The organism is Micromonospora sp. NPDC002575 (genome assembly GCF_042889525.1).
GTDB lineage: Bacteria > Actinomycetota > Actinomycetes > Mycobacteriales > Micromonosporaceae > Micromonospora > Micromonospora carbonacea.
The window spans coordinates 57672-112860 of sequence record NZ_JBIARA010000020.1; the positions used below are offsets into that span (position 1 = coordinate 57672).

The following is a 55189-nucleotide window of genomic DNA, read 5'->3' on the forward strand; positions in this document are numbered from 1 at the left end:
CCGCCGCCTCACGCCGGCACCACCGCCACCAGCGCGGGACCCTCGCTGGTGTCCGGGGTCAGGTCGAGCGCGGGCCGGCCGGCCACCTCCAGCCGGTACCCGGCCCGCTGCGGCACCTGCACCGGCACCGCGAACTCGCAGTAGGTCGGCACCCGCTCCACCCCGAGGTCCTCGGCAAAGGCGGCCACCGCCGTGCCCGCCGGCAGCTTCCCGGTGACCAGGGCCGCGCCGTCCGGGTCGAGCAGCCGGAACGGCGCCCGGTGGTGAAAGTAGAGGTACGGGCCGGTGCCGGCGCAGTCCACGCCCTCGGCCCGGATGTTGATGTCGCGGACCAGCACCCGGACGGTGGTCGGGGTGACCGCCTCCGGTCCGGCGTCGGGGCCGCCGCAGCCGGCGGCCCCGGCCAGCAGCAGGATCGCCAGCGCGCCGACGCCGCGGCGGGCGCTCGTGGTCAGCCGCACGTGGTCTCCTCCCACCCGTGCCGTGGGTCCGTGGCGGCCTGCGCCACCACGGACCCACGGCGTCGGTCGAATCCGGTCAGGACTTCTCCACCCGGCACTGCTTGGTCACCGTCTTCGACGGGTCGCTCTCCGAGGTCGCGGTGAGCTTGACGAAGCCGGTGTCCGCCGCGGCGGCGGTGGCGCCCACCGACACCCGGACGGTGGTGGACTTGCCGAACTGGGCGGTCGCCAGCGGGTTGGGCAGCCAGGTCCGCCAGCCCTTGCCGGCCACCTCCGCCGAGAGCCGGTAGACGTCCGACTTCAGGTACGCGGTCGCGTCCTCCGGGTGCTGCTGCCCACCGGCGGAGTACGTGCCGCTGTTGGTCAGCTCGAACGAGCAGGTCACGCCCCGGTTGGTGGGCTTGCCGGTGCTGGTCACCTCACCCTTGCCCAGGGTCACGCCGTGCGTGCTCGGCCCCCCGGTGCCGTCCAGCGACCGCACCGCCACCGTGTACGACAGCGAGCCGGCCGCGTCCCGCTTGAGGTCGATGATATAGAAGTGCAGCCGGTTGGCCTCGTCGACGTACTCGTACTGGCTGCCGGTGTCCGCCCCGGCGTGGAACAGCGCGTCGGAGAGCTGCCGGTAGTCGCCCATGGTGATCTTCTGCGGGGTGCCGTCCGGCCGGTAGAAGTCGATCATGTCGATGTCCTGCGGGTTGGCGTCCACCACCCACTGGAACGGGGCGCTGTCGGCGTTCTTGGTCTTGCTCAGCAGCACGCCCCGGTCCGGGGTGAACGAGTCCGCCCCCATCCGGTCGACGACCTCGACGGTGTAGTTGTTGAAGTTCCCGCCGTCGCACAGCGGGTTCGTGGCGACCGTGCAGGCCGGCGAGAGGTCCTTGTTCAGGGCGATGTTCACGCCGGTCAGCCCCTTCGGGCCGGCGTCGACCGCACGGGCGGTCACCTGGGCGACGACCAGGCCCGAGGAGGCCAGCGCCTCCCGGGACAGCCGCAGCACGTGCTCCTCACCGAGCAGGCCGATCTTGAGCTTGTCCCGCACCGTGTGCAGCGACCCCATCGAACCGCCGTTGGTCGGCGGGATCTGCCAGCGGGTGTGCGGGCCGCCGGGTCCGTTGAACGAACCGCGCGACATCATGCTCCAGATGCCGGTGTACGCCCTCCGTAACGGCTCGCCGTACGGGTTGTTGTAGTTGTCGCCGATGCCGAGCAGGTGGGTCAGCTCGTGGGCGTACACCCCCATGCCGGAGCTTTCCCCCTGCGTGGAGGAGCCGCTACCGGCGTTGGGCCACAACGTCGCCGCCGCCTTCCAGGAGGTCCACTCCACGTAGCGGGTCTTGGCCCAGTTCGGCAGGTTCGGGTCCGGCGGGCCCCAGGCGTCCGGCACGTCCTCCTTGTTCTGGAAGATCATCTGCCCGAACTCCTGCCAGGTGGACGACTCGTCCTGCCCGGCGCTGAGGATGAAGACCAGCTCGTACTGGTTGGCGACCTCGTCACCGACCGCCGCCCGCCAGGCGCCCAGCCCGTCGGTGCGGATGTTCTTGTTGCAGGTCTCCCCGCTCGGGCAGGCGCCGGGGTTGAAGCTGTTGTCCAGCCCGTACTGGTAGGACTTCGCCGGGAGCTGGTAGGGCCCGAACCCGGCCAGGTCCACGCCGTAGCGCCCGTTGGAGTCCTGCATCCAGTACTCGTGCAGGGTGTGCCCCTTGTTCAGGGTGTTCGGGGTGTTGAGGAAGTCCTGGTAGAACTTCGGCACGTCGGCGCGGGGGATGTTGGCCGCGACCGACTGGGGGTTGCCGAAGACCGTGGAGCGGGCCCGCTGGGACACCGCGAACGTCTGGTCGGGATAGTCGAGCGCGACCAGGGCGATCTTGAAGTTGCGGATCGAGCCCCGCACACTCGGATCGGCCCAGTTCTTGCCGGGAACCGCCTGGTAGTCGTCCCAGGTCATGGTGTCGGGGTTCTGCCAGACCTGCGGGTCGAGGACCTGGAACGGCGCGGTGCCGCCGGCCGGATTGGCCGGGGCAGCGGCGGCCTGCGTCGCGGCGGTCGCCGCGAGCGTGCCGGCCAGGACCGCGGCCAGCACGCGACGCCGCAGTCGGGGGGTGTAGCGGGGAGCACGGTGCACGGGTTCGCCTCTCGTCGGGAGGGACGCGGCCGCCGGTGACCGGTGTCCCGGGGGGTGGCTGCCGGGACAGCCGTGCACCGGGCCGCGCAGCGAATCTAGGAGGACGGGCCGGGGCAGGTCACCGTGCAGATGTCGGCAGGTGAACCCGCGGCTTCCGACACCTGAAGGACCGGCATCCGGCCGGGGCCCCCGGCCCGGACCGATCGGCCCGGCCCGGCGGTGCGCCCCGGGCACCGCCCGGAGCGGCCCGGACGGATCAGCGGGGACGGCCGTCGGCGAGCGGATCGACGGTGACCGACAGGGCCCGGACCAGGTCCCGGCGCAGCCGGGCGGCGACCGGCGGCGGCAGCGGGCCGCGCGGCGGGCGGCACCGTCCACCGAAGCGCCCGGCACAGTCCATCGCCAGCTTGATCGCCTGCACCGCCTCCGGCCGGGAGCCCCAGCCGAACGCCGGGTGCAGCTCGGCGTAGAGCGGCAACGCGCGGGCCAGGTCACCGGCGGCGCAGAGGTCATAGAGGCGCAGGGCCTGCCGGGGCAGCGCGTTGCACAGGCCGGCGACCCAGCCCCGGGCCCCGCACAACACGAGTTCCAGCAGCACGTCGTCCGCGCCGGCCAGCACATCCACGTGCGGGCAGAGGTCCCGGATCCGGTGCACCCGCCGGACGTCACCGGAGAACTCCTCGACCGCGACGATCCCGTCGGTCTCGGCGACCCGGGCGAGCAGCTCCGGCGTGAGGTCCACCCGGGTGTCGTACGGGTCGTTGTGGGCCACCACCGGCAGGCCGACGGCGGTCACCTCCCGGTAGTGGGCGACCACGTCGGCGTCGCCGGCGGGGTAGCCGTCCGGGGGTGGGGCGAGCACCCCGTGGGCCCCGGCGGCGGCGGCCTGCTCCGCCCAGCGGCGGGACTGCCGGCTGCCGTACCCGCCGACGCCGGGCAGCACCGCGCAGCCGGGCGGCGCGGCCTGCACCGTCGCCCGCACCACGTCGGCCCGCTCGTCGTCGGACAGGGCCCGGTACTCCCCCACCGACGCACACGGGGTCACCCCGTTACACCCCGCCTCGGCCAGCCAGCGCACGTGCTCCTGGAGCCGGTCGAAGTCGACGCCGAGGTCGTCGCGGAACGGCGTGGTGATGGCGACCAGCACCCCCCGCCAGGGCCTACCAGCTGTCACTCGGGCGTTCCCTCCTGCGCGCCGGCGGCCCGCTGCCCACCGCACCCGGAACCTTACGATCGGCGATCACGGCGGCGCTTCGGACAATTGCCGGAACAGTCGCCATGGGGGCCGTCCTTTTGTCGGTAGATCCCCGGTGGGCCTTGCGCGCAGGGCCACCGGCCGCAGAGGGTAGGGCACGGCTGTCGCACCCCTGCCGCGCAGCCAACCAGGGGAGATCCATGCACGGTGAGCTTCAGCGCATAGTCGATGCCGTCGCCGCCCGGGTGGGGCGTCCCGCCCTCATCGAGGACCGGCGGCAGCGGGTGGTCGTCTACAGCGAACACGACGGGCCGATGGACGAGGTGCGCCGGATGTCGATCCTGCGCCGGCAGACCACCCCCGAGGTGATCGCCTGGTTCCGCCGGATGGGCGTGCTCACCGCCCGTGAGCCGGTGCGCACCCCGGCCGACGTCGACCTCGACCTGCTCCCCCGGGTCTGCGTGCCGATCTGGCACGACGACCTGCTGCTCGGGTTCGTCTGGTTCATCGACGACGACGGGTCGATGACCGACGCCGACATCGCCACCGCGACCAGCGCCTTCACCGACCTGTCGCTGGCCCTCTACCGGGAGAACCTGCTCGGCGAGCTGGCCTCGCAGCGGGAGTCGGAGGCCACCCGGACGCTGCTGGTGGAGAGCCCGCAGGCCCGCGCGCACGCCGTCCGGGCACTGCTGGAGGAGGGCACGGTCGCCGGTGACGGCCCCACCACCGCCGTGGTGGCCCAGCTCGTCCCCGCCGCCGGGCGGCACCTCGACGAGGTGGCCCGGATCGCGCTGGAGCAGTCGCTGGTGGCGACCCGGCGGTGGCTCGGCGTGCGGGAGTCGCTGCACATGGTCTGGCCCGACCACGGGGTGCTGCTGATCTGCGGCGGCCGGATCGCCGGCCAGCCCACCCCGCAGGCCGCCGCCGAGCATCTCGACGAGGCGCTGGGCCAGGCGACCCGGGGGCTGTCCTCGGTGGAACGGACGGTGACCGGGATCGGCCAGTCCCGCCCGGGGCTGGCCGACGCGGTGCAGTCCTACCGGGAGGCGGTGCAGGCGGCCCGGGTCGGGGTGCAGCTGCCGGCGCTCGGCCGGGTGGTCTCCTGGGCCGGCCTGGGCATCTACCGGGTGCTGTCCCAGCTCGACGGCCGGCACCTCGACGTCGCCGGGGTGCACCCCGGGTTGGAGCGGCTCCTGCGCGACGACGCCCACCAGGTGCTGCTGGAGACCCTGGAGGCGTACCTCGACCTGGCCGGCAACGCCCACGCGACCGCCGAGAAGCTGCGGCTGCACCGGACCACCCTCTACTACCGGCTGCAACGGGTCGAGCAGCTCGCCGGCACCGACCTCAAGGACGGCAACGAACGGTTGTGCCTGCACCTGGCGATGAAGCTGGGTCGGCTCACCGGCCACTACCGGTCGGCGTCCTGACCGTCGCCGCCGGATCGACCGTCGGGACAGGACACCCGCGCCGCCGCGCTGTGACAGCCCGTGTCCGGCCGCACAGATCATTGACAGATCCGAGCGGGCCCGGCCAGGATGGGCGCACCGATCGGCAATGCCCCCACGACCTACCGTAACCAGGTACGCCCCCGCCCGTCACGCAGACCGGATCGGCGCCGGTCCGTCGCCTCCGCGCGTCCGGGAGACACCCCCGTGTCCCCCGTCGTCGGCGGGTGGACGTCGTGTTCGGTCGCCCACCGTCGCCCACCGTCGCCCGGCTGTCGGCGTCCGACCTCCCCGTTTCGCACACCCGCCCGACGGCGGGCGCTGCCGCGCGCCGTCGGCCCGTCTCGCACCCCCAGGAAAGGTGGCCCGAGATGTCCCGTTCCGCATTCCCCCGCCGCTGGCGGCGGCTACCCGCCGCCACGGCCGCCGGCGTGGCGTTGCTGCTGCTCGCCGGCCCGGCGACCGCCGGCACCGCCGCCCCGCCCGACCGGGAGGCCGACACCCCGGTCGTGCTCGAACGTTCCGCCGACGAGCAGACCGACGTGGTGGAGGTGACGGTCGACGGCACCGCCCAGCTGGACGCGCTGGTCGCCACCGGCGTCGACCTCGACCACCACGTCACCCCCACCGAGGCGGGCATCGTGGTGCACGCCGTGGTCACCCCGACCGAGGTCGCCGCGCTGAAGCGGATGGGCTACCGGGTCGGCGCCGTGCTGCACGACGCCACCGACTCCGCGCAGCGGATCAGCGAGCGCGAGGCGACGATCGCCGCCCACCAGGCCGAGAACCGGGCGTACACGGCGACCCTGGAGCGCAGTGCCGCGACCTCCGACGTGAAGATCATCCGGGCCGACTACTACACCTCCGGCACCAACCAGGTGCTCTCGGTCGAGGCGAAGTGGGCCCAGGGGCAGACCTCCACCAGCGCGCTGACCGTGGCCCGGGACAGCGGCCCCGGCACCGAGATCGGCTCCGGCGGCACCCAGAACATCTCCCGGTTCGTCGACGCCGGGGTCTACCTCTACCACCGGGGCGCCGCCGCCGTCACCGCCCGGCCGGACCGTATCCAGATCACCAGCCCCTCCGGGGACGTGGCGATCGCCGAGGTCAAGGAGTGGCTGCCGATCCCGGCCGACAGCCCGGAGGGCCCCGGCTACCAGAAGGACTTCGTCACCAGCTACCTCACCCCGACCGAGTTGTACGACCGGATCAAGCGGCTGGCCGACGCCTACCCGCAGCTCGCCGAGGTGGTGAAGCTGCCGTACCAGACCAACGGCTACCGGCGTAAGGCGCAGGTCGTGCTCGGTGGGACCAACGCCACCCGGGTCGCGGTGGACTCGCTCGCCTGGGGGCACGAGGGCGGCAACGACATCACCGTCGAGCTGGCCGACCCGGGCGCGGCCGACCGGCCGCTCTCGGTCACGGTGACCGGCAAGGCCATCCGGGTCAGCCTGGCCACCGACGCCGCCGGGGCGGTGACCAGCACCGCCGCCCAGGTCGCCGCGGCGCTGACCGCCGAGGCGGGTGCGCTGGTCAAGGCGTACACCTATCGGGGGGACGCCGGCGCCGGGGTGGTCGCGCCGGTCGCGCCGACACCGCTGTCGGACAACCTGAAGGCGCCGGCCGGGGTCTCCCGCGACCCGCACCCGGTGTACGCCATCCGGATCGGCAAGTACCGCGACGGCTCCCGCACCGGGGTGCTCGCCTACGCTCAAGAGCACGCTCGAGAGTGGGTCCCCCCGCTGGTGACCATCGAGACCGCCGAGCGGCTGCTGCGCAACCACGCCACCGACGAGAACACCAAGCAGCTGCTGCGCACCCTGGACATCTGGATCGTCCCGTCGATCAACCCGGACGGCGGGCACTACTCGTTCTACGACTACGCCTCGCAGCGCCGCAACATGACCAACCACTGCGCGCCGGGCGGCGCCACCGACGCGCTGGCCCGTAACTCGTGGGGCGTGGACAACAACCGCAACTACACCGAGTACAGCCTCTTCGACGGCTACTCGGGGGCGTCGGCGAGCTGCACCAGCGACACCTACGCCGGGCCGAGCGAGCTGTCCGAGCCGGAGAACCGCAACGTCGACTGGCTGGCCCAGCGGCCGAACATGAAGTTCTCGATGAACCTGCACTCCTCCGGCAACTACTTCATGTGGTCGCCGGGCGCGTACGCCACCCCGGGCCGGATCTCCGCACCCCGGCCGACGCTGGCCGAGGAGTCGTTCTTCTGGGGCGCGTCGTCGCGCATCCTCACCGCGATCAAGCGGCACCGCAACATGGCGGTCACCCCGGCCCGGACCGGCCCGATCTCCGACGTGCTGTACTCGGCGGCCGGCAACTCCGGCGACATGCTCTGGTACAAGTACGGCATCTACGCCTGGAACTTCGAGGTCGGCACCAGCTTCCAGCCCACCTGGGAGGAGGCGCACCAGGAGACCATGGAGTTCAGCAACGGCCTGGTCGAGCTGCTGCGGGTGGCCCGGGACTACGACAAGGACAAGAAGCGCCCGACCAGCACCCTGTCGGTCACGCCGAGCGCCACCGAGGGCGCGGTCAGCGTCCGGTTCGACGTCAGCGAGCCGGCGGCGGTGTTCTACACCCTCGACGGCAGCCGACCGACGTTCGAGTCCACCCTGTACGCCTCGGCGGGCATCCGGGAGGGGGCCGAGACGCTGACCGTCCCGACCGGCACCAAGATCCACTGGTTCTCGGTGGACGCGGCCGGCAACATCGAACGCAACTACCGACCGGACGAGGACAGCAAGACCTTCAACCGGGGCTGGGCGACGCTGCCGACCGGCTGAGGTCCCGAGCACGCCAGCGGGGGTCCGCGCCGCCGGACCCCCGCTGGTCGAGCCCGCTCGTCCGTGGCCCGCCGGCGGCAGAACCCCGTCGCCACCCGGCGTCGTCGGCTCAGTAGCCTTCGGATTCGCGCACGGCGTCGGGGTGGGGGAAGAAGGCGCCGGGATAGCGCGGCGGGTATCGCAGGGCGACGTCGCGGTCATCGGGCGGAAAGGCCCGATTGATGCCGAGTGCCACCTCGTGGCCGCCGTGGAGGAGCAACGGTTTCGCTCCCGGAATGTACTCGTTCTCGACCTGGTACCGCAGCTCGGTGAACTTGGCCTGCACCGCGTTGCCGAGCGCCGCCAGATCCAGGGCCTCGGGACCGCCGTCGACCCCCGCGCGCAGCGCTCCGGTGAGGGTGCTCGTGAACGGGTCGATCTCGCTGCCGAACAGCATCACCCGGTCGGCGCCCAGCAGCGACAACTGTGCACCGTGCCGGTGCCCGGCCGGCGTGTCCGGCCCGGTGAAGTGCCGCGCGGCGGCCGGCGCGGAACCGCAGTCCAGCAGGACGACGAGTCGGGTGGCCGCACTGTCCCGCATCAGGTCGGCGACACTGCCGAGCACGGACCGCCGGCTGCCCGGCTCCTCGGTCCACCGCTCCGCGTCCTCGGAGGTCTCCCAGTGTTCCGGGCCGGTCGCGGCGTAGGAGAACAGCAACGTGTCCGTTGCCGTCGCGGCGGCCCGGCGCACGGCGTCGATCACCGCGTCAGGAGACTCCCCGTGCACGAGCTGTTCGGTGTGCGCTTCGAGGAAGGGCGTGCCGATGTTCGGGGAGACGAGGGTACGGGCCAACGCCCTGGTCGCCTCCACCGCCGACTCGTGGCCGTGACCGAAGCCGTGGTCGGCGTCGGGGTCGGGGGTGTCCCGCCCGACGAGGACCGCTCGGGAACCGGCGAGGACGGGCAGGAGCGGATGCCGCCAGGGGGCCACGTCGGCTGTCATCCCACCATCATGGAGCCCGAGGGCCAGTCGGTCGATCTCCCCGGCCGTGTCGGTGTCCGGGGGGAGCACGGGTCGGCCGGGCCAGCCGCTAGCCTTCCGGTGTGATCTCCGCATTTCTCGACACGGCCGAGGTCGTGTCCGGGCTGCTGCGTTCGCCGGTGCTGACCGAACGGTGGGAGCAACCCAGCGCGCTGGCCCAGTTCCGGGTCAGCGGTCTGGCCGGGCATCTTGCCCGAGCGGTCTTCAACGTCGAGCGTTGGCTGGCCGAGCAGCCACCGGCGGGCGGGACGCCTATCGATGCTGTCGCCTACTTCCTGTCTGTCACCGGTCCGGCGCCGCATCTGGAGGATGCGGTGCCACGCCGGATCCGCGAGGTGGGCGAGCAGGAGGCGGCCGGCGGGCCTGTCGCCCTGGCCGAGGAGTTTGACGCCGCTCGCGCCCGGCTCGCAGCGCAGCTGCCGACCATGCCGCTCGACCTGCCTGTCGGCGTGTTCGGCCGCGTACTGCCGCTCGACCAGTGTCTGCTTACCCGGCTCGTGGAACTCGTCGTCCACCTCGACGACCTGGCCGTCAGCCTGGAGGTGCCCACGCCGTCGGTGCCAGCCAAGGCCACCGACGCGGTCATTGCCTGCCTCACCCGCATTGCTGTGGCCCGTCACGACTTCCTTCCGGTGATGCGCACCCTGGCCCGCCGCGAACGTGCCACTGATCCGATCGCGGCTTTCTAGGCGGCTGCGTCCTCCGCTCGCTCGACGAGCAGGGGTCGGTGGGGAAAAGGTTTCGCGAGGCGAGCGGGGCGGATGGCAGGGTGCGTCGCATGGCACCCCAGTACCAGATCCGCGCTGACTACGATGCGCAGACCATCGTGGTCTACCAGGCGTACTCGCCTGCCATCGCCGACGCGGCGCTGCAGGCGGGCCGCTTCGTTGCGCCGTTCTCATTCCACCGGATGACCTGGATCAAGCCCTCCTTCCTGTGGCTGATGCACCGCAGCAACTGGGCGCGCAAGCACGGTCAGGAGCGCATTCTCGCCGTGCGGATGACCCGGCAGGGCTGGGAAGAAGCGCTGTCCCAGGCGGAGCTCACGACGGCCGACCCGGCGACCGTGGCCGAGGCAGCCGTACATGTCCAGTGGGATCCGGAACGCTCGCTGCGCGGCGCGGCCCTGAACCACTACAGCATCCAGGTCGGCATCGGCCGCCGGCTGATCCGCACGTTCACCGACGACTGGATCGTCGGCCTCACCGACCTGACCCCCCAGGTTCGCAAAGCCGCGGCACTGGTGCAGACCGGGCACGCCGCCAAGGCCCAGCGGCTGTTTCCCGCAGAGCGCGTCTACCCACTGCCACGGACACTGGATGGCCTCCTCTCCGCGGGGAGATGACAGCCGATTGCCCGACGATCGGGGCGTTCACGGGTTGCGGAAGGAGTGCTCGTGCTCGTCGCCGGTCCGGGGCGAGAAGGCGGGCGCGTGCCCCGGGGCCTTCTCGTGGTTGCCACCGCTCACCGCGGGCTGGTCGGCGACGGGCAGGTGCTCCCGGCGTAGGCGAAGAGTGAGTCCGCCACGTCCACCCTTACCGATCTGCGCCGATACATCGAATCGGCGCTGACGATCGGGGCCGAGGCCAGGGGGTCCGGGTGCACCGGGCAGGCGTTGATGTGGTCGAGCAGCCACACCCGTTGGCCGCTCGGGCCGGTGCCGGGGCTGAAGGACAGGCTCAGGGCGGTGGTGCCGGTGTACCGCGGCACCATGGCCTCCCCTGGTGTCCGGGTCAGGCAGGACGGGGTCGTCTCGACCACCCGGACGTCGATCACCGTGACGCCGCCCGACGCGGCGGTCACCCGCACCGTCGAACGTTGCGGGAGCACCTCGATGCGCTGCGGGTCGTCCCAGAATCCCGGCGGCGGCCCGGAGGCTTCCGGCGTCGGCGTCGGCGTCGGCGTGGGCGTGGCGGTCGGCAGCACCGCCTGGCAGGACCGGACCGCCCGATTCGCCGCGCGCAGCGCGGCGGCGTGTTCGCCGTCGCGGTGCAGCGCGCTGAGGTACGGCCCGACGTCCCCGCCGGGAACCTGGGCGCCGAGCAGGACGAACAGCCGGTCCAGGTAGGCGTCTACCAACGCCGGGCCCGGGCGGACCTCGTCGGCCGGTATCGACAGCAGGTGCCGCAGCCCCGCCGGACAACTGCTGGCGAAGGCCGGCATGTTGGTCACCAGGGCTGCGGCGGAAACCGGGTCGTTGCACACCCGTTCGAACAGGGCCCGCTCCTCCTGACGCTGCTGCTGCTCCAGCGAATCGGACCGCCGATCGATGTACCAGGTGGCCGTCGATGCCAGCAGGATGAGGGCCGCCGTAAGCATGGCGGCGACCGGGCGGGCGGACCGGCCGAGCGGCCGATCGCCACGGGGATCGGGCGGAGCGACTTCGGCGTCTGCGATGCGACCTGCGTCGTCCATGCCCCGGCGCCCCCTCACGACTGCGCCCAGAATAGCCGGGGCCCGCCAGCCGGGCCGCTCCCAGCGAGCCCCGGCACGCCATTCTCGCCGGGCCCCGGTTAACCCTTACGCGCGACCGCCCCGTACATGGCGATGTCCCGGTCCGCGATTCCCGCAGCCTCGGACCCGTCCGGACGCCACTTGTGGACCTGGACCAGCCCCGGCTCCACCAGATCCAGGCCGTCGAAGAACCCCAGCGCCGTGGCACGGTCGCGGAAGACGAGGGTCTCCCCGAGCCTGTTGTACTGCCGCTGGACCTCGGCCAGCGGGACCGGGTCGAACTCGTCGGTCGCGATGGACATCGCCAGGTAGCTGCCCGCCGGCAGCACGTCCAGGACCTGCCGTACGACCCGCAGGGCTTCCGCGTCGTCCTCGATGAAGTGCACGATCGCGATCAGCAGCAGCCCCACCGGCTGGCTCAGGTCGAGGGTCCGCAGGAACTCCGGGGCGGAGATGATCGATTGGGGATCGCGCATGTCCGCCGCCACGTAGGCCGTGCGCCCCTGCGCCGTCCCGACCATGAGCGCACGCGCGTGCGCGAGCACGAGCGGGTCGTTGTCGGTGTAGACCACACGTGCGGTCGGGTCGACCGACTGCACGATCTCGTGGAGATTCGGTGAGGTCGGCAGCCCGGTGCCGATGTCGAGGAACTGCCGGATTCCACACTCGACGGCCAGGAAGCGCGCCACCCGGTGCATGAAGGACCTGTTCGCCTGCATGTGGACCCGCAACGCGGGCCAGATCCGCAACGAACCCTCGCCGGCCTCGCGGTCGGCGGCGAAGTTGTCCTTGCCGCCCAGGATGTAGTCGTAGATTCGCGCGCCGTGCGCCCGGTCCGTTCGCAGATCGATCCCGCGAGGATCCCCGCCACGACGCTCCACCAATACCTCCATACGACGGTACCGCCCCTCGTGCAGGCGACCCTACACCGGCCACCCGCCGTGCCCGGATCCACCGTGGATCCGTCAGGGTACGGCAGCTCAGTGAGAAGATCACGGCGGCGAGCGCCACCGGTGGCGGGGAGGTGGCGAGATCGGGCCCCTGGGCGTCACCCGGCGCGACACCCAGGGGCTCCCGGGCCCCGTCGGCCCGTCATCGGCGTACCGGGACCGTCCTCGCCGGTCCGGTGCGCTGCCGGTGTGCGCGGATCAGGTCGGCGTACCGCAGCCCGCTCGCCTTTACCGTGCGCCGCTGGGTGGGGTAGTCGACGTGCACCAGGCCGAACCGCTTGTCGTAGCCGTACGCCCACTCGAAGTTGTCGAGCAGCGACCAGACGAAGTAGCCGGCGAGGGGAACGCCCCGGCCGACGGCGGCGGCGCAGGCCGCCAGGTGCCGCTCCAGGTGGTCGGTGCGCTCCCGGTCCTCCACGGCGCCGTCGGCGGTGACGTGGTCCGGCCAGGCCGACCCGCTCTCGGTGACGACGATCCGGGGCGGCGCGTACTCCTCGTGCACCGCGACCAGCAGCCGTTCCAGCCCGGCCGGATGGTTCTCCCAGCCCATCGCGGTCTGCACCGCACCCGGCACCGGCACCTGCCGGGCGTACGGCGGGGGGCCCTCCGGGTCGTCGACGACGACCTGCCGGAAGTAGTAGTTGATCCCGAGGAAGTCGGTCGGCGTGGCGATCACGGCGAGGTCGTCGCCGCGTACCGGCGGTTCCACCCGGTAGGTGGCGAGCATGTCGGCGGGGTAGCCGCGGCCGTGCAGCGGGTCCAGCCACCAGCGGTTGACGTGGCCGTCCATCCGGCGGGCGGCGGCGACGTCCGCCGGACGGTCGGTGGCGGGCTCGCAGGGGCTGAGGTTGAGCACCGCCCCGACGGAGGCCCGGCGGGCGGCGTTGGCACGGACCGCCAGGGTGGCCAGGCCGTGGCCGAGCAGGGTGTGGTGGGAGGTACGCACCGCGCGGGCGAGATCCCGCTCGCCCGGTGCCATCCGGCCCTCCAGGTGCCCGATCCAGGACACGCAGAGCGGCTCGTTGACGGTGGTCCAGTCGGCGACCCGGTCGCCGAGGCGGGCGGCGACGACCGCGGCGTAGTCGGCGAACGCCTCGGCGGTGGCCCGTTCCGGCCAGCCGCCCCGGTCCTGGAGGGCCTGCGGCAGGTCCCAGTGGTAGAGCGTGACGAACGGCCGGATCCCGGCCGCCAGCAACGCGTCGACCAGCCGGTCGTAGAAGTCCAGCCCGCTGGGGTTGACCGGGCCGACGCCGGCGGGCAGCACCCGGGGCCAGGCCACCGAGAACCGGTACGCGTCGACGCCGAGGCCGCGTGCCAGCGACACGTCCTCCGGCCACCGGTGGTAGTGGTCGCAGGCGACGGTGCCGTCGTCGCCGTTGTCGATGGCACCGGGCACCTGGCAGAAGGTGTCCCAGATCGACGGTGCCCGGCCGTCGGCGGCGACGGCGCCCTCGATCTGGTAGGCGGCGGTGGCGACGCCCCAGACGAAGTCGGCTGGCAGCGTGGACAGGTCGGGCACGTCGGGGTTCTCCTCGCGGGACACGGTGGCGGGGTTCACTTGACCGCGCCGGCGGTGAGGCCGGCGACGAAGTAGCGCTGCAACGCCAGGAACCCGGCGACGACGGGGATGCTGACCACCAGCGAGGCGGCCATCACCTGGTTCCAGTAGACGTTGAACTGGGTGGAGTAGCCCTGGAGGCCGACGGCCAGGGTCCGACTGCCCTCGTTGGTCATCACCGAGGCGAACAGCACCTCGCCCCAGGCGGTCATGAACGCGTACACGGTCACCGCGACCACTCCGGGCACTGCCGCCGGCAGCACCACCTGGAACAGCGTGCGGAGCGGGCCGGCGCCGTCGACCTGGGCGGCCTCGTCGAGCCCGCGCGGGATGGAGTCGAAGTAGCCGACCAGCATCCAGATCGAGAACGGCAGCGAGAAGGTGAGGTAGGTGACGATCAGGCCGGTGCGGCTGGCGTACAACTGGATGCCGGTGGCGTTGCCCAGGTTGACGTAGATCAGGAACAGCGGCAGCAGGAACAGGATGCCGGGGAACATCTGGGTGGACAGGACGGTCACCGAGAACAGGCCCCGGCCGGGGAACCGGTAGCGGCTGACCGCGAACGCCGCGAAGATCGCCACGGCCACCGACAGGACCGCCGCCACCGAGGAGACGACCAGGCTGTTGACCAGGTAGCGGCCCAGCGGCACGGTCGACCACATGTCCACGAACGCGTCGAGGGTGGGACGGCGGGGCCACCAGGTGAACGCGTTCTGCACGTCCTGGAGCGGTTTGACCGCCGAACTGACCATCACGTAGAGCGGGACGAGGACGAACAGCGTGAGCAGGGTCAACACGATCCGGCGAGCCCAGCGCTCGGCGGTGGTCTCACGCATCGTTCCTCCGGCGGTTGGTGAGCAGCAGGTACCCGGCGGTGACCAGGAGCAGGAACAGCAGCAGCGCCACCGACATCGCGGAGCCGGAACCGAAGTCCCAGGTCTTGAAGGAGCTGCGGTAGATGTGGATGGAGACCAGGTCGGCCTGCTCCGGCGCGGAGCCGCCGAACAGGACGTACGGGGTGTTGAAGTCGTTGAAGGTCCACAGGAACAGCACCAGCAGCAGCACCAGGTTGACCGGACGCAGCATGGGCAGGGTCACCGAGCGCAACCGCCGCCAGAAGCCGGCGCCGTCCATCGCGGCGGCCTCGTACAGGTCGGCCGGGATGTTCTGGAGGCCGGCCATGACGCACAGGAAGGCGAACGGCCAGGACCGCCAGATCGACACGATCAGCAACGCGGCGAAGCTGTTGTCGCCGATCAGCCAGAACGGCCGGTCGCCGAGCAGGTGCAACTGGTCGACCAACACGTGGTTGACCAGGCCGTTGTCGCGCTGGAACAGGAAACTCCAGGTGATCACGGCGGTGTAGACCGGCAGGGCGTACGGGGTGAGGAAGAGCGCGCGCAGCAGGCCCCGGCCGCGGAACGGGCGTTGCAGCAGCACGGCGGCGGTGGTGCCGAGCACCCAGGAGAGGCCGACCGAGCAGACCGTGTAGAGCACGGTCACCTGGAACGAGTGCAGCAGTGCGGCTCCGGCGGCGGAGTCGAAGTCGAGCACCACCCGGTAGTTCTCGGCGCCGACGAACGGGGCGGTGGACCAGTCGCGGATGTGGAACTGGGTCAGCTCCAGCAGGCTCATCCAGGCGCCGACGAGCATCGGCACGACGTGGATCGCCAGCTCCAGCACGACGGCCGGGGCGAGCAGCAGGTACGGCAGGAGCGACCGGCGGGGTCGACGGGGGCGGCGGGGGCGGTCCTCCGGCGTCCCGGCCCGGGGCGGCCCGTCCCGCCCGGTGGCGTCGTGGACGGTGGTGGTGGCCATCGTGGTCCTCTCGCTGGGGTGGCCGTGGCGGGGTCGGCGTCCCCGCCACGGCCACCGGTCCGGCGGGTCAGCGCATCTGCTGCTGGGCCTGGCTCAGCTTCTGTCGGACGCTCTCCTCGGTGACCGGCTTGCCGCTGGCGGCGTCGGCGAAGAGTGCCTTGATGGCGGTGCCGACGAGCGTCTCGAAGGTGCTCTCGTCGGGCACCTGCGGCAGCGGGGCCGCGGTGGCGGCGAGGGTCTCCTGGAGCACCTTCTGCTCGGGGGCGGCGAACGCCGGATCGCTGGCGGCGGTCGTGACCGGCGGCAGCGAGCCGTACGTCTTGTTGAGCGTGACCTGCTCGGCGTCGCTGGTCATGAACTTCACGAACTCCAGGGCGGCGTCGGGGTTCCTGGTGTGCTTGAACACCGCGATGTTGATCCCGGCGACCATGCTGTTGACCTTCCTGCCGCCGGGCGGCGGGGCGGCCAGGAACGGCACGGGGGCCACGCCGTACGCGTCGGCGGCCATGTTCTGGGACTGGAGGTTCGCCCCGGCGGCCTGCCAGAGCAGCATCGCCGCCTTGCCGTTGGCGAAGTCCGACACCGACTGGTTCTGCGCGTACTCGGCGTTGCTCGGGTTGATGATCTTGTCGGTGGCCATCAGGTCGACGTACCGCTTGACCGCGGCGACGTTCTGCGGGGTGTCGAAGGTCGGCTTGCCGGCGGAGTCGAACCACTCGCCGCCGTGCTGCTGGCTGAAGGTGAAGGCGTGGTGGGCGTTCTCCGAGGGGTTGGCACCCTCGACGGCGAGGCCCCACCGGCCGCCGCCGGTCAGCTTCCGGCCGGCCTCGGCCACCTGTTCCCAGGTGGCCGGCGGGGTGGTGATGCCGGCGTCGGCGAACGCCTTCTTGTTGTAGTAGAGGGCGTAGGCGAGGCTGTAGAGCGGCACCGCCGCGGGCGGTTTGCCCGGGGCGCCGGCGGCGGCGAGCGCGGCCGGGACGAACCGGTCCCTGCCGCCGACCTTGGCCAGGGTGGCGTCGTCGAACTCGACCATCGCCCCGGTCGCCTGCAACGACGCCGACCAGGTGTTGCCGATGTTCACCACGTCCGGGCCCTGTCCGGAGGTGGCGGCGGCGAGCAGCCGGTTGAGCAGGTCCGACCAGGGCACCACCTCCACGTTGACCTTGATGCCGGTCTGCTGTTCGAACCGGTCCAGCTCGGGCTGGAGGATCTGCTTGTCGGCTTCCAGGCTCGCCCCCTGGTTGCTGGCCCAGTAGGTGAGGGTCCTGGCGGACCCGCCGGACGGGTCGTCCGAGCCGCCGCAGGCGGTGAGCGAGGCAGCAGCCAGGACGGCGGCGGTGATTATCGCGAGGCGTCGTCTCGACACGATCGGCCCTTCCGGTTCTGGTGGTGGTGGTGGTGGGTGTGTCGGTGCGGTGGCGTGCGCGAGGGCCCGGCAGCCGGAGATCCGGGGCCGTCGATCCGGAGGTTTGCGTAACGTGTCAGGGGAGTTACATCACGGCTTAATTAATGCCGTCATTAAAGTGGTTGTCCGCGGGGCCGTCAACCCCGGGGTCGTACAGTCGCCCCCGGACGGCCCGGGATCGAGGTGGCGGGGTGGAGTTGGCGCGAGCGACGAATCGGAGCGTGCGGCTGCGGAATCGGTCGGCGCTGCTGTCCAGGCTCTTCCTCGACGGTCCGCTGACCCGGCAGGACCTGATGCGCAGCACCGGTCTCAGCCAGCCCGCGGTCAGCAACGTGGTCAGCGACCTCATCGGCGAGGGCCTGGTCGTCGAGGCCGGTGCGGCCGAGTCCGACGGCGGCCGTCCCAGCATGATGCTGCGGGTCGCGCCCCGCTTCGCCTTCGTCATCGGGGTGGACGTCGGGGAGACCCTGGTCCGGGTCGAACTGTTCGACTTCGCCATGACCGTGCTGGCCCGCGCCGGTTACCCGCTGGATTCGGCGCGCACCGAACCGGCGACGGTTGCCGGACATGTGTTGGCCGGCATCGACGCGGTCACCACCCGGGCCCGGGTGTCCCCCGCCGACGTGCTCGGCGTCGGGATCGGTGTGTCGGGCGTGGTGGAGCAGGGCGCCGAGGCGGTGGTGCACGCCCAGGCCCTCGGCTGGGACCGGGTGCCGCTGGAGCGGTTGATCCGGTCGGGCACCGACCTGCCGCTGCACATCGACAACGGCGCGAACACCCTCGGCCAGGCGGAGATGTGGTTCGGAGCCGGGCGCGGCGCCCGGCACGCCGTGTTCGCCCTGGTCGGATCCGGGGTCGGCGCGGCCCTGGTGACCAACGGGGTCGCCTACCGGGGAGCGTCCAGCAGCGCCGGCGAGTGGGGACACACCACCCTGGTGTACGGCGGCCGGGCCTGCCGCTGCGGGGCCCGGGGCTGCCTGGAGGCGTACGTGGGCGCCGAGGCGATCATCGACCGCTACCAGGAGGCCCAGGGCGGCCGGACGGTGCCCGGCGGGGACGAGGAGTCCCGGATCGCCGCCCTGGTCGAGGCGGCTGCCAGTTCGCCCACCGCCCGCCGGGTGCTGGACGAGACCGCCGGCTACCTCGGCGCCGGGGTCGCCAACCTGATCAACCTGTTCAATCCCGAGCGGGTGGTGCTGGGCGGCTGGGTGGGGATGGCGCTCGGCGGTGTGCTGCCCGCGGTCCGCGAGGCGGCCGGCCGGCAGGCGCTGCGCCAGCCGTACGGGCAGGCGTCGATCGAGCTGTGCCGGCTCGGCGTGGACGCGGTCGCGCTCGGCGCCGCCACCCTGCCGGTGGCCCGGCTGCTCGCCACCGGAGGGCTGCGGCCGGCGGTCGATAACCGCCATAGGTAGCAACCGGGATAAATAGGCACTGTTATCGATCGATGTCTTGACGCCCGCGCAACACGGCCGCAACACTCGGGAGAGAGCGCTCTCCGGTCGCGGGGCCGGCCCGGCGGCACCATCCCGGCACCCGTGGCCGCTCTCCTCAGCCCCGTCGCGCCCGGCGTCCGCACCCCCTACCGACAGGCGAAGTCATGACATCTCGTGTCACCCCCGCACGCCCGAAAGCGGGCCGACGGCCCTGGCGGCGTACCGCCGTCGGCGTGGTCGTCGCGCTCGTCGCGGCCCTGACGCCGACCGTCCTGGCCGCACCGGCGCACGCCGCGCCGGTGCTGCTGTCCCAGGGCCGCCCGGCGACCGCGTCGTCCACCGAGGGCGCCGGTTTCCCGGCGTCGGCGGCGGTCGACGGCAACACCGGCACCCGCTGGTCGAGTGCCTTCAGCGACCCCCAGTGGCTACAGGTCGACCTCGGGGTCCGGGCCACCCTCAGCCAGGTCACCCTGGTCTGGGAGGCCGCGCACGCGCGGGCGTTCCAGATCCAGACCTCCGACAACGGCACCACCTGGACCACCGTCTGGAGCACCACCACCGGCGCCGGTGGCACCCAGACGGTGCCCGTCACCGGCAGCGGCCGGTACGTGCGGATGTACGGCACCACCCGGGCCACCGGCTACGGCTACTCGCTGTGGGAGTTCCAGGTCTACGGTGAGAGCGGTGGAGCCGACCCGGTCGAGCCCACCGACCCGCGCAACCCGAACTTCGGCCCGAACACCTTCGTCTTCGACCCGTCGACGCCGACGGCCACCATCCAGAGCCGGCTGAACACCCTCTTCACCCAGCAGGAGACCAACCAGTTCGGCCCGCAGCGGTACGCCGTGCTGTTCAAGCCCGGCACCTACACCGCAGACGTCAACCTCGGCTTCTTCACGCAGGTCGCCGGGCTGGGCATGAGCCCCGACGACGTGAACCTCAACGGCCACGTCCGGGTCGAGGCGGACTGGTTCGGCGGCAACGCGACGCAGAACTTCTGGCGCGCCGCGGAGAACCTGTCGGTCACCCTGCCCGCCGGGGTGAGCGTCGAACGCTGGGCGGTGTCGCAGGCCGCGCCGTACCGCCGGATGCACCTGCGCGGCGCGCAGAACCAGATCCAGCTCTGGAACGGCGGCGACGGCTGGTCCAGCGGCGGCCTGCTGGCCGACACCCGCATCGACGGGCTCGTCGTCTCCGGCTCCCAGCAGCAGTGGTACTCGCGCAACAGCGAGTTCGGCAACGGCTGGACCGGCTCGGTGTGGAACATGGTCTTCCAGGGCGTCACCGGCGCGCCCCCGCCGCACTTCCCGAACCCGTCGCACACCGTCATCGCGCAGACCCCGCAGATCCGCGAGAAGCCGTTCCTCTACGTCGACGGCACCGGCGAGTACCGGGTGTTCGTCCCGGCCCTGCGCACCAACTCCACCGGCACGAGCTGGTACGGCAAGACCCCGGCCGGCTCGTCCATCTCGCTGAGCCAGTTCTTCGTCGTCCGGCCGGGCACCAACGCGGCCACCATCAACGCCGCGCTCGCCCAGGGCCGGCACCTGCTGTTCACCCCCGGCGTGCACCGCGTCACCGAGCCGATCCAGGTCAACCGCGCCGACACGGTGATCCTCGGGCTCGGCCTGGCCACCATCCAGACCGACAACGGCACCGTCGGCATGCGGGTCGCCGACGTCGACGGGGTCAAGGTGGCCGGCATCATGTTCGAGGCCGGGCAGACCACCTCGCCGGTGCTCATGGAGGTCGGCCCGCCCGGGTCGTCGGCCGACCACTCGGCCAACCCGATCTCGCTGCACGACGTCTTCTTCCGCATCGGCGGGCCGGGCGTCGGCCGGGCCACCAACACCCTGACCGTCAACAGCGACGACGTCATCGGCGACCACATGTGGCTGTGGCGCGCCGACCACGGCGACGGCGTCGGCTGGACGGTGAACACCGCCGACACCGGGCTGACCGTCAACGGCGACGACGTCACCATGTACGGCCTGTTCGTCGAGCACTACCAGAAGTACCAGACCGTCTGGAACGGCAACGGCGGCCGGACGTACTTCTACCAGAACGAGATGCCGTACGACCCGCCCAACCAGGCCGCCTGGACGAACGGGGCGACCCGGGGCTACGCCGCGTACAAGGTGGCCGACTCGGTCACCAGCCACCAGGCGTGGGGGCTGGGCAGCTACTGCTACTTCAACGTCAACCCGGCGGTGGTCGCCGACCGGGCCATCGAGGCGCCGACGAACCCGAACGTCCGGTTCACCAACATGGTCACCGTCTCGCTCGGCGGGGTCGGCACCATCAACCGGGTCGTCAACAACAGCGGCGGCACCGCCAACACCGCCAACCAGGTGGTCTACCTGACCAACTACCCCTGACCGGCGTGGGGGGGGGGGGGGGGGGGGCCCCGCCCCCCCCCCCCCCCCCACGGGCCCACCCACCGCCCGCACCGGCCCGCCCCCATCGGAGACGGCATGACACGACACGTCCGCGTCCGCAGCCTTCCCCTCCTGGCCGCCCTCACCCTGTTGGCCGGATCGCTCGCGCCGGTGGCCCCCGCGCACGCGGTGCCCGCCAAGACGCCCCCGCTGACCACCCCGTGGACCAGCCAGGCGCTCGCCGGCACCCCCCTGCCGGAGTACCCCCGACCGCAGATGACCCGCCCCGACTGGCTCAACCTCAACGGCGAGTGGCAGCTACGCCAGTCCGCCACCAACGACGCCCCGCAGTTCGGCGCCGACCTTCCCGAACGCGTCAACGTGCCGTTCCCGGTGGAGAGCGCCCTGTCCGGCGTGCAACGTGCCGCCGGCGACAACCGCCACTACCTGTTCTACCGGCGCACCTTCACCGTCCCGTCCCACTGGTCCGGCCGGCGGACGCTCCTGCACTTCGGCGCGGTCGACTGGCAGACCACCGTGTGGGTCAACGGCATCCAGGCCGGCCAGCACACCGGCGGCTACGACGCCTTCTCCCTCGACGTCACGGCGCAGCTCAACGGCGGCACGAACGAGATCGTCGTCAGGGTGTGGGACCCCACCGACAGCCGGCAGAACGGCAGCCTGCCCCCGATCGGCAAGCAGACCAAGACGCCGAGCGGCATCTTCTACACCCCGAGCTCCGGCATCTGGCAGACCGTCTGGCTCGAACCGGTGCCGACCGCGTCGATCAGCAGCGTGGACGTGTACCCGAACCTGGCCAACGACACCCTTCGGGTCCGGGTGTCCACCCGTGGCGACGTCACCGGGCACAGCGTCCTCGCCGAGGCGCTGAACGGGGCGACCGTGGTGGGGTCCGCCGTCGGTGGCTTCGCCGAGTTCAGCGTGCCCGTGCCGAACGCCCGACGCTGGTCCCCCGACGACCCGTTCCTCTACGACCTGCGGGTCACCCTGCGCGGTCCCGGCGGCGGCCAGGTGGACCGGACGACGCACTACTTCGGGATGCGGGAGATCACCACCGGCCTGGTCGGCGGCGTGCTGCGGCCGAAGCTCAACGGCCAGTTCGTGTTCCAGGTCGGCACGCTCGACCAGGGTTACTGGCCCGACGGCCTCCACACCGCGCCGACCGACGCCGCGCTCGCCTTCGACCTGCAGAAACACAAGGACCTCGGGTTCAACATGGTGCGCAAGCACATCAAGGTCGAACCGCAGCGGTGGTTCTATCACGCCGACCGGCTCGGCCTGCTGGTGTGGCAGGACCTCCCGTCGATGACCGCGCAGGACGTCAACGCCGACAACGCCCAGCAGGCCCAGTTCGAGGCCGAGGCACGGGAGATCGTCAACGAGCACCGGAGCAGCCCCGCGGTGGTCGCCTACACGGTCTACAACGAGGGGTGGGGCGAGCGTGCGCTGGCCGACACCCGCCGCGTCGGGCAAAACGTGAAGAACCAGGACCCGACCCGGTTGGTGAACGTGCACAGCGGCCACAACTGCTGCCAGTCCCTGGGCGACCCCGGCAACGGCGACATCGACGACTGGCACGTCTATCTCGGTCCCGCCTCGCCGGCCCCGTCCGCCTCCCGGATCGCGGTACTCGGCGAGTTCGGCGGCCTGGGGCTGCGGACACCGGGGCACGAGCACAGCCCGAGCGGCGGCTTCTTCGCGTACGAGTGGCTGCCGAACTCCGCAGCGCTCACCGACCGGTACGTCGGCCTCGTGCAGGGCACCCAGAACCTGATGCTCGGCACCGGCCTCAGCGCCTCGGTGTACACCGAGATCACCGATCTCGAAGGCGAACTGAACGGGTTCCTCACCTACGACCGTCGGGTCGTCAAGATGGAAGAGGGCCGGGTCCGTGCGGCGAACCGGGGGCTGATCGACGCGTCCCGGTCGGTCGGGGGCAGCCAGCCGGTCGCCCTGCCGGTCAGCACCCGGCGGTCGTTGCAGGTGACGACCCCGGGCTACACCAACCGGTACCTGCGGCACCGGGACAGCCTCGCCTACACCGAGATCGTCACCTCGGACAGCCCCGCGCTGCTCAAGAACGACGCCACGTACACGATCCGGCCCGGCCTGGCCGACCCGAACTGCTACTCGTTCGAGTCCGTCAACTTCCCGGGTCAGTACCTGCGGCACGTCGAGTCCCGGGTCCGCAACTCCCCCGACGACGGCTCCGCCCTGCTCCGCGCCGACGCGACCTGGTGCGCCCGGACCGGGCTCACCGGCAGCGGCGTGTCGCTGGAGTCGTACAACTTCCGGGGATCGTTCCTGCGCCACTACGCCTCGGAGGTCTGGCTGAGCAACGGCGCCGGCGGGGCGGCGTACAACTCACCCGGGCTGTGGGCGGCGGACAGCACCTGGAACGTCGCCGGCCCCTGGGCTCCCTGACGGCGCCGCCCCCGGCCCAGTGCCGGTGACGGCGGTCGGACCTGGGACCTCGGCGCTGTCGGCAGCCGAGTTCGGCGGCTGCGGGTCGGCTGCGGCGAAGGTGACCGGAGCGTGGAACGCGGCCCGGCGCGCGGCGCGGCGCAGCGCGGCGAGCACCGCCGGCCCGGCCAGGACGATCGCCACCGCGGTGGTGATCGCGCGGCCGGTGTCCCAGCCGAAGGTGGAGGTGACTGCGGTGAACAGGGCGAGGCGGTGCAGGTTCTCCAGCACCGGCGCGCCCGCGACGTAGGACAGTTGGGTGTCCGCGCCGGTGCTGAACGGCCAGAACCACAGGTTCATCAGCAGGCCGTAGCCGTAGGCGGCGAGTGCGCCGTATCCGGCGAGGACGGCGGTCTCGGCCCGGCCGCGCAGCCTCGCCGGAAGCAGGCCGGCGCCCAGGCCGATCCAGGACGCGCACAGCATCTGGAACGGCAGCCACGGTCCGACGCCGGCGGTGAGCAGGGCGGAGGCGAACAGGGACGTCGAACCGAGCAGGAACCCGAATCCGGGGCCGAAGACCCGGCCGGCGAGGACGAGGAGGAAGAACACGGTCTCGATGCCTGCGGTGCCCGCGCCCAGGGGGCGCAGCGCGGCGTTGACGGCGGCGAGCACGCCGAGCATCGCCAGGGCTTTGCTGTCCATGCCGCCGGAGGTGAGTTCGGCCAGCACGAGCGCCACGAGCACCGGCAGCATGAGGAAGAAGACCAGCGGCGCCTCGCCGGTGCGGGCGGTGGATTCCGGCTGCGCGGGGACGAAGAACGGCCAGGTGAAGGTGGCCAGCGCGGCGGCCGAGGCGAGGGCCAGCACCACGGCGGTACGCGGGGCGACCCGCAACACGGTCATGCCGGTGCCCGGGTCTGGGTCAGCGCGGCGGCGACCTGTTCCACGGTGAGCCACGGCGCGGGGGCGAGGACCTTGGCCACCTGCGGGGCGAAAGCCGGTGACGCGAGCATGACCTCCGCCGTGCTGCCGTCGGAGACGATGTCCCCCTCGGCCATCACGATCACCCGATCGGCGAGGGCCGCGACGAGTTCGACGTCGTGGGTGGCGACCACCACGGCGCGGCCGGCGGCGGCCAACGCGCGGACGACCTCGGTGAACTGCCGCTTGGCGTGGTAATCCAGCCCACGGGTCGGCTCGTCGAGCAGCACCACCGGCGGAGCCGCGGTGAGCTGGACGGCGAGCGCGAGGGCCAGCCGCTGCCCCTCGGACAGGTCGCGGGGGTGCCGGTCGGCGGGCAGGCCGGGGGTGAGCTGATCCAGCAGCGCCCGGCAGGTGCCGGCCGGCGCCGCGGTCTCCCGGTCGGCCTGGGCGCACTCGGCGTCCACGGTCTCCAGGTAGAGCAGGTCGCCGGAGTTCTGTGGGACGAGGCCGACGTGCCGGCGGGCACGGCCCGCCGGCAGGCTCTTCGGGTCGACGGTCCCCTGAGGTCCGGCCACGGCGACGGTCCCGCCGTGGCGGGGGCCGCTGCCCTGCACCGCCCACAGCAGGCTGGACTTGCCGGACCCGTTGCGGCCCATCAACGCGACGACCTCGCCGGGCCGCAGGTCGACGTCGACGCCGGCCACCGCGACGGTGCCCGGATACCGTACGACGATCTTCCGCGCGGTCAGCGCCGCCGCCCTCTCCGCCACCGCCGCGGGCGGCGGCGGGTCCGCGCCGGCGAGCCGGTGCCGCAGGTCGGACGCCTGCCGACGGGCGTCGCGCACCGACAGCGGCAGGGGTGTCCAGCCGGCGAGGCGGCCCAGCTCGATCAGCGGCGGCGCGATGTCGATGTGCGCGAGCACCGTCGCCGGTGTCCCGTCGATCACGCTCCCGTCGCCGGGCAGGTAGAGCAGCCGGTCGGCGTACTGCACCACCCGCTCCAGCCGGTGCTCGGCCAACACCACGGTCACGCCGAGGTCGTGCACCAGCCGGGTGATGGTGGCGAGCACGTCCTCCGCGGCGGTGGGGTCCAACGCGGAGGTGGGCTCGTCGAGCACCAGCACCCGGGGATGGGCCGTGAGCACCGCGCCGATGGCGACCCGCTGCTGCTGGCCGCCGGACAGCGTCCGCAGCGGCCGGTCGCGCAGGTCCGCGATGCCGAGCAGGTCGAGGGTCTCCTCCACCCGCTTGCGCATGACCGCCGGTGGCAGGGCCAACTGCTCCATCCCGTACGCCAGCTCCTCCTCGACGGTGTCGGTGACGAACCCGGCCAGGGGGTCCTGGCCGACCACGCCGACGACGTCGGCGAGGTCGCGTGGCGGGTGCCGGCGGGTGTCCCGGCCGTCCACGGTGACGGTGCCGTGCAGGGTGCCGCCGGTGAAGTGCGGCACCAACCCGTTGATCGCCCGTAACAGGGTCGACTTGCCGGCGCCGGTCCGGCCGGCGACCAGGCAGAGTTCGCCCTCCTCGACCTGGAGCGTCACGTTCCGCAGCGGGGGCGGGCCGCCCTCGGCGTAGCGGACGGTGACCCGGTCAAAGGTGATCATGGGGAACCTCCCGTCACCGGCGACGTGGTGGTGGTGGGACGCGCCGTGTCCACCTGCGGGCTCGGAGCGGGAAGCGCCGGGACCGCCGGTGGGCGGGTGGCCCGCGCCACGGGCGGTGGCGGCGCCAGCCAGGCGGGGGCCGCCGCGACCGCGACGGCGAGCAGCATCGGCGGCGTCAACTGGGGCCAGGTGAGCGGGCTGACCGGCGGATAGAGCAGCTCCGGGGCGACCGCGCCGCCCAGCATGGTCAGCCCGGCGGCGGCCACGCCGCAGCCGGCCACGAGCAGCTCGGCCGGGTGCCAGCGATCCGGCCGGTAACGGCTGCGGCGGACCCGGCGGCCGGCCAGCAGCATCCCGGCCACGGCGGTTGCCAGGCCGCCGAGGAGCAGCGGCAGGCCGAGGTAGCCGGGACCGGTGTCGAGCAGCCCGTACGTGCCGGCGCACACGCCGATCAGCCCGCCGAGCACCAGCGCGCCGGTGGCGGCGCGCTGACCGGGGGCCACCGCCGCGGTCCGGCCGTAGCCCCGGGAGTCCATCGCCGCCGCGAGGGCCAGGGACCGGTCCAGCGCGTCGGCCAGCACCGGCAGGGCGATGCCCCGCAGCGCCCGCATCCCGCGCCCGGACGCGCCCCGCAGCCGTCGTGCCCTGCGGACCCGCAGCACGCTCTCCACCAACTGCGGGGCGACCGACAACGCGACCACGACGGCCGTGCCGACCGCGTACAACGCGCCGGGCACCGCCTTGAGCAGCCGTTTCGGGTTGGCCAGCGCGTTCGCCGCGCCGAGGCAGACCAGCATCGCGGCCAGCCGCAGCCCGTCGTAGAACCCGCCGAGGACCTGCTCGACGGCGACCGGCCCGAACAACCGGATGCCGGCCGCCCAGGCGGGCAGCGGGACCTCCGGCAACCGGATCAGCACGTGGTCGCCCTGCCCACCGCCGAACACGATGCGGAACACCACCCGCATCACCACGATCACCGCGCCGAGCACCAGGTACATCCGGAACGCCAGCGCCCACGGCGCGTCACCCCGCCGCCGGACGACCACCAGCGCGGCGACGGCGATCAGCAGCGCCAGCGGCAACGGATTGGTGGTGTGACTGGCCGCCGTGGCCAGGCCCAGCGCCCAGAGCCACCACGCGCCCGGGTGCAGCCCTCGGGGCAGCGGTGCCGACGGCCACCACGACGTCGCCCGGCCGGATCGGGCAGCCGTGCCCGCGTGGCCCCTGCCCCGGTCAGTCATCCTGGTCGACGGCCCGCCGCCGCCTGGCGGCGATCACGCCACCGGCGGCGAGTGCCGCCAGCAGCAACACCCCCGTCACCGTGCCCAGCGGGACGCCACCGCCGTCGCGGGGCGCGGCGACATCGGTCAGCACCGGCTCGGAGCTGGCCGGCGATGGGCCACCGGACCCGCCGGTCGGCGGCGCGGTGGCCGGCGCGCCAGCGGTCGTCGCCGGCCCACTCACCGGTGTCGTGGCGGAGGGTGCCGCGCGTGTCGTCGGCGCTGCCGGACCGGGGCCACCGCCGGCCGCCGTCGAGGGCGCGACCGGCCCGCTGCCCGCCGGTGGCGTGACCGGCGCGCCGCCGGTGGTTGGCGGCGGCGACGGTGGTGGCGACGGTCGTTTCGGTGCGAGACCGGGACGGGGCGCGTCGGCGGCGCTGCGGTTGAGGGAGAATGACCAGCCCTCGAAACTGCCGGCCGGCGGCTTGCGGTTGAGCACACCCTTGTCGCTGTACGTCCAGCTGCCACCGTTGGCCGCATGCCAGTACGACCAGTAGGCGCTGGCCGGGGGCGTGTCGACGCACTTCTCGGCCGCCGCCGACGGTTTGCCCTCGATCCGGCAGACGAACCCCTCGCCCCACCGCAGAGTGCCGGTGACCTGGAAACCGGCGTCCTTCAGCGCCGCCAGGCCGGTGGACGGCTCGCCCCGGGCGCACCGCACCACCGTTCCGCCACCGAGTTCGTTGAAGTCGACCACCACCGTGACGCCGGAGGCGTCCGGGCAGTAGCCGGCCGTCCCGGCGGCCATCGCCGGGGGACCCGATCCGCCCACCGCGCCGACGGCGGCCAGGACGACCACCAGCCCGGCGCGGACGACCCGGACGATCACGTCGCCCGCCGGCGGCCGAGGAGCAGCAGCAGCGACCCACCGCCGACCATCAGGAGCGCGACCAGCACGTACGTGGTGATCGCCGCGCCGGTCTTCGGCAGGCCACCCGCACCCCCCGGGGCGGTCGGCGTGGAGGTCGGGGCGGCGGTCGCCGACGCGGTGGGTGACGGGGCCGGTGCCGTGGTCGTGGTGGACGCGCTCGGGGTCGGGCTGGCCGACGCGGTCGGCGTCGGCGACCCGGTGGGTGTGGGGGACGCCGTTCCGGTCGGTGAGGCCGTGCCGGTCGGGGTGGGACCGGGCGACGACGGCGGCAGGTCGAGGCCGATCCGGCCGAGCGGCACCTGGGCGAGACCGAGCAGGGCCTGCGCGGTGGCCCGGCGCCACTGGTCCCGGGAGACGGCGTCGATCCCGGACCGGACGGCGGCGGCCAGGCCGTCGGCGTTGTAGGCGATGGCGCCCGCGTCGGCGGCGGCTGCGCCGCCGTGCGACGTGGTCAGCTGGAGCGCGCTCAGCGCGCCCGCTGCGCGGGCGGCCTCGGCGTGGCGTCCGGCGGCGGCGAGCGCCTGCCCGGCCAGGCCGGTGCTGTTGGAGTTCGCGCCGGTCGTCGGCCCCGAGCCGCCGAACGACCCGTCGGCGTGCTGCTGGGCGACCAACCAGTCCGCGCCCCGACCCGCCGCGTCGGCGGCGCCCGTGGCCCCCTCGTCAGCGGCGGCCAGCAGCGCCTGCACGGCCATGGCGGTCGAGTCGACGTCGAGGATGGCGCCGGCCTGCTCGTCGCACGACGGCGACGGGCCGTCCCCCGTGTCGGGGTAGAGCCGGAAGCCGCCGGCCGCGCACTGCTGCCGGACGAGGAAGTCGACGGTGTCCTGCGGGACGTCGCCGCTGCGGGCCAAGCCCAGCACGGTGAAGGACTGGTCGAAGGTGTTGCTGGCGTCCGGACCGCTGTCGGCGGTGGTGCGGCTGGTGATCCGCCCTCGCTGGTGTCCGGCGTCCGCCCCGGCGACCAGCGACAGGGCCTCGGCCCGCAGGTCGAAACCGCCGAAGTCGGTGGGGTCAGCTCCGGCGGCGGAGGCCGCGTAGAGCAGCTTCGCGGTGGCCCCGCCGTCGGTGAAGCCCTCGATGCCCCAGTCGTCGTAGCTGTTGTAGGAGCGCACGTGCGCCGCGACCTGCGCGGTCGCCGCCTGCCGGGTCGACGCGGCCACCCCGGTCGCGGACAACGCGATGACTCCGTCGATGGTCAGGCCCCAGTCCGAGCCGCCGAACGGCCCGGGAAGCGCCCCGTCGGCGACCTCACCGGCCAACCAGGACGCGGCCTCGCGTGCCGCGGCGGCCTCGGCCGGTGCCGGAGCGGCCACCACGGTCAGGGGCAGGGCGGCGATCGCGGCGAGGGTCGCCGCCGTGCTGGCGGCGAGGCCGGTGCCGATCCGCCGGTGCCGGGACAGGGGCATGGGGGTGCCTTTCGCAGAGCGGTCGGTGAAGGCGCCGGAACGCGCCCGAGGAGACGGCACCCCGCTCGCATGACGCGCTGAGCGGGGTGGACGGACCTCGGCGGCCCGGACTTCACCCTGTAGACCTCGACAGTGGAAGCCGCTCGTCCCGGGCGAGGCATTCCGGCTCGCGGGGTCGGTGCCTCGCTCACGGTTGCGGGTCAGCGCCGGCTTCGACCGGCTTTCCCCCACACGGGACGTATGCAGTTGGGTGCCCGGCGTGAACCGGGTGCCGACACGGTACCGCCCGCACGTCGAGTGACGCCAGAGCGGCGGCCGGCACCCGGCACACCACGGGTCGACGGGTCAGGGGGCGGCGATGCTCGGTGGGGCACCCGCGCCGAAGGACCAGCCCTCGACGCTGCCCGGCGCGGGGTTGTAGCTGGTCGCGCCGGACGTGCTGTAGGACCAGGAACCGCCGCTGGGCGCGTGCCAGTACGACCAGTACGCCGTGACGGGCGGGGTGTTGACGCATGGCTCCGTCGCGGCGGTGGGCTGGCCGTTGATCCGGCAGACGAAGGCCAGTCCCCAGCGTGAGGTGCCGGTCACGGTGAAGCCCGCGCCCTGGAGGGCGGCGAGCCCGGTCGCCGGGTCGCCGAGGGCGCAGGCAACCTGGACCCCGCCGCCGAGGGCGGCGAAGTCGACCACCACGGTGACTCCGGATGTGCCGGTGCAGGCGGCGGCGTGCGCGGCCTGCGGCGCAGGCTCGACGGCGGTCAGCGCGACGGCGGCGACGGCTGCGGCCAACAGCCCGGCAAGCCGGCTACGAAAGGCGGAGCGAGACACGGGTCCTCCCGGAAAGCGGACGTGAGAAATCGGGCGAGCGACGGGTACGGGTCACGGGCAGTCGACGACCGGCGCGCCGGTCGTCGCGCCGGCGGCGGACAGGTGGGCGTACCCGAGGCCGGTCAGGCCGAGGACGGCCTGCGCGGTGGCGCGGGCGGCGGTGCCCGGGTCGAAGGCGCCGCCGTCGAAGTCGACCGCGCCCCGATCGGCCGACGCCCCGGCGCAGCCGACCTGGAGTCCGGCGAGGAACGTGCGGGCCCGGGCCCAGGCCAGCGGCCGGTGACCGGCGCGCAGCGCCTGCGCGGCGAGCCCGGTGCTGTTGGCGTTCGGCGTTCCCGCCGCGTTGGCGAACCCGCCATTCGCACCCTGCACCGAGAGCAGCCAGCGCAGCCCCGCGGTAGCGTCGGCCTTACGACCGGCCGCCCGCAACGCCTGCACCGCGAGCGCGGTGGCGTCCACGTCGGAGGTGCAGACCGGCTGGGCCGGCAGCAGCGGGTAACCGCCGTCGGCGCAGCGGGTGCCGGCCAGCCAGGAGGCTGCCGCTGCCGGGACGCCCTGCGCGGTCCGGTCCAGGGCGAGGATGGCGAAGGACTGGCTGAACGCGTTGCTGTAGTCGCCGTAGGCCGACCGGTCGGTGAACCGGCCGGTCGCCGACTGGAGCGAGCGCAGGCGGGCGACCAGGTCCACCCCGCCCACATCTGTCGGGTCTCCGCCGCGCACCGCCACGGCGAGGGCGAGCTTGGCGGTGGCGCCGACGTACGCCTCGGCTGTGCCGTCGCCGACGTAGGCGTCGCGGACGTCGGGCCGGGTGACCCAGGCCAGCGCCCGCGTGCCGGAGTCGTCGGCGACGCCGGCAGCGGCGAAGGCGAACACCGCGTCGAGCGTGAGGCCCTGGTCCGGGAAGGCCACCCCGTCGTAGACCACCTCGAAGCGTTCCCCGTCGACCAGTTGCCGGGCCAGCCACCCGGCGGCGGCCTCCGCCCGGGTCGTGCCGGTGGAAGCAGGAGCGGGAGCGGCGAGCGCGGGCGTGGTGAGGGTGAGCGCGGCGAGCACACCGCAGAACAGGGCGAGCAGGCGGTGCCGGCTCAGGCGGACGACCATCGGAAGCGCCTTTCCGGCCCGGCGGTCGTCAGAACCCGGACGACCGCCGCGGCACGGGGTCGACCGGGACTCCGACCCGTGGGCCACGACGGGTGGGGAGCGGGATCGCGCGTGCGTCGGGTATTCGGGCTTGCCATCGGAGCGCACCCCGACGACCTACCGTTGCGGGCCAGCGCCGGACTTCGACCGGACTTCCCCCACACGGACGCGCTGATGAAGTTGTCGCGTCAGTCTGGACGGGCGAGGCAGCACGTGTCAATGCGTCGTACGACATTGACGCAGAGTGACCGCCGCACGGGAGTGGACGTCGTTCGGCCGTGCCGGGCGGGACGCCTCGGCGTCCCGCCCGGCACGCGGTCACCTGCCGCGAAGCTCGACGGCGGCGGCGACGAGGTGCGCGAGGGACGCCTCGACCTCGGGATAGCTGCGGGTCTTCAGGCCGCAGTCGGGGTTCACCCACAGCCGCTCGGCCGGCACCACGGCCAGGGCCCGGCGAAGCGCCTCGACGACCTCGTCACGTGGCGGCACCCGGGGCGAGTGGATGTCCCACACACCTGGCCCGACCCCCCGGCGGTAGCCGGCCGCGGCAAGGTCGTCGAGGACCTCCATCTTCGAGCGGGACGCCTCGATGCTGGTGACGTCGGCGTCGAGGGCGTCGATGGCGGTGATGACCTCGCCGAACTCGGAGTAGCACAGGTGGGTGTGGATCTGGGTGTCGTCGGCGACACCGCTGGTGGCCAGGCGGAACGCGCCGACCGCCCAGTCCAGGTAGGCATCCTGGTCTGCCGCGCGCAGGGGCAGGGCCTCGCGCAGCGCCGGCTCGTCGACCTGGATCACCCGGATGCCGGCCGCCTCAAGGTCGCCGCACTCGTCACGCAGGGCGAGGGCGACCTGGTCGGCGGTGACGTCGATCGGCTGGTCGTCGCGCACGAACGACCAGGCGAGGATCGTCACCGGACCGGTGAGCATGCCCTTGACCGGCCGATCGGTCAACGACTGCGCGTAGGAAGACCAGGCGACCGTCATGGGAGCCTTGCGGGCCACGTCGCCGTAGATGATCGGCGGACGGACACAGCGGGAGCCGTACGACTGCACCCAGCCGTGCTCGGTAGTGGCGAAACCGGTCAGTTGCTCGCCGAAGTACTGGACCATGTCGTTGCGTTCCGGCTCGCCATGCACGAGCACGTCGAGGCCCAGCCGCTCCTGGAGCCGGACGACGTGCTCGACCTCGGCGCGCATCCGCTGGATGTAGCCGGCGTCGTCGAGCCGGCCGGACCGGTGTGCGGCGCGGGCCGCACGCAGCTCGGCGGTCTGCGGGAACGAGCCGATGGTCGTGGTGGGCAGCGGCGGCAGCGGCATCCGGGCCTGCTGGGCCGCCGCCCGCTGCCGGTAGTCACCCCGTTGCCTGTCGCCAGGGCGCAGCGCGGCGAGCCTGTCCCGTACGGTGTCGTCGCGCCACGCCGCTGGGGCGGACGGCAGCGGTTCGGGCAGCGACGTGGCGCCGTCGCGCAGGGCTCGGCCGAGCAGGACGACCTCGTCGACCTTCTGCCGGGCGAAGGCCAACCGCCGGCGCAGCCGCGGATCGAGCGTCGCCTCGGCGGCGAGGTCCACCGGCACGTGCAGCAGGGAACAGGAGGCGGACACGGCGACGTGGTCGGCGAGCCCGGTGACCACCGCACCGGTCGTTATCGCCGCCCGCAGGTCGGTGCGCCAGACGTTACGGCCGTCGACCAGTCCGGCGACGATCGTCTTGCCGTGCAGTGGGCCGGCCCCGGCGAGACGTCGCAGGTTGCCGGGCCCGGCAACGAGGTCCAGGCCGAGCGCCTCGACCGGCGTGTCCAGCAGCGCGGGCAGCGCGTCACCGAGTTCCCCGAAGTAGGTGGCGACGAAGATCCTCGGCCGCTGCCGCACGGAGCACAACCGCGTGTAGGCATCGCGTAGCGCCTCGGTCTCGGCCGTGGTGCGGTCGGCCACGTAGGCGGGTTCGTCGAGCTGAACCCACGTGACACCGGCGGCGGCGAGGGCACGGAGAATGTCGGCGTACACGTCGACGAGTTCGGTCATCCGATCGAATGCCCCGGCACCTGGCGTGGAGGTCTTGGCCAGCAGCAGGAACGTGGCGGGCCCGACCAGCACCGGTCGGCTCTCGATACCCAGCGCGCGGGCTTCTCCGTACTCACGCAACGCCTTGTCGGGGTTCGCGGCGAACACGGTGTCGGGTCCGATCTCCGGGACCAGGTAGTGGTAGTTGGTGTCGAACCACTTCGTCAGCTCCAGCGCCGGTTCGGCGTCGACGCCGCGGGCCATGGCGAAGTAGGTGTCGAGCCCCGACAGGCCGAGCCGGGCGAAGCGTCGTGGGACCGCGCCGACGGCCACCGCCGTGTCGAGGACGTGATCGTAGTAGGAGAACGTGTTCGACGGGATCGCGTCCAGGCGGGCGTCGCGCAGCGTCCGCCAGACCCCGGCGCGCAGCGCGACCGAGGCGCTCTCCAACTCCGCGGCGTCGATGCGGCCCGCCCAGTAGGCTTCCACGGCCTTCTTCAGTTCACGGTTCCCACCGATACGTGGATAGCCGAGCACGGTGCTCTGACCGAATGTGGTGCTCATGGGTCCTTCCCTCGAAGCGTCCGAGGACTCGCGCGAGGGCGGGAGGGAAGAGGCGCAGGGATGCGCCGGCTTCCGCCCCGGCCTTCCCGAGAGACCGTCAGCGGCGCACACCGGCCGGTGTACGCAGTGCGGGCAGGTCTTCGGACTCGTGGGCATGACCTGTTCGGTCGCCTACTGGCCGTCGCTTCCCAGACCTCGCGGTCCAGTGCTTGATGACGGCGGTCGTTCCCACTCACCGCTGCGGGGCAGTCCCGGTCTCGCACCGGGTTCCCTCTTACGACGCCGCGACGCTCGAACGTCACGGCGAACCAGCACTGCTGTCTATCCTAGGTGTCCAGAAGCGATCGGCGTTGGCGCGGCACGAGGTGCGTCAAGCCCGGGCCCGACTGGCGTGCATCGAGGCGATCGTCGCGGAGGCCGACCCGACCGACAGCTTGTGCGAACGTCTCACCCGGGTGCTGGCCGGCTCGGATGCGGCTCGGCCAACAATCGGACGTCAGGAAAGGTGACAGGGTCGCCCTTTAGCCCGCGTTCACGGCCGGCTCCCGTTACCTCCATCCTCGATGCCATGCTCGGCATGAGTGCTCATACGCAATTTCTGCAGCCGCAGGTCAGAGAAGCAGGGTTCGCTTCCGGCCTTCGGGGAAAAGGCTCACGCCGAGGTGAGGCGGTTCCGCCTCACCTCGGCGCTCCTATGACAGGTCAGGATCCCGACAGGGTGAAGTACGGCGATCCAGGAATGCTGCCATACGTCCTGAACACGCTCTTCTTCAGGTCGTTGATGTTCCGGGTGCCGAGGTAGACCGTGGCGCCGTTCTTGTAGCCGTAGACGTTCACCGGCTCGCTGCTGTACTTGCCGAAGTGAACCGTGGAGCAGCCGCCCGGCGGCGCAACGTACGTGGTCAGGCCGCCGCGATACGGAAACTCGAGGTACGAGCTGTAGTTGCCCTTGCTGCACACCCCCGTCGCGCCAGTGGCCGCGAGGGCCGGGCTCGCGGACGCGAGCGTCCCCACCGTGGCAGCAACGGCGAGCAGGCCGACAATCTTTGCCCGTCGCCGATTCTGAACATTCTTGGCCATGCTGTTCCACTCCCGCCTGGTTGCCAGTTGCCTGGCGTATGTGCGTACACCTCGTTCACGTGCCCGGCTGGAGAATGGTTCACGGTTTCTCTGGCGCCACCACGACTCAGCGCCAACGCCCAGCCACGATCCCAAACGGCCGCTGCCGTACCAGGCGGGCAACGGCGGCCCTGTGGCGCGGTCGGACGATCATGATCAGTCCGGCGGTGATCACGAGTCCCACTCCCAGCGGTATCCCGGCGAGCAGCCACGGGTTTGCCTTGAACGCTCGGCTGGATGCACCGACCTGCCCGGGCGGGGGGAAGGTGACCTGGCTGGCTGCGGTCTTCCTCACCAGGCCGCTTTGCAGGTGCACCTCCGCCTTCCATGGGCCGTTCGGCAGGTCTCGAGGGAAGCGGATGGTGACGGTGCCGGAGGTGCCGGGCGCCAGGGTGGCGCCCTGTGCGACGTTGAACGGTCCGGTGTGCATGCCGGCGGGGCCGTCGGACAGGTTGGCGGAGCCGGTGATGTCCAGGGCGCGCTCGCCGGTGTTGCGCACGGTGATGCCGAGGGTGGGTATGCCGTCGTTGTCGCGGGCCGGGGTCATTTCGCCGATGGTGAAGTCGGAGGGAGGCTCCCCGCCGGGGCCGATGTCGAGGTACATCCGGATGCCCACGCGGCGGACCTGGCGGACGGTGACGTTCGGGTCTGGTTTCGGCGTGACCTGCGCCCAGATCACTCCGTACCGTTCGCCGCGTGACGCGTCCGGGGGCACGGTGATGGTCACCCGCACCCGTGCGTCCGTGTGGGGCTTCAGGTCGACGGCGGGGCGGTCGAGGGACACCCAGGAGGTGAGCTCGTTGGTTTCCCTGCCTTCGCCGAACTGGAACTCGCCCTTGCTGATGCTCGCGGCGGCGGGGTAGACCTCGATGTGTTGCGGGTTGTCGGAGTCGTTCTTGACGAGCACCTGACGGTGGATGGTGGCGCCGGGTGGCAGGTGGTCGACGATGTACCGCCGCGCGCGGGGGTCTTCCCGTCGGTTGGCCGGCGCCTCCAGCAGTTGGATGCCGATGCTTCCCGCGTCCGGGTCCGTTGCGGGCTCGCTGGCCTGGGCGGGTCCGCCCAAGCCAGCGATGCACAGCAGGGCCAGGGCAGCCAGCCGGCCCGGGTAGTCAGGCCACCGAATGGGTCACCGTCCCGGTGTAGAGCCCCCCCGCGGCAGACAGGGGCACGTCGACGATCAGGTTCGGGTTCCAGGTCGCCGAGTTGTCGCCGGTGCCACCGCTGTGGGTGAAGGCGGTCAGCGGTGAGGTGTTGCTCAGCGGTTGCGCGCTGGCGCTGGTGGGCTGGCCGGGGGTGAAGGTTCCGGTGCCGGTGGTCGCGATCGCCGGCCCGGACCAGTAGCTCACGTCTGACGCCGGGATGACCTGCCCGGTGCTCCCGGAGCCGGTGGTGAAGTCGGTGGACGTCACGCTGGCTGTCCAGCTGGCGTTGGCTGCGGCCCGCTGGTCCGTCACCGTGACCTGGCCGAGGGCGCCGGTGATCGTCCCGCCGGGCGAGCCGCTACCGAGGTTCGCCGCACCGGGCGTATCGATGGTCAAGGCCCCCGTGTTCACCGTGAAGGTGACCGTTGTGCTGTCCGACGCCGCTGCAAAGGCCGGTGCGGCGGACAGACCCACCACCGCCACTGCGGCCGTGGTGAACAGTAGAACTCTGCGCATGCTGCAACCTCATCTCCCGATATCCCCGGTCCGCCGCGTGGGAACGCGGCGGGCAGTCACAGATGCACGATAACCAGAAAAAGCCGCAGGAGCCCCATAACTACGTGAATCGGACAAACGGTGACGCCTCAACGACGAAGCCAACCAACCAGAAGCAACCATCCGGTTACCCGACACCCGGTCAGGCGACCGAGTGGGTCAGGATCGCGGTGTAGGTGCCGGCCACCGCCGACAGCGGGACGGTGATCACCAGGGTGGGACGCCAGGTGGCGGAGTTCGTCCCCGAGCCACCACGCAGACTGAACGCGGTTTGCGTCTGGCTGAGGGGCTGGGCCTGGGCGGCCGTGGCCTGCCCCGGGGTGAAGGTACCGCTGCCGGTGGTGGCGGTGGCCGGCCCGGACCAGTAGGAGGCGTTGCCCTTCGTGACGGTGAAGCCGGAAGTGCCAGTGAAGTCGGTGATCGACACGGTGGCCGTCCAGGCGGCGGGCGAAAGCGCACGTTGGTCGGTCACCGTCACCGCGCCGATGCTGCGGCTGACGGTGACGCCCGGACTGCCGCTGCCAATGCTGGCGGTGGCAGGCACGGTGATGGAGAGGGATCCGGGCGGCGGCGCCGCCGTGAGCCGGGCCGACTGGCTGCCGGTGGTCTCGGCGGTGCCGACCACCACCCTGGTAAAGGTCGCCGTAGAGACACTGACCGTCAGCCGCACGGCGGCGGCGTAGACGCCTGCGGCGGTGGCCGAGGAGGAGCCCGATATCCGGATGGTTGCCTTGTTGCTGCGATCGGCGATCAGGGACAGGCCAGCGTAGTCGCCGGTGGTCGGCGCGGTGAGGGCGACCGATGCACCCGCGTCGGCGGTGAATGCCGCGCCGCTGACCGTCGGGCCGCAGGGCGTGGGATACGTGGAACAGCCGAGATAGATCGCGACGCCGCTGCCGGTCAGCTGACTGCCCGTGCCGGTCACCGTGACGCCGCCGGTCACGACGAAGGTGCCAGCAGCGAGGGTGAGACGCGCGCCGCCGCTGACAGTGATGGTGTCGTACACCCCAGGGTTGATGGTCCGCGAGCCGGTGGTCAGGGTGACGTTGGCAAAGGGTGGGGTCGGCGTGGCGGGGCAGGCGGCGTCGCCGGGGCAGAGGGGCAGGCTGGCATAGGGATCGGTGCCGGCGGGCTGGTTGACCGGTGCCGGGCTGAACGCGCCGGTGTTCTTGGCTGCGAAGCCGGCGGGGGCGGCCGGACCGCCGATGGTGGTGGTGGCGCTGATCAGCGCGGTGCCCGATTCGCCGCTGGCCAGCGCCGCTTCGCTGCTCGTGGAGTTGACCAAGATCGCCCCGGTGACGCTGATGGTGCCTGGTTGAGCGCGCAGGGCGTCCTTTGCCGAGGGGTCGAGGACGCACAGGGTGGCGGTACACGGAGTGGCCGCCTGCGCGGCAGGCGCCGAGGTCACCAGACCGGCCGGAGGAGCAAGGAGGAGCAAGCCGAGGATCGAGGATGCTCGCAACAAGCGGCGGGGGCGACTCAGACCTATCACTCGTACATTATTAGCAACTCCAGCATCAAACGTCGCAAAAAGGTCATACGCCCCGCGCCTCGACCCGCCCGAACTTGCCCTGCCGGTGGTCCGCTCCGCACCCGGCCCAACCACCCCAATCGCCCCAATCTGCCGAAAACAGTCATCTACCCCCAAATGCGACCTATCATCGCTCGTGTTCGTCTTCGGAATCTGACGGGGGTTGTGAAAGTGAGAAAGATGATGCGCCAGTACGCGGCGGTCGCCGCGATGGCCACAGGGCTGCTGATGGCATGGAGCGTGCCGGCGGCAGCGCAGGCCACGATCGACATCAACCCGGGCAACGTGCCCACTACCGCTGCCGCGTTCACCCAGGACTGCGACCCGAACCTCGGCGGCGGACCCTATCCGAATGAGGACGTGTGGGTGTTCAACCTGCCCGGCAACCCGGACACCTCCGGGGTGTTCGAGTCGGTCACCGCGACCTTCTCCACCCCGCAGGGCACCGTGACCGTCACCATCCCCACCGACGGCGGCGAGATCGTCAACGACCTCGGCACCAGCAAGGCGTGGATTCGGCTACCCGCCGGGTGGACGCTGACCGGCGCCACGGCGACGATCAGCGGGCAGGCGGACTTCTTCGTCCTGACCCACACCTGCGCCGCGAGCGGCACCCCCACCCCCACACCCACCCCGACGGGGTCACCGACCGGCCAGCCCACCCCGACGCCGACGGCGACGGGGTCACCGACCGGCCAGCCGACACCGACACCGACGGCGACGGGCTCGCCTACCGCCAAGCCCACACCGACTAAGTCCAAGCTGCCCGTCACCGGCGCCAACCGCGGATCCGGACCGATCGGCCTGGCCGCCGCCGGCGTGCTCACCGTCGCGGCCGGCACGGTCCTCGTGTTGGCGCGCCGCCGCCGCGGCACGCGTGCCTGACACCTCATGTTGGCCCTGCCGGCCAACGCGGTAAGCAGGTGACCGAAACGGTCACCCGCGGCTGGCACGGGGCCGCCGACCTCCTACGGCGCGCCCCGTGCCAACCGCATCCACCTGCTGCGGCACCTCCGCCCGTGGCGACATGCGGTTTTGCACTACAACAGGCTTCGCCCGCGAGACCTGGCACCCGTCCTAACAGGAATCTCGTAGCTGGCCCGGATCCTTCTCGTACGTCCTGATGGTCTGGTCTGGAGGTTCGATGAGGGGACTCACATCGGCGCGGCCGGACTGGCCGCCGCTGTGGTGCTGGGGCTCGGACAACCCGCCTGGGCCGCGCCGGACGCCGGCGGCACGCCGGGCGGTGGCGGAACCGGCCGGGATGGCGGGGTGCCGGTGGGGTCCTCCGGCAGGCGGGGCCGCCACGGCCGCAGGTGGTCGACGCCCAGGTCCCACAGCGTGCGGACCAGTTCGAGAGCCGCCACGCCCCGCGCGTCGTAGCACCGGTACCCGGCACCGGAGTACCCGGCCGGCGCGACGATGCCCTCGTCGGCATAGAACCGGATGGCGCTGACACTCAGACCCGTACGCCGGGCCACATCCCCGATCGACAACCACTCGTCCATGGCCACCACCCCGACGTCTCAAGCCGCTGGAGAGTCAACAGCGGAACCCCGGCTAGCCGGTGGCGTTGACGACGGCGGCGATCCGCTCGGGCAGCGGATACACCTGCTCGACCGGCAACCGGGCGGCGGCGGCCCGGTCGTCACCGCTGCGCACCAGGTCCCGGATCTGCCGCACGTCGGAGGTGACGTCGCGGATGGCCACCACCCACTCGTCGACGTACCCGGCGACGGCCGGGCCGGAGAGACCCACCTGCAACGACCGGTGCGGCAGTGCCGCCAGGCGCAGGGATCGTTCCGGATCCCACTGCACCCGCACCGGACTGGCCTTGAGCTGCCGCGACCAGGCCGCCCGGTCGGGGTACAGATCCGGGTCGTGGTGACTCAGGCAGGCCCGCTCCAGCGCCCACTCGAATCCCTCGCGGCGCAGGTCCACGGCGAGCACCCGTTCCTGGCCCTCCTTGGTGGCCCAGCCGCAGCGGTACATCATCCACAGGAACGACGGCTTGATCCACGTCATCCGTTCCCGTTTGAACGGGGCCACGAAACGGCCCGCCGCCACCGCCGGCTCCGCGATCTGCGGAGGGTACGCCTGGTAGACGGTGATGGTGTCGGCTGAGTATCGAGCGCGGATCTGACGCAGGGGTACGGACATCCGCCGATCGTCGCCGACCCAGCCGGGCGCGAGCCACCGAATTCGGCGGCGCGGACCGTCACATCGAGAAGCGGTTCACCCGCTCGGGACGCAGCACGATGCGCACCACTCCCCCGCTGCGCCACTCGTCGACCAGGCTCTGGCGCTTCGGGTCGCTCATGTCGTAGTACCGCCCGGCGAGCCGGGTCGCCAACTCCACGCCGCCGTCGTCGTGCAGCGTGACCGGGCCCTCCACCGACACCCAGTGCTCGGGCTCACCGGTCGGCGCGGCCACGACCACGGAGGCCCGGGGCCGCTCACGGAGACGCTTCAGCTTCGGCGCGTCGGGCAGCGAGAACATCTGGAGGTCACCGTCATCGGTGATCTCGAACCACACCGGGCGCGGCGCCGGCCAGCGGTCCCCACGGGGCGCCACGGTGAGGAAGGCGTACAGCGGCCGGGCGAGCAGGGCAAGATCCTCGTCGCGGAACATGCCTCCAGCCTAAGGCGCATTCGGTGGGCGCGGTCGAGCCGAGGCGGAGTCCGGACTCGGGCCGGCGGCGCCCCGTGCGGCGGGAATGCCGTGCGGGGCGACGAACACCTTGTCGGCTGTGCCCGCACGCTGCGCCTCCAGGGCCTCGGGCAGCTGGTCCAGGCCGTAGAACGCCGGACGCAGGCGGTCCAGGCCGAGGGACGGCAGCAGCTGCACGGCGCGGTGATGGGTGTACGGGTTGATCACCGCGCCGACGAGCGTCAGCTCCCGGGCGAAGATGTCGTTGGGGCGTACCCGCGCCTCGTCGTCGGGCCGGGCCACCCCGAAGACGAGGATCCGGCCGCCCCGCGACGACACGGTGATGGCCGATTCGAGGATCCGGCCGGAGCCGACGGCGTCGATCACGTGCGGGAAGCCGAGCCCGTCGGTCAGCGCGACGGCCTCGTCCAGCGACGCCGGGTCGAGCGCGGCGTCGGCGCCCATGCGCAGGGCTGCCGCCCGCCGGTCGGCGCGCGGGTCCAGCACCACGACCGGCGCGAGCCCGCGGGCCCTGGCGAGAGCCACCATCATGGCACCGGCCGGCCCGGCGCCGAAGATGAGGACCGGCAGCCCGGACCGCGGGTCGAGCTGGTCCATGCCGTGCAGGCAGCAGGCGAGCGGCTCGGTCATCGCCCCGATCCACGGCGGCGTCGCGGCCGGCAGCCGGTACGCGATCCGGGCCGGCACCACCATCCGCTCGGTCATGCCGCCGTCGAGTTTCACGCCGTACCCCCGCTTGGCGTCGCAGAGGTGCTCCTGGCCGAGGCGGCAGTACGTGCACCGGGTGCAGTAGTCGTGGGGTTCGACGGTGACCAGGTCACCGACGGTGAGCCCGTCGACCGCCGCACCGACCTCGGTGATCCGGCCGCACACCTCGTGGCCGAGCACGACCTGCGGCGCGGCGGCGAAGCTGCCGGCCACGATGTGGCTGTCGGTGCCGCAGACGCCGACCGCGAGGGGCGCGATCGCCACCTCCAGCGGCCCCGGCGGCGTCGCTTCGGACCGGAGCAGCCGGACGTCGCCGACGCCGAAGAAGCGGGCCTCAGTCAGCAGCACGCAGCAACTCCCTCAGCCGGCGGATGTGGGCGCGGGCGGCGTCCTCGGCGGCCCTCGCGTCACCGGCGCCGATGGCCTCGAAGATGGCCTGGTGGTCGTGGACGGCCTGGACCATGCCACCGGTCAGGCTCGTGGACCGCATCGCCACGAGCACCCGGCTCTGGACGCTGTCGAGCATCCGGGCCAGCACCGGGCTCTGCGCCGCCTGCCGGATCTCCCGGTGGAACGCCGCGTCCAGCTCGATGTGACGGGCGAAGTCGCCCTGCTCCGCGACGGTCCGGTGCTCGGTGAGCAGCGCGAGCAGGGTCCGCCGCAGCGAGCCGTCGTACTTCTCCGTCGCCAGCCGGGCCACCGCGCCCTCCAGGACCTCGCGGGCCTCGTAGAGGCTCACCAGTTCGGCGCGGGAGATGCGGGCGACCTCGGCGCCGCGGTTCATCGTCTCGGCGACCAGGTTCTCCTGGACCAGGCGGATCACCGCGTCCCGGACCGGGCTGCGGCTGACGTGGAACTCCTCGGCGAGCGCCGGGACGCTCAGGCGCGAGCCCGGCCGCAACTCGCCGGAGATGATCCGGTCGCGGAGCGTCTTGTAGAGCACCTCACCGACGCGCTGGTCGGTCTGAAGAGAGCTGGTCACTGGAGGAACGTCCCTGCGAAGTGGCGGTAGTTGGCAGCGACCGCCGCGACCGCCTCGGGCCGCGTCAGTTCACCGGTCAGAAGTCCGCGCAGCGAGTCCCACCAGATGCTACGGCCGATGGCGAAGCCCGTGAACCCGTTGGCCGCCGCGTCGGTGAGCCAACCGTCGAGTGTGGTCCGCGGGGCGTTCGCCCCGAGCAGGATGCACTCGCCGCCGGTCTGGGCGGCGAGGTCGGCGGCCGTCCGGTAGTGCTCCGGCGCGCCGAGGTGCTCCAGCTTCCAGACGTCGACGGGCACCTCCTCGACGATCTCCGCCATCGCCCGGTGGATGAGCCCCGGCCGCACCTCGGTCTCGAAGACCTCGCTCGGGATGCTCCGCTGCCCGGGCGTCGGCGGCACCAGCAGCTCGAAGAGGAAGCGGCCACCGGCGTCGTGTACGGCCTGCGAGACCTTGGCCAGCCGGGACCGCTGCTCCCGGTTGTCCGCGGCCGAGCCCTCGACGTTGTAGCGGACCAGCACCTTGGGGAACTCGGGACGGAAGTGGGCGAGGAACCCCGGCAGGTCGGCCGGTTCGGTCTCGTACACGTCGCAGCCGCCGCGCTCCACCGGCATGCTCACCGTCACCCGGTGGGCCCGGGCACGCTCGGGCACGCCCGCGCCGAGCTGGTCGTCGACCAGGATGCCGGCGTGCGCGGCCAGGCGCGGCTCGGCGTCGAGGGCGGCGAGCAGTCCTTCGAGGACCATGTGCTTGCCGTCGGTGACCGCCGCGCGTTCGGCGGGCAGCGCGGTGGCGGTGTGCCCGTAGAGGGCCTGGGTCAGCCAGGGACGCTGGTCGACGGCGAGGATCAACAGGCTCATCGGGCTACCTCCGACACGGAATGGGCGTTCGCCGACACGATGCAGGGCTTGACGTAGTCGCCGGCCACGAAGCGGGCGAACGCCTCGGGCAGCTCGCGCAGGGTGAGGGGTTTGACGATCAGGTCGCGCAACTGCGCGCCCATGACGCGCAGCAGATCCCAGTTCGCCTCGACCTCGTTCACCGGGAAGTAGAAGGAGCGGACGGTGTAGCAGTCGGTCCGCCGCCAGCGCGGCGTGGCCGGCATGGTGTACGGCTCGTTCGACTCGCCGAGGGCGACGACGGTGCCGCCGGGCCGGACCACCCGCTGTGCCGTCTCCCGGGCCGCGTCCGCGCCGCTGACCTCGACGACCATGTCGTACTGGTTCTCCGCCGACAGGTCACCGGCGGGCGTCGCGCCGAGCGCCGTCGCGGTGTCGAGGCGGCCGGGGTTGGGGTCGAAGGCGTCCACGGCGATCCCCATGGCCCGGGCGACCGCCACGACACCGAGGCCGAGCGGCCCCGCGCCGACGACCAGCGCGCGGTCCACCGAGTCCTGGGTACGCAGGGCCAGCCGCAGGGCGTGCGCGGCGGTGCCGACCGTGTCGAGCCCGAGGACCGCGACCGACAGCGGGATGTCGTCCGGCACCGGCAGGACGCACCGCGCCGGGACGTCCACGTGTTCGGCGAACCCGCCGTCGCGCTGCCAGCCGACGAGCTGTGACAGGTGCAGGCACTGGTTGGTGCGGCCGGCCGTGCAGCGTACGCACGTGCCGCAGAAGACCGGGATGTAGACGATGGCCCGCGTGCCCTCGGGCAGCGCGCCCCCGACGACGGTGCCCCCGATCTCGTGGCCCGGCACGACCGTCGACCCGCTGCGCAGCAGCCGCTTGTCCGACCCGCAGAGCGCGCAGACGTCGACCCGCAGGCGCACGTCGCCCTCGGCGACGTCCCCGAGCGCGACCTGCTCGAAGGCGATCTCCCCGTTGCCCTGGAAGCGGGCCCGCATGGACGTCACTTGACGGCTCCCCCGGTGATGCCGCGCACCAGCCAGCGCTGCGCGAAGACCGTCAGCAGCAGGGCGGGCGCGGAGATGAGCGTGCTCGCGGCCATCAGGCCGCCGAAGTCGTTCGAGCCCTGGCCGATGAAGTTGAACGCGATGACGGTCAGCGGGAGCGTCCGCTCGTTCGCCAGGGCCAGCGCGAACAGGAAGTAGTTCCAGCTGAAGATGAAGCTGAGCGTCAGCGCGACCGACAGCCCGGGCAGGGCCAGCGGCAGGGCGATCCGGCAGAACCGCTGCCAGGCGTTCGCGCCGTCGATGAGCGTCGACTCCTCGATGCTGATCGGGATCTCCTCGAAGAACGGCACCAGCAGCCAGATGCACAGCGGCAGCGTGATGATGAGGTGCGCGACGATCAGCAGGGTGTAGTTGAGCGCCACGCTGTCCGGGCCGCCGACGCGGATCGAGAGCACGAACAGCGGCAGCACGAACAGCACGCCGGGGGCCATGCGGGCCAGCAGCGTCAGGAAGCCGAGCGCGGCGAGCTTGCGGCGCACGATCACGTACGCGGCGGGCGCGCCGAGCGCCAGCCCGAGGATGGTCGACCCGCCGGCCACAATGAAGCTGTTGGCGATGTAGCGGCCGAACTCGAAGCGCGAGAAGAGGTTGGTGAAGTTGTCCAGGGTCAGTGGCGAGCCGACGTCGAACAGCGAGCCGGTGATGTCGACGTTGTTGCGCAGCGACGACCAGAGCATGAAGAGCACCGGGCCGAAGAAGACGACGGCGAAGGCGAGATACGCGGCGTAGACGCCGCCGAGCCGCTTGCTCATCGCGCGGCCCGCTGCCGGAACCAGGTGAACGCTCCCGCGATCCCGATCACCAGCACGAGCAGGGCGATCTGGAGGGCGGCGGCGTAGCTCGGCTCGTGGTCGACGAAGCCGGCGTTGTAGCCGTACACGTTGAGGGTGTTCGTGGAGTTCACCGGACCCCCCTGGGTCATGATGTAGATCGTGTCGAAGAAGCGCACGAGGTCGACGGTGCGCAGCAGCATCGCGACGGTGAGCACCGGGCGCAGGAGCGGCAGGCCGATGTTCCAGGCCGTACGCCAGCCGCTCGCGCCGTCGATGGCGGCGGCCTCGAACGGCTCCTCGGGCAGCGACCGGATCCCGGCCGAGATGATCAGAGCCATGAACGGGGTCCACTGCCAGATGTCGACCAGGGCGATGGACCAGGGCGCGATGTCCGGGTCGCCGAGCCACACCACCGGGTCGATGCCGACCTTGGCGAGGATCTGGTTGGCGGCGCCGAGCGACGGGTCCATGATCAGCAGCCACACCAGGCCGACCGCCACCGACGCCGTGATCGCCGGGACCAGCATCATGCCCTGGAAGATCCGCCGGCCGGGCACGTCGAGGCTCATCACGTACCCGAGGGCGAGACCGAGGACGGTCTCCACCAGCAGGCAGACCACGAAGAGGAACAGGGTGATCTTCAGCGAGTTCCAGAACTCCGGGTTGCCGAACATCTCGGCGTAGTTGGCGAACCCGAGGAACCCCGCGTTCGTCCCGTCGGACCGCCGGTCGCTGACCGACAGCCAGATCGTGTACGCCACCGGCACCAGCACGAGCACGGCCGTGACCAGCACGGCCGGCAGCGCGAACGGCCACACGCCGCGGGCGGTCGGGTCGACCCGGCGGCGGGAGCGCCGGGGCGGCGCCCCCGCCGCCGGCCCCGCGCTGGCGGATCCGGAGGCGGCGGGCCGCTTCGTCATCAGGTCACTCATGGCTCATCCGGCGTTCTTGGCCAGGAGCGGCGTCAGGCCGTCCTGGATCTCCTTGGCCGCGGCCTCGGCGTTCGCCTGGCCGAGGATCACCTTGCCGACCGCGTCGCCGACGACCTTGCGCATCTCGGGGGCGGCGACACCGACCGGGCCCACCTCGGTGGAGCCGTTGGTCTGCACGTTGGCGAGCGCCTGGCTCCACTGCTTCAGCGTGTCGGTGTTCAACGTGTCGGTGTACGCCTTGTCCTGCGCCACCGAGGCGCGCGGCGGCGCGATGCCACCCTCGGTCAGCTTGAGCTGGGTCTCCTTGCTGGTCGCCCACTCGATGAACTTCCAGGCCGCGTCCTTGTGCTTGGAGTAGGAGGACATGGCGATGCCCCAGCTCAGGACCGTCGACTTCGAGCCCGCCGAGCCGGCCGGGAAGTCCAGCACCCCGATCTTGCCGACCACCTTCGAGGTCTTCGGGTCGTTGATGCTGCTGATCTCGTTGCTGGACTCCAACTCCATGGCCACGTTGCCGGCCGCGAAGAGCGCGGAGGACTGGGTGAAGGTGTTGTTCACGACGCCGGGCGGGCCGTAGTCCCGGGCGAGGGTCGCGTACCGGTTGATCGCGTCGGCGGCGCCCGGCGTGTCGAAGTTCGGGGTGCCGTCCGGCTTGGTCCACTCCACGCCCTGGGAGTGCAGGAACGGGCCGAAGGTGAACGGCAGGGCGGCGGACTGCCCGCGCAGCGCGATCGGCGTGACCTTGCCGTCGGACTTCTGCTTGATCGCGGCGGCGACCGTCGGCAGCTCGTCGAGGGTCTTCGGCGGCGTGATGCCGTACTTCTCGAACAGGTCCGTCCGGTAGTACAGGACGACACCCTCGACGTTCACGGGGGCGGCGATCATCTTGTCCTGAACGGTCATGCCAGCCTTGACCGCGGCCGGGAAGTCGGCGGCGTCGTACGCGGCGGACTTGCCCATGTAGTCGTCGAGCGGCGCGTAGTAGCCGGCCTTGCTGAACTGGAGGCCCTCGCGCGACGGCAGCGTCATGAAGACGTCCATCGACGAGCTGCGCGACTGCAGGGTCAGCGAGATCTTGTCGCGGGCCTGCTGCTCGGCGAAGGTCTGCACCTTCACCTTGATGCCCGCGGTCTTCTCGAACTCGGGCAGCAGCGGTTCGATGGCCTTCTGCCACGGGTGGTTGGACATGACCAGGGAGATCTCGTCGGCGCTGCCGCCCGAGTCGCCACCGCCGCAGCCGGCGGCGAGCCCGCCGACGAGGGCGAGAACCAACCCCGCGCTCAGGAACCTGTGTCGCATCTTCTATGCCTTTCAGTCGTGGCCGAGGAGTGGGGAGAGCCAGTCGTGGAAGTCGCCGAGGTCGGCGGGTTCGGTGGTGCGCCACTGCGGGGGCACGGGACGGGTCCGGCCCGCCACCTCCGCGAGCGGCACCGGGTCGTACGTGGTCCCGCCGGCGTCGCGGTGCAGGCCGACCATCAGGCCGGTGGCGCGGTCGGCCAGCAGCTTCGCGGCCTGCCGCCCGGCCTCCGCGGCCTCGGCGCGGTCCACCTCGCTGGCCAGCGCGCCACTGCTGCGCTGCGCCATGCCGAGCACCTCGCCCCGGGCGGCGACGCCCAGTTCGGTGCGCACCAGCCCGGCGAGCGCCCGGGAGACGCCGCCGAGGATGATCCGCGTGTGGTTGACCGCCTCGAACGGGTCGTCGGTCATTTCGCTGGCCGCGCCCTCGCTGACGACCACGAACGCCCGCCCGTGCGCGTGCAGCGCGTCCTGCACGGCGGTGAGGAACGCCGCCCGGTCGAAGGGCAGCTCCGGGATGAGGACCAGGTGCGGCGCGTGGGCCGGATCGTCGCGGTGCCGCGTCGCGGCGAGGGCCAACCAGCCCACCGAGCGGCCGAGGGTCTCCACGATCCGGACCGGCTCGATGCCGGCCATCGCCGCGTGGTCCCGGGCCAGGTCCGGGACGATGGTCGCCAGGTAGCGCGCGGCGGAGCCGTAGCCGGGGCAGTGGTCGATGCCGACCAGGTCGTTGTCCACGGTCTTCGGGATGCCGATCACGCTCAGCTCGCGCCCGGTCGCGGCGGCGCGGTCGCCGAGGGCGCGCAGCAGCGCCATCGTGCCGTTGCCGCCGATCAGGGCCACCCCCTCGACGCCGTGGGTGGCCAGCACGTCGAGGGCGGTGTCGAGGTCCGCCTCCGTGACGGCGCGCCGGCCGGCGCCGAGCCAGGACCCGCCGTGCCGGGTCGCCGCGGCCGGCACGTCGGCGGCGGTGACCGGGGTGAGCCGGCCCTCGACGAGTCCGTCCGGGCCGCCGCGCAGCGCCAGCACGTCGTGCTCCGCCGTCGACTCCAGGAAGCCGCGGAGGCTGGCGTTGACGACGCTGGTCGGCGCGCCAGTCTGTCCGATGAGCAGGCGCATGCTCACCCCTGCGCCTTCGCGCCGACGGACAGGAAGGTCTGGAAGGCCGCCAGGCCGGCCCGGCCGCCCTCGTAGCCGAGACCGGAGTCCGCCAGGCCGCCGAACGGGATCCACGGCGTGTTCGGGGTGCCGGTGTTGATGCCGACGATCCCGGCGCGGAGCCGGCCGGCGACGGCGTCGGCGCGGTCGAGGTCCGTGCCGCACACGTAGCCGGCGAGGCCGTATCCGGTGGCGTGGTGCAGGGCCAGCGCGTCGTCGAGGTCGTCGTAGACGTGGATGGGCGCGATCGGCCCGAAGATCTCCTCGGTCATCACCCGGCTGTCGGCGGGCACGTCCAGCAGCACGGTCGCCGGGGCGAAGTGCCCCTTCCCGGGTACGGGGCCGCTGGTGGCCTTCGTCGCGCCCCTGCTCACCGCGTCGTCGACGAGCGCGGCCAGCCGGGCCGGGTCGCCGGCCGGGGCCAGGGGACCGAGGTCGGTGGCCGGGTCGGTGGGGAGGCCGACGACCATCTTCTCGGTCGCCGCGACGAACGCCTCGGTGAACTCGGCGGCCACCTGCCGGGCCACGAGGATCTGGTTGGCGGCGATGCAGGACTGGCCGTTGTTGCGGTACTTCGCCACCAGCAGCGTCTGCGCGGCCGCCTGCGGGTCGGCGTCGGGCAGCACGAGGAAGGGCGCGCAGCCACCGAGTTCCAGCACCGTGCGCAGGAAGCGCGACGCCGCGGCGGCGGCCACCAGCCGGCCCACCCGGGTCGACCCGGTGAAGGACACGACCCCGACGCTGCGGTCGGCGAGCCAGGGGTCGACGACGTCGGTGGGCGTGCCGAGCACCGTCGACAGCACCCCGGCGGGCACGTGGCGTTCGACGACCGCGGACAGCACCATCGACGACAGCGGCGCCAGCTCGGAGGGCTTGAACAGCACGGGGCATCCCGCCGCCAGCGCCGGCGCGATCTTCCGCGCCGGGATGGAGACCGGGAAGTTCCAGGGGGTCAGGACGGCGGCGACACCGGCGGGCCGCGCGGTCACGCGGTGGGCGATCCCGGGTACGACGGAGAACTGCTCGGCCTCCTGCTGGTCCAGCAGGTCGGCCATGGTCCGGAAGTAGGCGACGGTCAGCGCCAGCTCGGCCGCCGACTCGGGCAGCCGCTTGCCGGTCTCCCGGGTAATCAGCGCGGGCCACTCGGGCTCCCCGGCGAGCGCCTCGACGTCCGCGGCGATGGCCCGCAGCGTGGCCGAGCGCGCGGCGCGCGGCGTGCCCGCCCAGACCGGCAGGGCCTGCCGAGCCAGGTCGAGGGCCGTGGCCGCGTCGGCGCCGTTGCCCGTGCCGACCTCGGTGAACGGCTCGCCGGTGGCCGGGTCGAGCACGGCGAGCCGCGGCCCGCCCGCCACCCGGCCGGCCATGCGTACGGCGGTGGCGGCCGAGAGGATGTCGTTGACGATGGGGTCGGTCACGGTAGCTGCTCCTCGTACGCGTCGAGCTGGTCCTGGTCGAGTTCGATGCCGAATCCGGGCCCGTCCGGCACGCGGACCGTGCCGTGGGCGGTGAGCAGGCCGTCGGCGGCCTGCCGCAGCGGGTTGGAGCGGATGTCCCACTCGATGAGCCGGGTCGCGGGCGAGATGGCGCCCGCCTGGACGGTCACGGCGGTGGCGACCGCGCCGTTGTAGAGGTGCGGGTTGACGGTCCGCCCGGCGGCGGTCGCGGCGGCCAGCACCTTCAGGTACTCGGTGACGCCGCCGACCTTGCCGAGGTCGGGTTGCAGGATCTCGACCGCGTCGAGGTAGGGCTCGAACGCCGCGGCGCCGTAGAGGTTCTCCCCGGTCGCGAGCGGCATGCCGGTGCGGCGGCCCAGCTCGGCCAGCTCGGCGGGTTGGTCGCCGGCCAGCGGCTCCTCGACCCACGCGACGCCGAGGTCGGCCAGCGCGGGGACCATCTCCAGCGCCTCGGTGAGCCGCCATGCCTGGTTGGCGTCGGCGTAGACCTGCACCTGGTCGCCGAGGATCCGCCGGGCGGTCCCGACGTTCGTGAGATCGGTGTCCGCGCCGAACCCGACCTTCACCTTGACCGCGGTGAGCCCCAGTGCGGCGCAGCGGCGGGCGACGTCGGCGACTCCGGTGGGTCCGAGGCTGGAGCCGTACACCGGCAGCTCCGTGCGGGGGGCCGGGCTGAGCAGCCGGGCGAGGCTGGTGCCGGCGTGGCGGGCGGCGAGGTCCCACAGCGCCATGTCGACACCGCTGATCGCCTGGTGGACCGGGCCGGGGGCGCCCCACTGGCGGCCCAGTGGCGTCAGCTCGGCGAGCAGCTCCCGTTGGGCGGTGGCCGGGTCGGGGAAGCGGCGGCCGGTCAGGAGCGGCGCGACGCCGTCGTGGATGGTGGCGATCCGCTCGCGCCACGCCCAGGCCGGGTAGTTCGCCCAGCTCTCGCCGACGCCGACCGAGCCGTCGGCCAGCTCGACCTCGATCAGGATCATGACGCGGTGGGTCAGCGGCGCGAAGGACATGGCGATCTGCTCGGTGGGGCGGGCCCGGAAGACCCGGCACCGCACGTCCGTCACCGCGGCGTCCGGCAGCGTGACCGTGCGGGTCTCCGGAGCGGGGGGTGCGGCCTTGAGGTCCATGCGCCTTCTCTCATGTCGACGAGATCTGCATGCAGTGTTTAACGCATTTCACGGAAACGTCAAGACCACGAAACAAGAAAGACGGCGAGTTGAGGCCGCGCGAAAGGGACTTATGCCTCAGTCGGTCGGCTTCGGGGGCGGGAGCCGCCGGGGTGCCGGGCGGGGGTCCGGTCGGCCTACGCGGTCAGGACGCGGGTGCCGGTGCGCCGCGCGGCTGCCGCCACCGCGTCGGGCAGCCGACCGTCGACGACCAGCGTGTCGATGCGGTCGAACCCGCACACCTGGACCGGGGCGGTCGCGGTCAGCTTGCTCGCGTCGACGAGCAGCACGACCTCGTCGGCGATGTCCATGAGGGCGTGCTTGGCGCTCAGCTCGACCTCCGAGCGCACATACGCGCCCCGTTCGTCGACCGCGCTCGCACCCAGGAACAGCAGGCGCACGCGCATGCGCCGGACCAGGTCCAGCGCGGCGAAACCGACCATGGCCTGGTTGTCGTGCAGCAGCTCGCCGCCGATGCCGATGACCCGTGACCTGGGCCGGGACAGCATGTGGGCCAGCACGGGAACGGAATGGGTGATCACGCAGCCGTCGAAGTCCTCGGGGAGCGCGTGAGCCACCTCGGCCGTGGTCGTGCCGCTGTCGACGCCGATCGTGTCGCCGGGCTGGACCAGGCGGGCGGCGGCGGCGCCGATCGCCCGCTTGGCGTCGGCGTGGCTGAGCGCGCGGGACGCGTAGCCGGGGGCGCCGGCGCCGCCCGGCGGGAGGCTCACGCCGCCGTGCACCAGCAGCACCTCGCCGCCCTCGGCGAGCCGCCGCAGGTCACGCCGGATCGTCATCTGCGAGACGCCGAGTTGGGCGCTGATGTCGGCGACCGAGAGGAAGCCGGCCCGGCGGAGCGCGGCCATGATGTGCGTCCGCCGCTGCGGGGCGCCGTCGTAGCGCATGGCTTCCACTGACACGTCGGTAGTCTAGCCCTTGTTCTTCGACTAACAGGGGATGGTAGTTTTCTAACAACTTCTGATCTCGGTGTCTCGCCGTCGCCGACTGCGGCGGCGGACCGGCCGATCCCGCGCTGGAGGAACAGTGACAGTCGACCCCTCGATCCTCGCCCGCCCCTCGGGCGGCTACGCCATGCTCGCCGTCGACCAGCGCGAGGCCCTGCGGGCCATGTTCGCCGCGCGCCAGACGGAGCCGGTGACCGACGCACAGCTCACCGCCTTCAAGGTGGACGCGGCCCGGGCACTCAGTCCGTACGCGTCCGCGATCCTCGTCGACAAGCAGTTCGGCTGGGACGCCGTGATCGCGGAGAACGCCGTCGACCCGTCGTGCGCCCTCATCGCGGCGGCCGACGCGTTCACCCCGAGCGCCACCGAGTTCGTGGCGGACGTGACGATAGACCCGGAGGTCGACCCCGCGACCGTGCGCGAGGAGGGCGCGAAGGCCCTCAAGCTCCTGGTGCTATACCGGCCCGACGAGGCGCCGGAGCCGCGCGTCGCCCTGGTCACCGACTTCGTCGCCCGCTGCCGCGAGGCCGGGCTGGTGAGCATCGTCGAGCCCGTGTCCCGGGGCCCGCGCGACGGTGGCGCGTACGACCACGAGGCGGGCATCCACGCGGCAGCCCGCGAGCTGGGTGCCCTCGGCGCCGACCTCTACAAGTCGGAGGTGCCGACCCACGGCAAGGGCACCCCGGACGAGATCACCGCCGGGTGCGCCGCGCTGTCGTCGGTGATCAGCAGCCCGTGGGTGGTGCTGTCCTCCGGCGTACCCGCGGAGGTGTTCCCCGACGCCGTGCGGCTCGCCTGCCGGGCCGGCGCCTCGGGCTTCCTCGCCGGCCGGGCCGTCTGGGCCTCGGTGGTGGGCAGCCCGACCATGGCCGACGACCTGCGCACGATCTCGGTCGACCGGCTGCGACGCCTCGTCGACGTGGTTGACGCAGCCGTGTCGCGCTGAGATGGCCCCCGTGGGCGACCTGCTCGCGGTCGGCGCGGTCGCGCTCGGGGCCACCATGCAGCGCGCGACCGGCCTGGGTTTCGCCCTGGTCGCCGCCCCGTTCCTCGTGGTGATCCTCGGCCCCTTCTCGGGGGTCACGCTGGCCAACCTGCTCTCCGCCGTGATCAACCTGATCGTGCTGTGCGTGACCGCCCGGGCGCTGCACCGCCGCGTGGCCGTCCAGATGATCGTCGGTGTGGTCCTGGCCCTGCCGTTGGGCGTCTGGGTGGTCCGGGAACTGCCCGGCCCGGTCCTGCTCGTCGGCATCGGCCTGACCACGGCGGGCTCGGTGGCGTGGGTGGCGGTGGGCCGGAGCATGCCGTTCCTGCGGCACCGCGGCGGGGCGCTGGCCTCCGGGTTCGCGTCCGGCTTCTTCAACACCACGGCGGGCACGGGCGGGCCGCCACTCGCCGTCTACGCCGCCAGCACCGGTTGGGAGCAGCGGAGCTTCGTCCCGACCGTGCAGCTCGTCGGCCTCGTGACGAACCTGCTGTCGCTGGCCGCGAAGGGATTCCCGGTCCTGTCCTGGCACCTGCTGCTGGCCTGCGGCGCGGCGATGCTGGCCGGGATCGGCGGCGGGCACTACCTGGAGCGGTGGCTGCCCGAGACCGCCGCCCGGCGCTGGGTGCTGGCGCTCGCCCTCGCGGGAAGCGGCATCGCTGTCGGCAAGGGGGTGGCGGCATGGTGAGACGTGCCGTGCCGAGCCGGTGGCCACGCCGCGTCTTCGGCCGGGGCAGTGACCCGGACCCGCGCTTCAGCCTGGCCAACGAGCGCACGTTCCTGGCGTGGATCCGCACGTCCCTGGCGCTCGTGGCGGCCGGCGTGGCCCTGGAGGCCGTGGACCTGCCGATGGTGCCCGGGATGCGCCGGGCGGCGGCGATCGTGCTGATCGTGCTCGGGGCCGCCGCGCCGGCCCAGGCCTGGCTCGGCTGGACGGGCACCGAGATCGCCCTGCGCCTGGGCCGGGGCCTCCCGCCGCCGCTGCTGGCCGTGCCGCTCGGCGTGGGCCTGGTGCTTGTCGCGGTCCTGCTCCTGTTGGGGCTGGTCCTGTGAACGCCCCCGGCTCCGTACGCCTGGACGACGGCGGCCTCCAGGTGGAGCGGACGGTGCTGGCGTGGCGGCGGACCGCCGCGGCCTTCGTCGTGGCGGCGGTCGCGGCCGGCCGCTTCCTCCTGCCGCACCTCGGCGGATGGGTCTTCCTGGCCGCCGTCGCCGCCGCGACGACGGTCGTGGTCGTCGTCGCGGCGGCACTGCGCCGACGCCTCCCGTCCTCCGACACACCGGCCCCGCCGGGCTCGGCCCCTCCGTCCGGCCCCTGGCTGGCGGCGGTCACGCTGGCCACCACCGCAGGTGGTCTCGGGGTGGCGGTCGCCGCACTGTGCGGGTCGGCCTGACCCCCGGGCCGGCGAGGGCCACCAGCTCGGCGACGATCTCGCTCAGGGTGGTCAGCTTCCGCACGTCCTCGTGCTCATCCCCGCTCACCGGCCGCCGCCCACGCCGGCCGCCTGCGCCAGCACGAGCAGGTGCCGATCCGGCCGGCGTGTCCCGGTCAGCGCCAGCCCCAGGGCGGCCCGGCCGGCGGGCCGCATCCGCACCTCGGCCGACGCCAAGCGGTCCGCCTGGAGCAGCACCAACCCCGCGCCGGCAGGGTCGCCGGCATGCACGTACGCGCCGGCGACGTCGACCAGGTGCGCGGCCCGGTGCTCGATCGGCAGCCGCCCCCACGCCAGCCCGCCCACGAA

At 72.6% G+C, this 55189-nt stretch carries 49 protein-coding genes, 1 pseudogene and 3 riboswitches (1 of these 53 running past the window's edge); of the genes and pseudogenes, 12 read left to right on the plus strand and 38 right to left on the minus strand.

The features are described from left to right. The 4 genes from ACFYWL_RS25325 to ACFYWL_RS25340 all read right to left on the minus strand — a co-directional run. On the minus strand, nt 1–12 hold the start of the coding sequence (locus tag ACFYWL_RS25325; protein ID WP_386977251.1) for a TlpA family protein disulfide reductase. 570 nt of this gene lie to the left of the window's left edge; only the first 12 of its 582 coding nucleotides appear in the window; it begins with the start codon at nt 10–12; its stop codon lies beyond the left edge, outside the window. Continuing rightward, a complete protein-coding gene (locus tag ACFYWL_RS25330; protein ID WP_386977254.1) occupies nt 9–461 on the minus strand; it encodes a hypothetical protein in 453 nt (150 codons plus the stop codon). Before ACFYWL_RS25330 ends, ACFYWL_RS25325 begins: the two co-directional genes overlap by 4 nt. A 76-nt stretch (nt 462–537) precedes the next feature. Continuing rightward, a complete protein-coding gene (locus ACFYWL_RS25335; RefSeq protein WP_386977256.1) occupies nt 538–2583 on the minus strand; it encodes a M6 family metalloprotease domain-containing protein in 2046 nt (681 codons plus the stop codon). Between the two features lie 256 nt (nt 2584–2839). Next, nucleotides 2840–3757 carry a dihydrodipicolinate synthase family protein gene (locus ACFYWL_RS25340; RefSeq protein WP_386977259.1) on the minus strand — a complete coding sequence of 306 codons (918 nt, stop codon included), beginning with the start codon at nt 3755–3757 and terminating at the stop codon, nt 2840–2842. A 221-nt stretch (nt 3758–3978) separates the two neighbouring features. On the opposite strand from ACFYWL_RS25340, the gene ACFYWL_RS25345 reads away from it, so the two are divergent. Further along, nucleotides 3979–5211 carry a PucR family transcriptional regulator gene (locus ACFYWL_RS25345; RefSeq protein WP_386977262.1) on the plus strand — a complete coding sequence of 411 codons (1233 nt, stop codon included), beginning with the start codon at nt 3979–3981 and terminating at the stop codon, nt 5209–5211. Nucleotides 5212–5600: 389 nt separating this feature from the next. After that, nucleotides 5601–8036, plus strand: coding sequence for a M14 family metallopeptidase (locus tag ACFYWL_RS25350; RefSeq protein ID WP_386977265.1), 2436 nt, complete (start codon nt 5601–5603; stop codon nt 8034–8036). A 109-nt stretch (nt 8037–8145) separates the two neighbouring features. On the opposite strand, the gene ACFYWL_RS25355 is transcribed toward ACFYWL_RS25350, so the two are convergent. Next, on the minus strand, nt 8146–9018 hold the full coding sequence (locus ACFYWL_RS25355) for a hypothetical protein (RefSeq protein WP_386977268.1): 873 nt from the start codon (nt 9016–9018) through the stop codon (nt 8146–8148). Between the two features lie 101 nt (nt 9019–9119). Between ACFYWL_RS25355 and ACFYWL_RS25360 the strand changes: the two genes are divergently transcribed. Continuing rightward, a complete protein-coding gene (locus tag ACFYWL_RS25360; RefSeq protein ID WP_386977271.1) occupies nt 9120–9746 on the plus strand; it encodes a maleylpyruvate isomerase N-terminal domain-containing protein in 627 nt (208 codons plus the stop codon). A gap of 89 nt (nt 9747–9835) precedes the next feature. Then, nucleotides 9836–10402: a DUF4291 domain-containing protein gene (locus ACFYWL_RS25365; RefSeq protein WP_386977274.1), complete on the plus strand. Its 567-nt coding sequence runs from the start codon at nt 9836–9838 to the stop codon at nt 10400–10402. A 119-nt stretch (nt 10403–10521) separates the two neighbouring features. Here ACFYWL_RS25365 and ACFYWL_RS25370 read toward each other — a convergent pair whose 3' ends face one another. The 6 genes from ACFYWL_RS25370 to ACFYWL_RS25395 all read right to left on the minus strand — a co-directional run bounded on the left by ACFYWL_RS25370 (nt 10522) and on the right by ACFYWL_RS25395 (nt 17203). After that, nucleotides 10522–11376 carry a hypothetical protein gene (locus ACFYWL_RS25370; RefSeq protein WP_386977277.1) on the minus strand — a complete coding sequence of 285 codons (855 nt, stop codon included), beginning with the start codon at nt 11374–11376 and terminating at the stop codon, nt 10522–10524. Nucleotides 11377–11570: 194 nt separating this feature from the next. Further along, complete coding sequence (locus ACFYWL_RS25375) at nt 11571–12392, minus strand: SAM-dependent methyltransferase (protein WP_386977280.1); 822 nt, start codon at nt 12390–12392, stop codon at nt 11571–11573. A 211-nt stretch (nt 12393–12603) separates the two neighbouring features. After that, nucleotides 12604–14004 (minus strand): GH1 family beta-glucosidase, encoded by a 1401-nt coding sequence (locus tag ACFYWL_RS25380; protein ID WP_386977283.1) that lies wholly within the window; start codon nt 14002–14004, stop codon nt 12604–12606. An 11-nt stretch (nt 14005–14015) separates the two neighbouring features. Continuing rightward, a complete protein-coding gene (locus ACFYWL_RS25385; RefSeq protein ID WP_386977286.1) occupies nt 14016–14855 on the minus strand; it encodes a carbohydrate ABC transporter permease in 840 nt (279 codons plus the stop codon). Then, nucleotides 14848–15837 carry a carbohydrate ABC transporter permease gene (locus ACFYWL_RS25390; RefSeq protein WP_386977289.1) on the minus strand — a complete coding sequence of 330 codons (990 nt, stop codon included), beginning with the start codon at nt 15835–15837 and terminating at the stop codon, nt 14848–14850. The genes ACFYWL_RS25385 and ACFYWL_RS25390 overlap by 8 nt, the downstream gene beginning before the upstream one ends. Nucleotides 15838–15904: 67 nt before the next feature. Next, entirely contained in the window at nt 15905–17203 is a 1299-nt protein-coding gene (locus ACFYWL_RS25395) for an ABC transporter substrate-binding protein (protein ID WP_386977292.1), read from the minus strand. 260 nt (nt 17204–17463) lie between these two features. Here ACFYWL_RS25395 and ACFYWL_RS25400 point away from each other — a divergent pair, with 260 nt between their 5' ends. The 3 genes from ACFYWL_RS25400 to ACFYWL_RS25410 all read left to right on the plus strand — a co-directional run bounded on the left by ACFYWL_RS25400 (nt 17464) and on the right by ACFYWL_RS25410 (nt 23498). Next, nucleotides 17464–18654 carry an ROK family protein gene (locus tag ACFYWL_RS25400; protein WP_386977296.1) on the plus strand — a complete coding sequence of 397 codons (1191 nt, stop codon included), beginning with the start codon at nt 17464–17466 and terminating at the stop codon, nt 18652–18654. Nucleotides 18655–18839: 185 nt separating this feature from the next. Continuing rightward, the gene (locus tag ACFYWL_RS25405; protein ID WP_386977299.1) at nt 18840–21053 is read left to right on the plus strand and encodes a discoidin domain-containing protein; all 2214 of its coding nucleotides are present in this window, start codon (nt 18840–18842) and stop codon (nt 21051–21053) included. Between the two features lie 96 nt (nt 21054–21149). Next, complete coding sequence (locus ACFYWL_RS25410) at nt 21150–23498, plus strand: AbfB domain-containing protein (RefSeq protein ID WP_386977302.1); 2349 nt, start codon at nt 21150–21152, stop codon at nt 23496–23498. On the opposite strand, the gene ACFYWL_RS25415 is transcribed toward ACFYWL_RS25410, so the two are convergent. From ACFYWL_RS25415 to ACFYWL_RS25470, 12 genes are all read right to left on the minus strand, one after another. Next, entirely contained in the window at nt 23439–24380 is a 942-nt protein-coding gene (locus ACFYWL_RS25415; RefSeq protein ID WP_386977305.1) for an ECF transporter S component, read from the minus strand. The two genes, ACFYWL_RS25410 and ACFYWL_RS25415, sit on opposite strands and share 60 nt — an antisense overlap. Beyond that, nucleotides 24377–26008 (minus strand): ABC transporter ATP-binding protein, encoded by a 1632-nt coding sequence (locus ACFYWL_RS25420; RefSeq protein WP_386977308.1) that lies wholly within the window; start codon nt 26006–26008, stop codon nt 24377–24379. Before ACFYWL_RS25420 ends, ACFYWL_RS25415 begins: the two co-directional genes overlap by 4 nt. Then, complete coding sequence (locus tag ACFYWL_RS25425) at nt 26005–27249, minus strand: energy-coupling factor transporter transmembrane protein EcfT (protein ID WP_386977311.1); 1245 nt, start codon at nt 27247–27249, stop codon at nt 26005–26007. Before ACFYWL_RS25425 ends, ACFYWL_RS25420 begins: the two co-directional genes overlap by 4 nt. Continuing rightward, the gene (locus tag ACFYWL_RS25430) at nt 27242–28090 is read right to left on the minus strand and encodes a hypothetical protein (protein ID WP_386977392.1); all 849 of its coding nucleotides are present in this window, start codon (nt 28088–28090) and stop codon (nt 27242–27244) included. The genes ACFYWL_RS25425 and ACFYWL_RS25430 overlap by 8 nt, the downstream gene beginning before the upstream one ends. A 23-nt stretch (nt 28091–28113) precedes the next feature. After that, entirely contained in the window at nt 28114–29565 is a 1452-nt protein-coding gene (locus ACFYWL_RS25435) for an LPXTG cell wall anchor domain-containing protein (protein WP_386977314.1), read from the minus strand. A 156-nt stretch (nt 29566–29721) separates the two neighbouring features. Next, nucleotides 29722–29791: riboswitch (cobalamin riboswitch) on the minus strand. A gap of 119 nt (nt 29792–29910) precedes the next feature. Continuing rightward, nucleotides 29911–30390 (minus strand): hypothetical protein, encoded by a 480-nt coding sequence (locus tag ACFYWL_RS25440; RefSeq protein WP_386977317.1) that lies wholly within the window; start codon nt 30388–30390, stop codon nt 29911–29913. A gap of 51 nt (nt 30391–30441) precedes the next feature. Beyond that, entirely contained in the window at nt 30442–31491 is a 1050-nt protein-coding gene (locus tag ACFYWL_RS25445; RefSeq protein WP_386977320.1) for a peptidase, read from the minus strand. Nucleotides 31492–31588: 97 nt separating this feature from the next. Beyond that, nucleotides 31589–31716: riboswitch (cobalamin riboswitch) on the minus strand. Between the two features lie 132 nt (nt 31717–31848). After that, a complete protein-coding gene (metE, locus tag ACFYWL_RS25450) occupies nt 31849–34098 on the minus strand; it encodes a 5-methyltetrahydropteroyltriglutamate--homocysteine S-methyltransferase (RefSeq protein WP_386977323.1) in 2250 nt (749 codons plus the stop codon). Nucleotides 34099–34211: 113 nt separating this feature from the next. Next, nucleotides 34212–34426: riboswitch (cobalamin riboswitch) on the minus strand. A gap of 374 nt (nt 34427–34800) precedes the next feature. Further along, complete coding sequence (locus tag ACFYWL_RS25455) at nt 34801–35178, minus strand: hypothetical protein (protein WP_386977326.1); 378 nt, start codon at nt 35176–35178, stop codon at nt 34801–34803. A 106-nt stretch (nt 35179–35284) separates the two neighbouring features. Beyond that, nucleotides 35285–36283 (minus strand): hypothetical protein, encoded by a 999-nt coding sequence (locus tag ACFYWL_RS25460; protein WP_386977329.1) that lies wholly within the window; start codon nt 36281–36283, stop codon nt 35285–35287. Nucleotides 36284–36329: 46 nt separating this feature from the next. Then, the gene (locus tag ACFYWL_RS25465) at nt 36330–36845 is read right to left on the minus strand and encodes a hypothetical protein (protein WP_386977332.1); all 516 of its coding nucleotides are present in this window, start codon (nt 36843–36845) and stop codon (nt 36330–36332) included. A 214-nt stretch (nt 36846–37059) separates the two neighbouring features. Next, on the minus strand, nt 37060–38355 hold the full coding sequence (locus tag ACFYWL_RS25470; protein ID WP_386977335.1) for a hypothetical protein: 1296 nt from the start codon (nt 38353–38355) through the stop codon (nt 37060–37062). Between the two features lie 264 nt (nt 38356–38619). Between ACFYWL_RS25470 and ACFYWL_RS25475 the strand changes: the two genes are divergently transcribed. Next, nucleotides 38620–39333 carry an LPXTG cell wall anchor domain-containing protein gene (locus ACFYWL_RS25475; protein WP_386977338.1) on the plus strand — a complete coding sequence of 238 codons (714 nt, stop codon included), beginning with the start codon at nt 38620–38622 and terminating at the stop codon, nt 39331–39333. A 269-nt stretch (nt 39334–39602) separates the two neighbouring features. On the opposite strand, the gene ACFYWL_RS25480 is transcribed toward ACFYWL_RS25475, so the two are convergent. From ACFYWL_RS25480 to ACFYWL_RS25545, 14 genes are all read right to left on the minus strand, one after another. Further along, nucleotides 39603–39956, minus strand: a complete 354-nt coding sequence (locus ACFYWL_RS25480) for a MerR family transcriptional regulator (RefSeq protein ID WP_386977341.1) — start codon at nt 39954–39956, stop codon at nt 39603–39605. A 52-nt stretch (nt 39957–40008) separates the two neighbouring features. Next, entirely contained in the window at nt 40009–40608 is a 600-nt protein-coding gene (locus ACFYWL_RS25485; protein WP_386977344.1) for a DUF4291 domain-containing protein, read from the minus strand. Nucleotides 40609–40666: 58 nt separating this feature from the next. After that, nucleotides 40667–41080: a pyridoxamine 5'-phosphate oxidase family protein gene (locus ACFYWL_RS25490; RefSeq protein ID WP_386977347.1), complete on the minus strand. Its 414-nt coding sequence runs from the start codon at nt 41078–41080 to the stop codon at nt 40667–40669. A 9-nt stretch (nt 41081–41089) separates the two neighbouring features. Next, the gene (locus ACFYWL_RS25495; protein ID WP_386977350.1) at nt 41090–42175 is read right to left on the minus strand and encodes an alcohol dehydrogenase catalytic domain-containing protein; all 1086 of its coding nucleotides are present in this window, start codon (nt 42173–42175) and stop codon (nt 41090–41092) included. Then, complete coding sequence (locus tag ACFYWL_RS25500; protein WP_386977353.1) at nt 42162–42809, minus strand: GntR family transcriptional regulator; 648 nt, start codon at nt 42807–42809, stop codon at nt 42162–42164. Before ACFYWL_RS25500 ends, ACFYWL_RS25495 begins: the two co-directional genes overlap by 14 nt. Further along, nucleotides 42806–43666: a 2-deoxy-5-keto-D-gluconate 6-phosphate aldolase domain-containing protein gene (locus ACFYWL_RS25505; RefSeq protein ID WP_386977356.1), complete on the minus strand. Its 861-nt coding sequence runs from the start codon at nt 43664–43666 to the stop codon at nt 42806–42808. The genes ACFYWL_RS25500 and ACFYWL_RS25505 overlap by 4 nt, the downstream gene beginning before the upstream one ends. Next, a complete protein-coding gene (locus ACFYWL_RS25510; RefSeq protein WP_386977395.1) occupies nt 43663–44652 on the minus strand; it encodes an alcohol dehydrogenase catalytic domain-containing protein in 990 nt (329 codons plus the stop codon). Before ACFYWL_RS25510 ends, ACFYWL_RS25505 begins: the two co-directional genes overlap by 4 nt. A gap of 5 nt (nt 44653–44657) precedes the next feature. Next, entirely contained in the window at nt 44658–45473 is an 816-nt protein-coding gene (locus ACFYWL_RS25515; RefSeq protein WP_386977359.1) for a carbohydrate ABC transporter permease, read from the minus strand. Next, nucleotides 45470–46426 (minus strand): carbohydrate ABC transporter permease, encoded by a 957-nt coding sequence (locus ACFYWL_RS25520; RefSeq protein ID WP_386977362.1) that lies wholly within the window; start codon nt 46424–46426, stop codon nt 45470–45472. Before ACFYWL_RS25520 ends, ACFYWL_RS25515 begins: the two co-directional genes overlap by 4 nt. A 3-nt stretch (nt 46427–46429) precedes the next feature. Next, nucleotides 46430–47725, minus strand: coding sequence for an ABC transporter substrate-binding protein (locus ACFYWL_RS25525; protein WP_386977365.1), 1296 nt, complete (start codon nt 47723–47725; stop codon nt 46430–46432). A gap of 12 nt (nt 47726–47737) precedes the next feature. Then, complete coding sequence (locus tag ACFYWL_RS25530; protein ID WP_386977398.1) at nt 47738–48841, minus strand: 6-phosphofructokinase; 1104 nt, start codon at nt 48839–48841, stop codon at nt 47738–47740. 2 nt (nt 48842–48843) lie between these two features. Beyond that, nucleotides 48844–50295 (minus strand): aldehyde dehydrogenase family protein, encoded by a 1452-nt coding sequence (locus ACFYWL_RS25535; RefSeq protein WP_386977368.1) that lies wholly within the window; start codon nt 50293–50295, stop codon nt 48844–48846. Next, a complete protein-coding gene (locus tag ACFYWL_RS25540; protein ID WP_386977371.1) occupies nt 50292–51458 on the minus strand; it encodes a mandelate racemase/muconate lactonizing enzyme family protein in 1167 nt (388 codons plus the stop codon). The genes ACFYWL_RS25535 and ACFYWL_RS25540 overlap by 4 nt, the downstream gene beginning before the upstream one ends. Nucleotides 51459–51634: 176 nt before the next feature. Then, nucleotides 51635–52417 (minus strand): DeoR/GlpR family DNA-binding transcription regulator, encoded by a 783-nt coding sequence (locus ACFYWL_RS25545; RefSeq protein WP_386977374.1) that lies wholly within the window; start codon nt 52415–52417, stop codon nt 51635–51637. A gap of 124 nt (nt 52418–52541) precedes the next feature. Between ACFYWL_RS25545 and ACFYWL_RS25550 the strand changes: the two genes are divergently transcribed. Genes ACFYWL_RS25550 through ACFYWL_RS25565 form a run of 4 tightly spaced genes read left to right on the plus strand, consistent with a single transcriptional unit; the run spans nt 52542 to nt 54841 of the window. Beyond that, on the plus strand, nt 52542–53408 hold the full coding sequence (locus ACFYWL_RS25550; protein WP_386977377.1) for a hypothetical protein: 867 nt from the start codon (nt 52542–52544) through the stop codon (nt 53406–53408). 10 nt (nt 53409–53418) lie between these two features. Then, the gene (locus ACFYWL_RS25555; RefSeq protein ID WP_386977380.1) at nt 53419–54135 is read left to right on the plus strand and encodes a TSUP family transporter; all 717 of its coding nucleotides are present in this window, start codon (nt 53419–53421) and stop codon (nt 54133–54135) included. Further along, the gene (locus ACFYWL_RS25560) at nt 54129–54500 is read left to right on the plus strand and encodes a YidH family protein (protein ID WP_386977383.1); all 372 of its coding nucleotides are present in this window, start codon (nt 54129–54131) and stop codon (nt 54498–54500) included. The genes ACFYWL_RS25555 and ACFYWL_RS25560 overlap by 7 nt, the downstream gene beginning before the upstream one ends. Next, nucleotides 54497–54841, plus strand: a complete 345-nt coding sequence (locus tag ACFYWL_RS25565) for a DUF202 domain-containing protein (protein ID WP_386977386.1) — start codon at nt 54497–54499, stop codon at nt 54839–54841. Before ACFYWL_RS25560 ends, ACFYWL_RS25565 begins: the two co-directional genes overlap by 4 nt. An 84-nt stretch (nt 54842–54925) precedes the next feature. On the opposite strand, the pseudogene ACFYWL_RS25570 reads toward ACFYWL_RS25565, so the two are convergent. Next, nucleotides 54926–55189, minus strand: a pseudogene (locus ACFYWL_RS25570) (hypothetical protein); the annotation flags it as partial.

Coding starts and splice junctions, on each gene's coding strand:
- ACFYWL_RS25560 (WP_386977383.1), top strand. CDS start 54,129: ATGGTGAGACGTGCCGTGCCGAGCCGGTGGCCACGCCGCGTCTTCGGC.
- ACFYWL_RS25410 (WP_386977302.1), top strand. CDS start 21,150: ATGACACGACACGTCCGCGTCCGCAGCCTTCCCCTCCTGGCCGCCCTC.
- ACFYWL_RS25485 (WP_386977344.1), bottom strand. CDS start 40,608: ATGTCCGTACCCCTGCGTCAGATCCGCGCTCGATACTCAGCCGACACC.
- ACFYWL_RS25525 (WP_386977365.1), bottom strand. CDS start 47,725: ATGCGACACAGGTTCCTGAGCGCGGGGTTGGTTCTCGCCCTCGTCGGC.
- ACFYWL_RS25405 (WP_386977299.1), top strand. CDS start 18,840: ATGACATCTCGTGTCACCCCCGCACGCCCGAAAGCGGGCCGACGGCCC.
- ACFYWL_RS25435 (WP_386977314.1), bottom strand. CDS start 29,565: ATGCCCCTGTCCCGGCACCGGCGGATCGGCACCGGCCTCGCCGCCAGC.
- ACFYWL_RS25350 (WP_386977265.1), top strand. CDS start 5,601: ATGTCCCGTTCCGCATTCCCCCGCCGCTGGCGGCGGCTACCCGCCGCC.
- ACFYWL_RS25505 (WP_386977356.1), bottom strand. CDS start 43,666: ATGAGCCTGTTGATCCTCGCCGTCGACCAGCGTCCCTGGCTGACCCAG.
- ACFYWL_RS25415 (WP_386977305.1), bottom strand. CDS start 24,380: ATGACCGTGTTGCGGGTCGCCCCGCGTACCGCCGTGGTGCTGGCCCTC.
- ACFYWL_RS25425 (WP_386977311.1), bottom strand. CDS start 27,249: ATGACTGACCGGGGCAGGGGCCACGCGGGCACGGCTGCCCGATCCGGC.
- ACFYWL_RS25480 (WP_386977341.1), bottom strand. CDS start 39,956: ATGGACGAGTGGTTGTCGATCGGGGATGTGGCCCGGCGTACGGGTCTG.
- ACFYWL_RS25490 (WP_386977347.1), bottom strand. CDS start 41,080: ATGTTCCGCGACGAGGATCTTGCCCTGCTCGCCCGGCCGCTGTACGCC.
- ACFYWL_RS25420 (WP_386977308.1), bottom strand. CDS start 26,008: ATGATCACCTTTGACCGGGTCACCGTCCGCTACGCCGAGGGCGGCCCG.
- ACFYWL_RS25520 (WP_386977362.1), bottom strand. CDS start 46,426: ATGAGTGACCTGATGACGAAGCGGCCCGCCGCCTCCGGATCCGCCAGC.
- ACFYWL_RS25370 (WP_386977277.1), bottom strand. CDS start 11,376: ATGCTTACGGCGGCCCTCATCCTGCTGGCATCGACGGCCACCTGGTAC.
- ACFYWL_RS25530 (WP_386977398.1), bottom strand. CDS start 48,841: ATGCGCCTGCTCATCGGACAGACTGGCGCGCCGACCAGCGTCGTCAAC.
- ACFYWL_RS25445 (WP_386977320.1), bottom strand. CDS start 31,491: ATGGTCGTCCGCCTGAGCCGGCACCGCCTGCTCGCCCTGTTCTGCGGT.
- ACFYWL_RS25365 (WP_386977274.1), top strand. CDS start 9,836: ATGGCACCCCAGTACCAGATCCGCGCTGACTACGATGCGCAGACCATC.
- ACFYWL_RS25355 (WP_386977268.1), bottom strand. CDS start 9,018: ATGACAGCCGACGTGGCCCCCTGGCGGCATCCGCTCCTGCCCGTCCTC.
- ACFYWL_RS25385 (WP_386977286.1), bottom strand. CDS start 14,855: ATGCGTGAGACCACCGCCGAGCGCTGGGCTCGCCGGATCGTGTTGACC.
- ACFYWL_RS25345 (WP_386977262.1), top strand. CDS start 3,979: ATGCACGGTGAGCTTCAGCGCATAGTCGATGCCGTCGCCGCCCGGGTG.
- ACFYWL_RS25510 (WP_386977395.1), bottom strand. CDS start 44,652: ATGCGGGCCCGCTTCCAGGGCAACGGGGAGATCGCCTTCGAGCAGGTC.
- metE (WP_386977323.1), bottom strand. CDS start 34,098: ATGAGCACCACATTCGGTCAGAGCACCGTGCTCGGCTATCCACGTATC.
- ACFYWL_RS25540 (WP_386977371.1), bottom strand. CDS start 51,458: ATGGACCTCAAGGCCGCACCCCCCGCTCCGGAGACCCGCACGGTCACG.
- ACFYWL_RS25455 (WP_386977326.1), bottom strand. CDS start 35,178: ATGGCCAAGAATGTTCAGAATCGGCGACGGGCAAAGATTGTCGGCCTG.
- ACFYWL_RS25515 (WP_386977359.1), bottom strand. CDS start 45,473: ATGAGCAAGCGGCTCGGCGGCGTCTACGCCGCGTATCTCGCCTTCGCC.
- ACFYWL_RS25390 (WP_386977289.1), bottom strand. CDS start 15,837: ATGGCCACCACCACCGTCCACGACGCCACCGGGCGGGACGGGCCGCCC.